This is a genomic window from Sphingomonas sp. 22R3R2A-7 (genome assembly GCF_036856055.1).
Taxonomy (GTDB): Bacteria; Pseudomonadota; Alphaproteobacteria; order Sphingomonadales; family Sphingomonadaceae; genus Sphingomonas.
Genome location: NZ_JASPFR010000001.1, coordinates 2,316,898 through 2,374,568 on the forward strand (window position 1 = coordinate 2,316,898; position 57,671 = coordinate 2,374,568).

Below are 57,671 nucleotides of genomic sequence, written 5' to 3' on the forward strand. Positions count from 1 at the left end.
GGTCATCTCGCCCGACACCGCGCGCAGGCCGAAGCCCGAGCTCGTGTCGTACGAGGCGGTCTTCAGCCGGCCGTCGTCGAACCCGAACGCCTCCGCCTTGCGGTACTGGAGATAGAGTTCGCCGTCATCGGCCTTGGCGAGCGCCTTGGCGGTAAGGGCCTGCGCCTGCTCGGGGTCGAGCGTGTCGCGGTAGAGGAACGAGCGGGGGTCTGCGGCTATCGTCATCCGATAGATATAAGGGGCTTAGCGCCCTGCGCCATCCCCATGGTCGCGCAATGTCGACTGGTCCGCACCATCGGCAGGGCCGCCGACGAGGATGAAGCGCCGGTCGCAATAGCCGCAATCGACATAGCCGGTCTCGTCGATCTGCAACCAGACGCGCGGATGGCCGAGCGCTGCGCCGCCGGGAATGTCGGTGGCGCCATCGCAGGCAACGCGGGCGTGGGTGACGCGGGTGGTTTCGAGCGGCGGATGCATGGCCGCGCGATAGCAAGCGCGGGCGGGGCGGGCAATTGGTTCTTCTGTGCCGACATTCGCAGTGACCGAGAATGATTCACGCGAAGGCGCGAAGGCGCGAAGCTTGTGTGTTTGTCGCGGAGCGACCGTGCGCCTAATCTCTATCGCGACGGGCACTGGTGTCTTCCGAAGGACGGGCTGGGCGCCACAGCCTTTGCGCCTTTGCGCCTTCGCGTGAACACATCTTCTTGTTGCCTCAGGGGATGACCCGCCCTCCCCGCCCCGCTATGCCGCGACCATGACCGAAGCCGCGATCGCCATCACCAATCTCTGCAAGACCTATGCGGGCGGCAAGCGCGCGCTCGACGGCGTGACGTTCGACGTGCCGCGCGGCCAGATCTTCGGGCTGCTCGGCCCGAACGGCGCGGGCAAGTCGACGCTGATCAACATCCTCGCAGGCCTCGTCAACAAGACCGACGGCAACGCGGCGATCTGGGGCTTCGACACCGACGACCACCCCCGCAACGCCAAGGCGTCGATCGGGATCGTCAACCAGGAGATCCTGTTCGATCCCTTCTTCTCGCCGTTCGAGACGCTCGAGATCCAGGCGGGGCTCTACGGCGTCCCCAAGGCGAAGCGCCGCACGATGGAGCTGCTCCGCGCGGTGCATCTCGAGGACAAGGCGCACGCCTATGCGCGCACGCTGTCGGGCGGCATGAAGCGCCGCCTGATGGTCGCCAAGGCGATGGTCCACTCGCCCCCCGTCCTCGTCCTCGACGAGCCGACCGCGGGCGTCGACATCGAGCTGCGCCAGCAGCTCTGGACCTATGTCCGCAGCCTCAACGCCGCGGGCGTGACGGTCGTGCTGACCACGCATTATCTCGAGGAAGCCGAGGAGCTCTGCGACCGGATCGCGATCATCAACAACGGCCGCCTGATCGCCAACGAACCCACGCGCGAGCTGGTCGGCAAGGCGCAGGAAAAGATCGTCGCGGTCACGGTCGACCGCGACGTGACCGAGGTCCCCGCCAATGCCTGTTTCCAGAAGATCGCGCTGAAGGGCAGCCGGACGCTGGAGATCACCTATGCCAAGGACCGCGTGAACGCGGGCGAAGTGCTGGCCGCGATCCAGGGCGGCGGGTTCGGGATCGTCGACGTCTCGACCAAGGAACCCGATCTCGAGGACGTCTTCCTCAGCCTGACCCGCGCCGCCAACGCATGACGAGCGACATCCTGATCGTCGGATCGGGTGCCGCCGGGCTGACCGCAGCACTGAACCTGGCCGACCGCTTCACCGTGACCGTACTCGCCAAGGGCGCGCTCCACGAGGGCTCGACCGCCTGGGCGCAAGGCGGGATCGCCGCGGTGCTCGAACCCGGCGACACGTTCGAAAACCATGTCGAGGACACGATGGTCGCGGGCGCCGGCCTCAACGACCGCGCGGTCGTCGAGATGGTCGTCGAGGGCGCCCCCGCCGCGATCGAGCGCCTCACGCATCTCGGCGTCCCGTTCGAGACCGAGGGCAACGCGCTCCATCTGACGCGCGAGGGCGGGCACAGCCATCGCCGGATCGTCCATGTCGCCGATGCGACCGGCTGGGCGGTGCAGGAGGCGTTGCAAAAGGCCGCGGAGGCGCATCCCAACATCACACTCGTCCCCGATCAGATCGCGATCGACCTCGCGACCGGCCGCCACGAGGAGCGCTATTCGGGCGCCGGCAACGTCTGGGGCGTCTACGCGGTCGATCGCCACACCGAGCGCGTCGCGTTGTATACCGCGCGGGCGACGATATTGGCGACCGGAGGTGCCGGCCGGACCTATCTCTTCTCGACCGCGCCACGCGGCGCGACGGGCGACGGCATCGCGATGGCGTGGCGGGCGGGTGCGCGCGTCTCCAACATGGAGATGATGCAGTTCCACCCGACCTGCCTCTACAATCTCGACGTGAAGAACTTCCTGATCACCGAGGCGGTGCGCGGCGAAGGCGGGCGGCTGATCAACCCGTCGACGGGACACCGGTTCATGGTCGATTACGATCCGGACCGGATGGAACTCGCCCCCCGCGACGTGGTCGCGCGCGCGATCGACGCGGAGATCAAGCGCGACGGGCTCGATTACGTCCATCTCGACATCAGCCACATGCCCGCCGACTTCATCCGGCATCATTTCCCCAACATCCACGACAAGCTGCTCGGGCTTGGCATCGACATGACGACCGGCCCGATCCCGGTCGTGCCGGCGCAGCATTACACCTGCGGCGGGATCGTCATCGACGAGCATGGCAAGACCGACCTCCCCGGCCTGTATGCCGCGGGAGAATGCACCGAATCGGGCCTGCACGGCGCGAACCGGCTGGCGTCCAACTCGCTGCTCGAATGCTTCGTGTTCGGCGAGGCGGCCGCGGACAGCATTGCCGCCGCATGGGACAGCCTGCCCCCGCCCCCGCCGATCCGCCCCTGGGACGAAAGCCGTGTCACCGATTCGGACGAGGAAGTGGTCATCAAGCAGACCTGGACCGAAATCCGCCGGTTCATGTGGAATTACGTCGGCATCGTCCGCACGACCAAACGGCTCGAACGCGCGCAGCACCGGATCAAGCTGCTCAACGACGAGGTGGCCGAATATTACCAGCATTTCCGCGTCACGCCCGACCTGATCGAGCTGCGAAACCTGCTCCAGACCGCGGAGTTGATCGTCCGCTCGGCACTGCACCGCCACGAAAGCCGCGGGTTGCACTATACGCTCGACTATCCGGGCATGCTGCCGGATGCGATCGATACCGTGCTCGTTCCCTGATTTTTCGCGGCCCGACGTGTCCAGGGTGCGGCTCGTCGCACGTGGCCGGTACGGGCATATCGCGGGCCGTGCGGGCCGATAAGGATTGCCGCCGGATCACGGGGCAATCGGTACATATGGCATCTGGCAGGTTCGCGTGTCTCTTGGGGGTCACCGGCATCGCGCTCGCGGTTGCGGGCTGTGGCCCCTCGTCGCGACCGGGGACGAGCACCGCCGCGCCGCAGGGCGATCCGCAGGCGACCGTCTCGATCCCGATCCCGCCCGTCGCCGCACGCCCGGCGCGTGCCGCGCCGGCACAGCTCGATGCTGCGATCGTCGCGCTGCATCAGGGGTTCGAGGGCAAGTCGGGGATCGCGATCCGCGCGGTCGATGATGGCTGGACGGTCGAGGTCGGCGGACGCCAGCATTTGCCGCAGCAATCGGTCAGCAAGCTCTGGGTGGCGATCACGCTGCTCGACCTGCGCGACCAGGGCAAGGCGCGGCTCGAGGATCCGGTCGTGGTCCGGCCCGAGGACCTCACGCTGTTCCACCAGCCGATCGCGATGCTGGTCAAGGGCGACGGCTATCACACCACCGTCGGCGAGCTGCTGACGCGCGCGCTGACGCACAGCGACAATACCGCGAACGACCGGTTGCTGAGCTATGTCGGCGGCCCGCGCGCGGTGCGCGGCATGATCCTGCGCAAGCAGCTCGGCGAGATCCGCTTCGGTCCGGGCGAGCGCCAGCTGCAGAGCGGGACCGCCGGGCTCGTCTGGCAGCCGGCCTATGCGCTCGGCAATGCGTTTGCCGTCGCCCGCGCGCAGCTCGATCCCACGGTCCGTGCCGCGGCGCTCGATGCCTATGTCGCCAACCCGCCCGATGGTGCTGCGCCGATCGCGATTGCCGATGCGCTCGCGCGGCTTGCGCGCGGCGAATTGCTCAGCGCGAGCTCGACGCAGGTGTTGCTCGACACGATGGGGGCGTCGGTCACCGGCCGCGCGCGGCTTCGCGCCGCGCTGCCCGCGGGGTGGCGGATCGCGCACAAGACCGGCACCGGTCAGGATCTCGGGCGCCGCAACGCGGGCTTCAACGATGTCGGCCTGCTCACCGCACCCGACGGCAAGCGCTATGCGATCGCGGTGATGATCGGCGACACGCTGCGCCCGATCCGCGAACGCCAGATGCTGATCCAGTCGGTCGCAGCGGCCGTCGCCACGCATGCGGGCAGCGTGCGCCCTTCAAGCTGACTCCAATCCTCACCCGCAAGGGGGAGGATCGCCTGATGGAGACGGGCGAGATTTCCTCCAACCTGATACCCAACAGCCACGCTTCGCCCATTGGTCCGCGCGCGCGCATCCGCTAGACCGCGCGTGATGCCCCATCTCTATCTCGTCGACGGCTCCGGCTATATCTTCCGCGCCTATCACCGGCTGCCGCCGCTCACCAACAAGCATGGCGAGCCGGTCGGCGCGGTCTATGGCTATACGACGATGCTGTGGAAGCTCGCGGACGAGGTCCACGCCGCAGACGGCCCGACTCACATGGCGGTCATTCTCGACAAGTCGTCGAAGACGTTCCGCAACGATCTCTACGACAAGTACAAGGCGCAGCGTCCGCCGCCGCCCGAGGATCTCGTCCCGCAGTTCCCGATGATCCGCGACGCGACGCGCGCCTTCTCGCTCCCGTGCATCGAGACCGAGGGACTCGAAGCCGACGACATCATCGCCTGTTATTCGAGGGCCGCACTCGCGCAGGGTTGGGAAGTCACGATCGTCAGCTCCGACAAGGACCTGATGCAGTTGATCGAGCCCGGGCTCGACATGTACGACACGATGAACAACCGCCGGCTCGGCGCGGAGCATGTCGCGGAGAAATTCCACGGCGTGACCCCGGCGCAGCTCGGCGACGTGCTCGCGCTGATGGGCGACAGCGTCGACAACGTCCCTGGCGTCCCAGGCGTTGGCCCCAAGACCGCCGCCAAGCTGATCCTCGAGCATGGCAACCTCGAATCCGTGCTCGCCGCCGCCGAGGGGATGAAGAAGGGCAAGCTGCGCGACAATCTGATCGAGCATGCCGAGATGGCGCGGCTGTCGAAGGTGCTCGTCACGCTCAAATGCGACGTCGCGCTGCCCGAGCCGCTCGAGGATCTCGAGCTCAAGGGTATCCCCGACGCCCCCTTGCGCGCATTCCTTGAACATCACGGCTTCAAGTCGCTGATCGCCAAATTGTCGGCCGTCGCAGAAGCGCCGGTCGCCGAGTCGACCGTCGTCGCGGACATGGACGCGGACGAGCCCTGCAAGCATGACGATTACGAGACCGTCGTCGACGAGGCGGCGCTCGACCGCTGGATCACGCTGGCCCGGCACCAGGGCTGGATCGCGATCGACACCGAGACCACGGGGATCGACGCGACGCGCGCCGACCTCGTCGGGATCAGCCTCGCGCTGCATCCGAACCTCGCCTGCTACGTGCCCATCGCGCATGGCGGCACCGATCTGCTCGCGGAAAACCCGGTCCAGATCGACCGCGCGACCGTGCTGGCGAAGATGAAGCCGCTGCTTGAGGATCCGAGCATCCTCAAGATCGGCCATAATCTGAAATACGACATGATCGTCCTTGCCCGCGCCTATGCGGCGACCGGCGGCGTGACGATCGCGCCGTTCGACGACACGATCCTGATGAGCTTCGATCTCGACGCAGGGCTGCACGGCCACGGCATGGACGAGCTCGCCGCCACGCACCTCTCGCACACCTGCATCGCGTTCAAGGACGTGGTCGGCACGGGCAAGTCGCAGCGCAGCTTCAACGAAATCGACCTCAAGGCCGCGACCCATTACGCCGCCGAGGACGCCGACGTCACGCTCCGCCTCTGGCGCCGGTTCAAGCGCCGCCTGCCCGCCGAGGGCTCGACGCGCGTCTACGAGATGGTCGACCGCCCGCTCGTCCCCGTCATCGCGCAGATGGAGATGCACGGGATCAAGGTCGACGCGGCGAAACTGTCGAAGCTGTCGACCGAGTTCGCCGCGCAGATGGCGAGCCTCGAGACCGAGATCCACGCGCTCGCGGGCGCGCCGTTCACGATCGGCAGCCCCAAGCAGCTCGGCGACGTGCTGTTCGAGAAGATGGGGATCAAGGGCGGCCGCAAGGGCAAGTCGGGCGTCTATTCGACCGACGTCACCGAACTCGAGCGGATCGCCGCAGACAAGGATTCGCCCGGCGCGGTGATCGCGCGCAAGGTGCTCGACTGGCGTCAGCTCTCGAAGCTGAAATCGACCTATACCGATGCGTTGCAGGCGCAGATCAACCCGGCGACGGGTCGCGTCCACACGTCGTATTCGCTGACCGGCGCGCAGACCGGCCGGCTGTCGTCGACCGATCCGAACCTGCAGAACATCCCGATCCGCACCGAGATCGGCCGCCAGATCCGCGACGCGTTCGTGGCCGAGCCCGGCAACGTCATCCTCGCCGCCGATTACTCGCAGATCGAGCTGCGGCTGGCCGCGCACATGGCGAACGTGCCTGCGCTGAAGCAGGCGTTCGCGAATGGCGACGACATCCACAGCCTCACCGCGCAGGAGCTGTTCGGCGAGGTCAACCGCGACACGCGCGGCCGCGCGAAGACGATCAACTTCGCAATCCTCTACGGCATCTCGCGCTGGGGGCTCGCGGGTCGGCTCGATGTGAGCGCGGACGAGGCGCAGGCGATGATCGACCGCTATTTCGATCGCTTCCCCGGCATCTCGAGCTACATCGTCGACACCACCGAAAGCGTTCGCGCGACCGGGTTCACGACGACGCTGTTCGGGCGGAAAACGCATTTCCCGCGGATCCGCTCGAAGATCCAGCACGAACGCCAGGGCGCCGAGCGCGCCGCGATCAACGCGCCGATCCAGGGGACGAGCGCGGACATCATCAAGCGCGCGATGGTCCGCATGGGCCCCGCGCTGCTCGAAGCCGGGCTGCCGAACGTGCGCATGCTGCTCCAGGTCCACGACGAACTCGTGTTCGAACTGCCCGAGGGTGATGTCGAGGCGGCCAAGCCCGTGATCGAACGCGTGATGGCCAACGCCGCGACGCCGGCGGTGACGCTCGACGTTCCCCTGGGTATCGAAATCGGTACCGGCCTGAGCTGGGGCGCGGCGCATTGATCGCGCAGGGCGGCAGCCGGCCACGTCCGGCTGACTTGCACCAGCGCGGCCAGCGGAGCGCTTGCTCCGACCGACGACGCGGCTGTGCCGCGGCGCGACGCACCGACGGCGCCCGCCCGTGACCGAGATCGACCAAGGATATCGACACGCTCGCGAAGGGCGGTCGGACCAACATCGCCGGCTTCGTCCTGCGGCTGGCGGCGCGAGATCCCGTTCCTGTTCATCGCCGGCCGGATCTACGGTCCCGACCTGGTCGGCCGGTTCGCGATCGCGGTCGTGGTCGTCGAACTCGCCGCGTTGCTGGCCACGCTCGGCCTCAAGCGCGGTCTCGCGCAGGCGCTCAGCAGCGCGGATCGCCCGCACGCCAACGTCGTGTGGGATGCGATGGCGGTCGCGTTCATCGCCTCGCTGATCGCCAGCGCGGTGCTCTGCACCTTCCCGCAGATCATGTATCCCAACAGCGCGATCACCGGGCTCGACCGGTTCCTGCCGCTGATCATCGTCGCGGTCGCCTGGTCCGACGTCAGCCTCGCCGCGCTCGCCTATCGCCTCAACGTCAAGGCCGCGGTCACCGCGCGCGCGGTGGTCGAGCCGTGGACGATCTCGATCGCCGCCTGGGCGTTCTCCTATTTCACGATCCGCGACGGGCTCGTGCTCAGCTATGTCGCGTCGATGATCGCGGCGCTGATCGCCAGCCTCGTGCCGTTCCTGCGCAGCTACGGCGTCCCCCGCGGCTGGTCGCCGCATTTGCGTCCGCTCTACACGCTCGCCCGCGCCAACGTGCCGCTGGCGGGCGCGGACATCCTCGAATGGGGCAGCCGCAACGTCGACCGCTTCATCCTCGGCGTGATGTTCGAGCCCAAGATCGTCGGCATCTATTACATGGCGCAGCAGGTCGCGAGCCTGCCGCAGAAGCTCAAGACCAGCTTCGACCCGATCCTCGGCCCGGTGATCACGCAGAGCCTCGCGAACAACGACCGCGCCGCGATCGCCAACCAGGTCCGCCAGGTCGCGTTCTGGATCATGGCGGCACAGGGCGGGCTCGCGCTGATGGGCTCGATCCCCGGCGAAGCGGTGATGGGCGTGGTGGGCCCGCAATTCGTCGCCGGCACCGCCGCGCTCGCGTTCCTGCTGACCGCCGAATTCCTCGCCTCGACCGGCGCGGTCAGCGAATCCGCGCTCGTCTACATCGCGCGTCACCGGAACCTGATGATCTCGGCGGCGATGCTCGCCTTCCAGATCGGGCTCAGCTTCGCGCTGATCTTCCTGATCCGCGGGCTCGGTTATCCGGTGAATTATCAGGCGGCGGGGCCGGCGGTCGCGCTCATGCTGTCGGTCGCGCTGACCTCGGTGATCAAGTCCAGGCTGCTCGGCCACCTGCTCGGTGCGAGCGTGTCGCCATGGCGCTGGCCGCTCGTGTGGGCCGCGCTGGCTGCGATCGTCGTCGGGGCGGCCTTCACCGCGCTGCCCAAACGGTACGAATGGGTCGAACTCGCGGTCGGGGAACCCGCGATCGCCGGGACGTATCTCTTCATCCTGTGGAAATGGGCGTTCGGCCCGGCGGACCGGGCGTTGTTCAAGAAGAAGCCACCCGAAGCCGAACCGGTGCTTCCCAACGCCGGTTCGGCCATCCCGTAACTGGCCCCCCGCAATCGCAGGGGGCCCGGGTCCGATCAATGCCGGAAGTGGCGCATCCCGGTGAACACCATCGCGAGACCGGCTTCGTCCGCGGCGGCGATCACATCCGCGTCGCGGATCGACCCGCCGGGCTGGATCACTGCGGTCGCGCCTGCCTCGACTGCGGCGAGCAGACCGTCGGCGAACGGGAAGAACGCGTCGGAGGCAACCGCCGAGCCGATCGTCCGCGGCGTCGCCCAGCCCGCCTTGTCCGCCGCATCCTTCGCCTTCCACGCGGCGATGCGCGCGGATTCGAGGCGGTTCATCTGTCCCGCACCGATGCCCGCGGTGCTGCCGTCCTTGGCATAGACGATCGCGTTCGACTTGGTGTGCTTGGCGACGGTCCAGGCGAAGCGGCAGTCGATCAGCTCCTGCTCGGTCGGCTGGCGCTTGGTGACGACGGTCAGCTCGCCGGGGGTGCCATTATCGCGGCTCTGGACGAGCCAGCCGCCGGCGATCGACTTGGCGGTGAGCCCGGCGCGCGCGGGATCGGGGAGCTCGCCGGTCAGCAACAGGCGGAGGTTCTTCTTGGCGGCGAACAGCGCGATCGCCTCCTCATCGGCGTCGGGGGCGACGACGACTTCGGTGAAGATGCCGGTGATCGCGCGCGCGGTTTCCGCGTCGAGCGTGCGGTTGACGGCGATGATGCCGCCGAACGCCGAGACGGTGTCGCAAGCGAACGCAGCGGCATAGGCGTCGGCGAGCGTGGCGGCAGTGGCGACGCCGCAGGGGTTGGCGTGCTTGACGATGACAACCGAGGGCTCGGCGTCGCGGTACTCTGCGATGAGTTCCAACGCGGCGTCAGCGTCGTTCAGGTTGTTGTAGCTGAGCGCCTTGCCCTGGAGCTGGCGCGCCTGGCCGATGCCGCGGACGCTGTCGGTGGCGGCGTAGAAGGCGGCGGACTGGTGCGGGTTCTCGCCGTAGCGAAGCGTGTCGCCGCGCTTGAGCGTGATCGGCAGCACGGGCGGGAATGCCTCGGCCTGGTCGACGGTGCCGAACCACGTCGCGATCGCCGAGTCATAGGCGGCGGTGGTGGCGAAGGCCTTGGCGGCGAGGCGCTTGCGGTCGTCGAGCGTCGTGCTGCCGCCCGCGACAAGGGCGTAGTCCGCGGGATCGGTGACGATCGCGACATAGGCGTGGTTCTTGGCCGCCGAGCGGACCATGCTGGGACCGCCGATGTCGATATTCTCGATCACGGTGTCGCGGTCCGCGCCCTTGGCGACGGTCGCCTCGAACGGATAGAGATTGACGATGACGAGGTCGATCGCGCCGATCTGGTGCTCCTCCATCGACGCGGCGTGGCCGGCATCGTCGCGGACCGCGAGCAGACCGCCGTGGACCATCGGGTGGAGCGTCTTGACGCGGCCGTCCATCATCTCGGGGAAGCCGGTCAGCTCTGACACGTCGCGGACGTCGAGGCCGGCCGCACGCAAGGCGGTGGCGGTGCCGCCGGTCGAGACCAGCTCGACGCCGTGGCTCGCGAGCGACGTGCCGAGATCGACGATCCCCGTCTTGTCGGAAACGGACAGGAGCGCGCGCTTGATCGGGATGCTGGTCATGAGGGTCTTTCGTGGAGTCGCCGTGCGGCGGGCCTTAGCGTCGGTTGGGGTTTGGGAACAGGGGGGCCTGCGCTCCCCTCCTTACGTCATCCTGACGAAAGTCAGGACCCAGAGCCACGGGCGCGGTCGTTTGGTATCCTGGGTCCTGACTTTCGTCAGGATGACGCGGGGTGGGGGATGATGGCGGTGACCGTCAGGCCTTTTTCAGCGCCCAGCTCACGCTCGCGCCACCGGCTGCGGCTTCGCCCGTGATCATCAGCTGCTGCGTCGCGACGGGGCGGCCGTCCGCGTCGATCCAGACGCTGTCCTCGACCACCAGCGCGCCGCCGCGACAGCGGAACTGCCAGAGCGCACCGCCCGGCAGGCGAAGGATCGCGCCCAGTCCGTCCGCGGTCGGCGACACCTGCACCCCCGCGCCGAGATGGAAGCGGATCGCGAACAGCGACAGGCCGGTACGCCGCCTGCGCCCCTGCGGCAGAAGCGCATCCTCGCCGCGCAGCTCGCGCCCGTCGCCGGTCAGCATCAGCTGGCGGCGATGGAGGAACCCCCATCGGCGGACATAGCCGTCATGGCTCGCCTCGATCCGGCTGGCGGCCTCCGATTCCTGACGGCTCAATTCGACTTCGCCGACACCGCGGCCGAGCGTGCCGTCGGCATGGATCGCGGTGGAATTGCTGTCGGCGATCGTCAGCGTCGAATGCGCCGCGGTCGAGCGCAGCCCCTCGACCATCGCCGTAGGAAGCTGCGCGATGCCGGCCCGCGCGCCGCCGCAATTGACGACGATGCGCGACGGACCGTCCGAGAACTCGAATGCGAGCGTCGAGGCGCAGCCCCTTCGACGAGGCGCGCGATCGGCGGCGGCGCCGCGTCGACGATCAGCACCGCGCTGCTCGCCGCGAGCCGTTGATAGCCCCAGTCGCGCGCCTGGCGGAGCGGCCGTGTACGGACTCCGCTCGCCTCGATCACGGCGGCGACCTGCGTCTCGCTCGAGGGTCCGCCGCCCTGCCAGCTCGACAACCCGTGATCGGCATGCGCGACGCCGAGCAACGCCGCGACCATCCGCGCGAGCGTGACGCCGACCGTCTCGGGAAGCGCGAGGCCACGCGCCACGTAGCTTTCCTGGAGCAGCGTCAGCAGCTGGATCGTGTCGAGCAGCATCGACGGGCTGCGCGACACCGACCCGCCATCGTCGAACAGCCCGGTGCCCAGCGCGCGAAGCAGCCCCGCCTCGCCGAACGCGCGACGCGGGTCGCCGCCGGGGATCAGCAGCCCGGCGGCGACGACCCCGCACCAGGCGGCGATGCGGGGGCGCCCGCCGGCGCCTTGTCGGCCGTGCGATCGAGGTGGAGCGCGCCGCGTGCGAGCGCGTTCAACACTTTCGAGCGATAGATCAGGTCGGACGAGGACAGGATCAGCGGTGCGTGCGCGGTCCAGAACAGGATGCGACGGCCCCACATGTCGGGCCGCCATGCGATGCCCCCGGTCTTGTCGGCATAGGCGGTCAGCCAGAGCCCCATCAGATATTCGGCGATCGGTGCGCCGCGCGACCGCGTCGCCACCGTCGAGAGATCGCGCAGCCACGCGAAACTGTGCAGATAGTCGGCAAAGGCCTTGGGCAGCGGCTTGGCGAGGTCGAGCGTCTCGATATCGCGCGCCTCGCCGCGGAACGAGAGCACACCCTCCAGCAGCATCGTCCCGCGCGGGATGTCGCCGAGGATCGGATCGTCGGGGACAGCGATGAGCTTGAGCGGGTAGCGGCCCTTGAGCCGAAGCGCATGCAGCGGCGTCCGCCATGTCAGCCGGTGGAAGCGCTCGGCCAGCCGATCGGCTAGCGACAGCCCCTTGTCGCCGCCGAGCCGGATCAGGCGGCGGCCTTCATCGATCCCGTCGAGCGCGGGGTCGGTCGCGGGATCGCGCTGGCTCAATCGCCCCTCAATGCCGCAATGTTCGCGGCATACTGCGCTGGCCCGCCGCGGAAGACCGAGGTGCCCGCCACCAGCGCGTCGGCGCCCGCCTCGATACAGCGTTTCGCCCATTCGGCATCGACGCCGCCATCGACCTCGAGATCGATCGCACGGCCGCTCTTTTCGATCATGGTGCGGATCGCGGCAATCTTCTTGAGCTGGCTCGGGATGAAGCTCTGTCCGCCAAACCCCGGATTGACGCTCATCACCAGCACGAGGTCGACCATGTCCATGAGGTAGTCGAGCATCTTGGCGGGCGTGCCGGGGCAGATCACGATCCCCGCGCGCTTGCCGAGACCCTTGATGTGCTGGAGCGAGCGGTGGATGTGCGGGCCCGCCTCGTAATGCACGGTGATGCAGTCCGCACCGGCGTCCGCGAACGCGTCGAGATAGGCGTCGACGGGAGAAATCATCAGGTGAACGTCGAACGGCTTGGTCGTCATGCCGCGCACCGACTTCATGACTGCGGGGCCGAACGAGATGTTGGGGACGAAATGCCCGTCCATCACGTCGATATGGATCCAGTCGGCACCGGCCGCGTCGATGGCGCGAACCTCCTCACCCAGTTTGGCGAAGTCGGCGGACAGGATCGAGGGAGCGATACGGACGGGTTCCATGGGATTGTCCTAGCGCGGGATTCACGTGGTGCGAAGGGCTTGTATCCTCCCCCTTGCGGGGGAGGATTGGTCAGGCGCGCTTGAGGCGGGCGATGAAGAAGCCGTCGCAGCCGCCTTCATCCGCGAGCATGCCGGGGAGCGTGCGGACGCTACCAGCTAGGGGGCCGGTTTCGGTGGGCGTGATGCCCGCGGGAAGTTCGGCCTGGTCGACCGGCGCGATCGTGTAGTCGCTGCGCGCGGACAGGAACGCGTCGAGTTGCGCCTCGCCCTCCGACGGCTCGAGCGAACAGGTCGCGTAGACGAGCGTGCCGCCGGGCTTCACCCAGTCGGCGGCGCGCGCGAAGATGCGTGCCTGGAGCGCAGCGGTCTCGGCGATGATCGAGGGGCGGACGCGGTGGAGCACGTCGGGGTGGCGGCGAAAAATGCCCGTCGCGCTGCACGGCGCGTCGATCAGGATCGCGTCGGCGGGCTCGGTCGGTGCCCATTCGAGGATGTCGGCGTTGACGACCTCCGACTTCAAATGCGTGCGATAGAGGTTTTCGCGCAGGCGCTTGATCCGGCTTTGCGAATTGTCGACTGAGGTGACCGTCCAGCCCGCCGCGGCGAGCTGCAGCGTCTTGCCGCCCGGCGCGGCGCACAGATCGAGGACGTGGCCCCCACCCTCTGACGGCGCCTTCCCCAGCAGGCGCGCGGGGAGCGAGGCGGCGATGTCCTGCACCCACCAGGCGCCGTCGCCAAACCCGGCCATGTCGGGGACCGAGTCGTGATCGCCGAGACGGAGGTGGCCGGGCATGAAACTCTCGCCACCGAGCTTCTCGCGCCAGCCTTCGGTTTCGGCGGGGTCGGCGATCGTGAGGTCGAGCGGCGGCGGTGCGGCGATCGCGCGACCGGCGGCGTCGACCATCTCTTCGCCCCAAGCGGCTTCCCAGCGGAGTTCGACGGGGGCCGGCAGCGTCGGCACTTCGGGGAGCAGCATGTTGGCGCGGAACAGCGTGCCGAACACGCCGTGGACGAGCTTGCGCGGGCCGCCGTCGACGAGCGGCAGCACGGTCGAGATCGCGGCGTGCGACGGCGTGCCGAGGATCAGCACCTGGACGAGCGCGATGCGCAGCGCCATCCGCGCCTTCGCATCGTCGGGGAGGTTGGTCTTGGTGACCGAATCGATCATTGCATCGAGATCGGGCAGCCGGCGCAGCGTCTCGGCGGCGATCGCATGCGCAAGGCCGCGATCGGGGCCGTGGATCGCACGCGTCGCGGCGGGCAGCGCAGATTCGAGCGACTCGCCGCGGCGGAGCACGGCATCGAGCAGGCGGAGTGCTGCACGGCGGGTGGGGACGCCGAGCGGCTCGGGGGCGTGGGTATAGTCGGGCATATAAGGTCCTTCGCGTTCGGTTTGCCGCGTGGGTGCAGTGGCAAAGTCGCGCGGCAGGGCCCATGTGGCGGTTACGACGCCAACACGCAAATCCGGAGAGCCGCGATGGGCCAGCGCCCCGATCATGTGAAGCCACCCGAATATCTGGCGAAGACCACGCCGGTGCCCAAACCCGAGCCGATCGTGCCCGACAAGGATCCCGAACCGCGCGATCCCACGCGCTATGGCGACTGGGAACTCAAGGGCATGGCGATCGACTTCTGATCCGGGTTTGATGTCCCATCCGCGATGCTGACGCGATCAGGATCAAGTGTGACGAACGACCCATGCCCCGTTCGTCATCCTGACGAAAGTCAGGATCCAGGATCACGAACGATACCGTAGCTGGCTCTGGATCCTGACTTTCGTCAGGATGACGGGTGGGGCGAGGATGACGGGTGGAGTGAGGATGGCGGGGTAGAGTGAGGACGACGGGGGTAAATCTGCGGCAGCGGTCCTGACGCAGGTGGAACGTATCTCCTGGCGGCGCGTCGCGGTAGGATGAGGGGCTTCTTCGCTAAACGCTGGGTAAAGATCACCGGCATCGTCGTCGCGGGCGTGCTCGTGCTGGGACTGGTCGGGCTGGCGGCGTTTCCCTGGGGATCGCTCAAGGGGGTGATCCAGCGCCAGCTCACCGCGCGGTTCGGACGCCCGGTGACGATCGGCGGGATCGAGCGCGTCGATACGTTCGGATTCAACCCGACGATCCGCATCACCGACGTGCGTATCCCGCAGGCGGCATGGGCCGGTACAGGCGATTTCGTACGGCTGCGCGAGGCCGAGGCGACGTTTTCCGGGCTCGCGCTGCTCAAAGGCGCGTTCGGGCCGCGCGATGTGAAGGCGCGCGGGCTGCGGCTCGTGCTGGTCCGCGACCGGAATGGCCGGACCAATTGGGAACGACCGGGCAAGCCGAAGGGCGGCGGGAGCTCGACCGATCTCGACGGGCTGACGATCAGCGACAGCGTGATCGCGTATCGCGATGACAAGCAGGATCGGTTCGTGACCGCGCGCTTCGCCTCCGATCCGGTGCACGGGATCCGCGCGACCGGCACCGGCACGATCCGCGGTGCGGCGGTGCGGATTGCGGTCGCGGGGCCTTCGGTCGAGACGTTCCAGGGCAAGCCCTGGCCGTTCACCGCGTCGATCGACGGCGACGCGCTCTCGATCACCGCGAAGGGCCGGATGGACCGCCCGCTCGATACCGATGCGATGAGCCTCGACGTGACCGCGCGCGCGGCCGATCTCAAGCTGATCGACGCGGTGATCGAGGCGGGGCTGTTCCGGACGCAGCCGGTGTCGTTCAGCGCGCATGTCCGCCACGACCAGCCGAAATGGACGGTGACACAGCTCAAGGGCGTCGTCGGGCGGTCCGATTTCACGGGGCATGTCAGCGTCGACAAACAGGCGGGGCGGAGCAAGGTCGATGGCGCGATCGTGTCGCGGCAGTTCGACTTCGGCGACCTGTCATCGGACGAGGGCAAGGCCAAGGGCGCCGCGCTCGAGCGCGCGATCGGCCCGCGACTGGTGCCGAACACGCGGATCGACATCGGCAAGATCGACACCACCGATGCGCGGATGGCGTTCAGGATCAAGCGGATCGTGAGCGCCAAGGGGGCGTCGCCGATCCTGTCCGCCAAGGGCGTGCTGGCGATCGACCACCAGTTGCTGACGCTCAGCGATCTTGATGCGCGGCTCCCGCATGGCCGTGTCGAGGGCAAGCTGACGGTCGACCAGCGCGGCGATCGCAAGGTGCCGATGGTCGATATCAACCTGCGGCTGCGCGGCAGCAGCGTGCAGGATCTCGCGGGCGGCGGCGGCGATTTCAGCGGCAATGTCAGTGCACGCGCGCGGTTGAAAGGCCCCGGTGCGACGATCCGCGCGGCGGTCGGCAATGCGAACGGCACGATCGGGTTCGTCGCGCGCGACGGGCAATTGCCGCAGGGGATCGCAGCGGCTTTGGGGTTCGATGCGGCACGCGCGCTTCTGGCGAAGGATGGCGAGCGCGCGGGACTCCGCTGCGTCGTGCTCAAGCTCGACGTGACGCGCGGGCATGGGCGGATCGATCCCATGATCATCGACACGACCGCCAGCCAGTTGCGGGGGACGGGTAGCGTGGTGTTCCCGGGGGAGACGCTGAACATCCGGCTGAGCGGCACGCCGAAACAGCATGCGCTGCTCCGATTGCCGGGATCGGCCTATATGACGGGGACGATCGAACGACCCACCGTGTCGATCCCGCCCGAGGTCAAGTCGGTAGGGAATATCTTCAAGGCGATCGGCCGCGCGATTACGGGGAAACAGGGACCGACCGCGAGCGATGCGAATTGTTCGGGTCTCGCCGCGCGAGTCCTCCGCTAACCCTTTGATCCTCCCCCGCCAGGGGGAGGATAAGGCAATCGCCTCTGATCAGCCTGCCTCGCCTTTCAGCGGCCGCGCGAGCAGGTCGCCGATCACGTCGGTGACGGGCGCGCCTTCGAGCAGGCGGCAGACGGCCTCGGTGATCGGCATGTCGACCCCCGCATCGCGTGCCGCCTCGCGCAGGACGGGAGCGGTGAACGCGCCCTCCGCGACCGTGCGGCGATCGCCGAGCAGCGTTGCGGCGGACTCGCCCCGCCCCAGACCGACACCCAGCGAGAAGTTGCGTGAACTCGTCGACGAGCAGGTGAGCACGAGATCGCCGAGTCCCGACAGCCCGGCAAGAGTCTCCACGCGTGCGCCGCGCGCGAGCCCGAACCGGGTCATCTCGGCAAAGCCGCGCGCGATCAGCGCCGCGCGGGCATTCTGGCCGAGCCCGGCGCCCTCGACCACGCCGCAGCCGATCGCGAGCACGTTCTTGACCGCCCCGCCAATCTCCGCGCCGACGACGTCGGTCGACGCATAGGTCCGGAAATGCCGCGCCGCGAGCCGCGTTGCGAGCGCCTCGCCAAGTTCCTCGTCCTCGCAGGCGAGCGTCACCGCGGTCGGCAACCCCGCCGCCACCTCATGCGCGAAGGTCGGCCCCGACAGCACCGCGATCGGCGCGTCGGGATGCACCGCGCGCGCCACCTCGCCGACGAGCCGCTTGCTGCCCGCCTCGATCCCCTTGGCGCACAGCACCAGCGGGATGCGGCCGATCGGCGCGGCGGCGAGCACGCTGCCGACATGCTGCGCGGGTGCGACGACGAGGATCGCGTCCATGTCCGCCAGCGCAGCGAGATCGCCGGTCGCGCGGATCGTCGGCGACAGCGCGACGCCGGCGAGGAACAGCGCGTTCGCCCGCGTCGCGTTGATCGAGTCGACGACCGCCGCCTCGCGCGCCCACAGGACGACGTCGCGGCCGTCATGCGCCGCGACCTGCGCCAGCGCGGTACCCCAGGCACCGCCGCCGATGACGCCGATCCTCATGTCATGCGCCCTCATGCCTTCACCCCTGCCCCGCGCACCGCCTCGGCGGTCGGATCGAGCGGCCAGCGCGGACGTGCGGCGACGTCGAGCGGGTCGGTCAACCCGGCGGCGAACCGCTCCGCACCCGCCCAGCCGATCATCGCGGCATTGTCCGTGCACAGCCACAGCGGCGGCGCGACGAAGCGCAGCCCGTTGTCGGTGGCGAGACGCTGCAACGCGCCGCGCACCGCCGTGTTGGCGGCGACCCCGCCAGCCACGACGAGCGCGGTCGCGCCATAGGAGGTCCGGAGCGCCCTGGTGGTGCGGTCGATCAGGCAATCGACCACGGCCGCCTGGAACGACGCGGCGATATCTTCCGGCGGATATTGCCCGACGACGCGCGCGACCGCGCTCTTCAGTCCGGCAAACGAGAAATGCGGTTCGGCCGAACCTTTGAGAGGGCGCGGCAGGGGCACCGCCTTTGCATCACCCAGCGCGGCGGCGCGCTCGACCGCCGGGCCACCGGGAAAGCCGAGGCCAAGGAGCTTGGCGGTCTTGTCGAACGCCTCGCCCGCCGCATCGTCGATCGTCGTCGCCAGCCGGCGATACGCGCCGACCCCCTCGACCAGCAGCAGCTGGCAATGCCCACCCGACACCAGCAGCAACAGATAGGGAAATTCGAGATCCGGATCGGACAGCCGCGGCGACAGCGCATGCCCCTCCAGATGGTTGACCGCGATCAGCGGCTTGCCCGCGGCATGCGCGAGCGCCTTGCCCGTCACCAGCCCGACCATGACGCCGCCGATCAGCCCGGGACCCGCGGTTGCGGCAACCGCGTCGACATCCGCCAGCGTCAGCTTCGCATCGGCCAGCGCCGCGACGATCAGCGGCTCGAGCGCCTCGACATGCGCGCGCGCTGCGATTTCGGGAACGACGCCGCCGAACGGCGCATGCGCGGCCTCCTGCCCGAGCAGCCGGTGCGCGAGGACCTGCCGATCGCCGGTGACGAGCGCGGCGGCGGTTTCGTCGCAGGAGGATTCGATACCGAGAATGATCATCGCCTGTCTCTATCGCGCCGCACGAAGCTTGTCCCGCGCTTGTCGAATGCGTCACCATTCTGCATGGCACGACCATGACTCGTTTTCGGCTCGGTACGCGCGGTTCGCCCCTCGCCCTCACCCAGGCAGCGATGGTGCGCGACGCGTTGTGCCTGGCGCATGGCTGGTCAGCGGACGCCGTCGAGACGGTCGTGATCCGCACCACCGGTGACCGCGTCCAGGATCGCGCGCTGGCGGAGATTGGCGGCAAGGCGTTGTGGACCAAGGAACTCGACCGCGCGCTCCACGACGGCGAGATCGATTGCGCCGTGCATTCGATGAAGGACGTCGAAACGATCCGGCCCGAAACGATCCGGATCGCGGCGATGCTGCCGCGCGCCGACGTGCGCGACCGGTTGATCGGCGCGGAAAGCATCGCCGACCTGCGTCAGAATGCGGTGGTCGGGACCAGCTCGCCACGACGACGCGCGCAGATGCTGCGGTTGCGCCCGGACCTCGAAATCGTCCTCATCCGTGGCAATGTCGACACGCGGCGCGGTCGGGTGGCGAGCGGCGAGATGGACGCGACCCTGCTTGCCGCAGCCGGACTCGATCGTCTCGGCCAGCATGATTGCGGCCATGCGATCCCGACCGACGTGATGCTGCCCGCCCTCGCGCAGGGCGCCGTCGGTATCGAGGTGCTTGGCGAGGGCGCGGCGGGCGCGATCGTTGCGGCGATCGATCATGCGGAGACCAGCCTGTGCGTGCTCACCGAGCGGGCGTTGCTCGCGCGACTGGGTGCGGACTGTCATTCGCCCGTCGCAGCGCTCGCATCGCTGGCGGGCGAGACGTTGACGCTGCGCGCGGAATTGATCGCCGAGGACGGACGCTGCGACGTGACGGGATCGATCGAGGGCGGGATCGACGAAGATCTGGGAACGGCGCTCGCGCTCGACCTGCTGACCCGCGCGCCCGCCAGCGTCAGGCTCCTGTTCGCGGCATGACCCGGTTCGTGGTCCTGCGACCCGAACCCGGCAATGCCGCTACGTGTGCAAGGCTGCGCGACCAGGGGCTCGAGGCGCTTGCCCTGCCGCTGTTCGCGGTGGTGCCGGTGGCGTGGACGCTGCCCGACTTGGCGCGGTTCGACGCGGTGCTGCTGACCAGCGCGAACGCGGTGCGTCACGGCGCGCTGCCCGATGCGCTGAAGAGGCTCCCCGTCGTTGCCGTCGGCGATGCGACGGCGGCCGCTGCGCGCTCGGCGGGTTTCGATGTCGCGATCACCGGGACCGGCGATGCGCGGTCGGCGGTCGATCAGGCCCGTACGAAAAATCTTGCCCGGCTGCTTCACCTTGCAGGGCGCGAGCGGGCGCCGACCGCAGGGAACGTCGAGGCCATCACCGTCTATTCGAGCGATCCCGTCCGCGTCGATGACGCGGACATTCGCGCGACCGGGGCGCAGCATGTCCTGATCCATTCCGCACGCGCGGCGCGCGCCTTTGCCGAACGGGTCGACGGCGCAGGGGTCGATCGCGCGACGATCGCGCTCATCGTCATCAGTGCCGCCGCCGGAAAGGCCGCAGGCGGTGGCTGGCGCGAGGTTATCGTCGCTGACCAGCCGACCGACGACGCGCTCGTTGCGATTGCCGCAAACCGCGCGATTGACCCTGGCGCGCGTCGCGGGGATAAGCGCGTCATGAGCGACCAAGTGCCGATCGACCGTTCCAGGGCACGCGGCCCACGCCTGGGTGTAATAATCGCGTTGATCGGACTGGCGTTTATCGCCGGCCTGGTCGCGATGGGCTATGCCTTCAAGACCGTCCCCTGGCTCGGCGCGCAAACCGCCGCGCTGACCGGAACCGGTGTGAAATCGTCCGCTGCGACGACCGGCAATGCCGATTACACACCCGCGCAGCCGCTCAACGCCAATGGCGAGACATCGGCGCCGGCGGTGATCGATACCGCGGTGCTCGCGACGCGCGAAGCCACGCTGGCGGGCCAGCTCAGCGTGCTCGAAACGCGTACCGCCGCCGTGTCGGCGGATGCGAATTCGGCAGCGGCGCAGGCGACGCGTGCCGAGGGGCTGATGGTCGCGTTTGCCGCGCGTCGGGCGATCGATCGCGGTGTCGGACTGGGCTATATCGAGGAGCAGCTTCGGCTGCGCTTCGGCAAGGCGCAGCCCCGCGCCACGGCGGCGGTGATCCAGGCGGCCCACCAGCCGGTGACGATCGAGGATCTTCGCCAGGGTCTCGACACCATCGCGCCCGACATCACCAGCACCAACGGCGTCGCCGAGGGTGGCTGGCTCAAGACGGTCCGGCGTGAATTCAACAATCTTATTGTGCTGCGCGAGGAGAGCATGGCCTCGCCGATGCCCGCCGACCGACTGGCACGCGCACGCAGGCTGCTCGAAGCGGGTCAGGTCGAGGCCGCCCGTGCCGAGGTCGCACGCCTGCCAGGTGCCGGCCAGGCGGGTAACTGGATGGCGGCCGCACGACGCTACATCATCGCGCGCCAGGCGCTCGACATCCTGGAGAATACCGCGCTCATGGGTCAGGCCGGGCAACCCCAGCCCAGCCCGATCATCGTCACGACACCGATCGTGCCGCCGACCACGGAGCAGGTCGAGGATCAACCCGCGCCGTTGACGGCGACACCCTGAACCGCCGACGTCGCCGTCAGAACGAGTTCCAGTCGTCGTCGCGGCGGACCATCGACGAGATCGCCGCGACCGGCAGCGGCTTGACGGGCGAGGCATAGGCTTCGGGGGTTACGAAATCGCGCCTGGCCGGTTCGTTCGAACGCTGTGCAGCCGAGGCGTGGCCGTTGCGATGCCCCTGCCCGATCTGGAAGCGGTTCGCCCGGTCGGCGAGCGCCCCGACCTCGGTCGCCAAACTGCGCGCCGCGGCCGAGGTTTCCTCGACCATTGCCGCATTCTGCTGCGTTGACTGGTCCATCGTCCCGATCGTGGCCGAGATCTGCGTGATCGCCTCCGACTGCGCCTGGTTGTCCGATGCCATCGTCGCGACAAGTTCGTGGACCTGCGTCACATCGCCCAAGATCTCGGCCAGCGCGCCGTCGACCTTGGTCACGGCATCGACCGCGGTCACGATGTCCGTCTGCGTGACGGTCAACTGATCCTCGCACGCTTGGCTTCCTCCTCGGCGCGCATGGCCAATGCGGACACCAGATCGGCGACGACCGCAAAGCCGCGTCCCGCATCGCCTGCGCGTCCGGCCTCGACCGCCGCATTCATCGCCAGCACGCGCGTCTGGAACGCGATCTTGTCGAGCCCCTCGATCACGTTGTCGATTCCCTTGGCACTTTCGGAGACGCGCCCCATCGCCTGGACCGCCTCGTCTGCCACGGTGCGACCGCCGCCCACGGTGGTGATCGCCTGGTCCGCACGTTCGACCGTCCTGCTCGCCGCACTGGCAGACGCGCGCAACCGGCCATCCATCTGCGTCACCGACGCCGCCGTCTCCTCGAGCGAGGCCGCATTGCTTTCGGTACGACGCGCGAGATCCTCCGACGCCTGTGCGATCTCGTGCGATCCGGTGCGGATCGTCGTCGTGCTCTGCGACACCGCACCGATCAGGTCCCGCAGCTGGTTGAGGGCGTCGTTATAGCTGACTTCGAGCGGTGCGAAGCTTTCGGGCAGACCGTTCAGCGTGTTCGTCAGATCGCCTGCGGCAAGCGCGTTGAGCGCGCTGCCCGTCGCGGTGATCGCGGCGTTGCGTTCGACCTGTGCCTCTTCGAAATACACCGACAGCGACAATTCCATGTCGAGCAGCGCAGCCTTGACGATCGCGACGGTCGCATCGGTCGCGCTTGGTCCACGAAACCCGCGCATCAGGCGGCGCCAAGGGCTGTACTCCTTGCCGATACCCTCGAGAAGGACTTCGAGAACGACCGCATAGGCACCGACATACCAGCGCGGTTCGAGCCCGATGCGCGCATGCACCGAGCCGATGCGCCGCACGCTGCCGTAGAATTTCTCGTCGAACCGGCCGCTCGCGATATTGAGCCAGTGCGACGCCTGCGCCGACTTGGCCGCGTCCATATGCGCGGTATCACGGAAGAAATGCGCGGTTTCGGGTTGCTGTCGGACCCGTGCGTAGAAGCGGTCGAGTGCGCCGCCGATGATTTTCTGAATGAGCGGCCGGACCGCCGCCACTGTTGCCTGCTGTTTTGGCCCCATCTCCATGAAAGTGAGGCGCGACGAAACTTGATCCGATGACACTGACTGCTCCTTATCGCCACGCCCCCAAGACGGTTTTGCGATAGTGAATTATAGGGAGTGCCCCCGATCGACGGTCATGATCGTCGATGAATCTCGGCACCGGTCAGGCCGCTGCCCCGGCATCACAGCAGTTCAAGCAACGCTCTCCATGACCGATTCCCGGGCCGCGCCAACGATCTTGCGGATGGTCGCATATCGGCCGGCTTTCAGGGCAAAGGCGAAGCCATCCGGCACGGGGTTGGCGCGTGTCGCAAGCGTAGCTGACGTCTGTGCATGATAGAAAGTGGCGTCGACTTTGATCCCCGTGACGTTCGTCTCGGCATGGTCGAGGTCGCGCGTGCGCGGCCATGTCTCTGGATTGAATGTTTGCGCCTGAGATCACAGGCCGAGCTCATGCCAATCTTTCGTCCGTGGCACGATAAGGCCGCGTGATGATGTAGGGCATGGTGAGTGTGGTGACATCCCGGGCGGGATCGATGGTGTATCCATCGAAACCGCCACCCTGATGGGTGGCGGCTGGAGCGGGCGAAGGGATTCGAACCCTCGACCCCAACCTTGGCAAGGTTGTGCTCTACCCCTGAGCTACGCCCGCTCTGGCGCCTGTGCCGCCGGTCGAAATCGACACGGTGGCGGGGTGAGGCGCGCTATTAGCCCGGGCTTTCAGGTACGGCAAGCGCCTTCTTCGGAAAATTTCAAAGACGGTCGATTCAGATTCCGCTTGGAGTCTGACCACATAGAACATTACAAGAACATCTGTGAACGACTCGCCCGCCCTCATCGCGCATCTCAAGCGTATCGCCGCTACCGGATCGCCGCTGCAGGGTGATGCGAGACCCGTCGATGCGTGGCTGAGGCACGGCATGGCAAGCGCCCAGCTCCACGAGATCTTCGCGACACAGGACGATGCGGCAAGCGCCGCCGGGTTTGCCGTCGCCAGCAGCCTGGCGGGCCATGCCGCGCCGGTCCTGTGGCTGCGGACCGAGGGCAGCGAACGTCAGGGCGGGCGTCTTCATGCCAATGGCCTGAACGAAATGGGGCTCGACGTAGGATCGCTGGTGCTCGCGGTGGTCGATGACGAGGCAAGCCTCTTGCGCGCGGCGGCGGATGCGGCGCGGTGCAAGGGGCTTGGTACCTTGCTGATCGAATCCTGGGGGCGTGCGGCGGGTATCGACCTCACCGCGACACGACGCCTGATGCTCGCCGCCGAGGCGTCGGGGGTAACGATCCTGAACCTGCGGATCGGTGCCGCCCCCGTGCCGAGCGCCGCCGCCACGCGGTGGCAGGTGGCATCGTGCCGTTCCCGGACACTCGAGGCCGACGCACCGGGACGGCCAACCTTCGATATCGAATTGTTGCGCCGACGCGGAGGCCAGGCCGGTCTGCGCTGGCGCGTGGAGTGGGACCGTGACGCTTATATCTTCGACCAGATCGCCGCCGATGGCCAAAGCCCAGGGACCGAAATCGACGATTCCCCGCCGGTATCTGGCGCTGGTATTTCCGTGGCTGTCGATCGAGCGTCTGCGGACGATGCGCCCTCACCTCTTCGTCGGACGGGGTGACATACCCTTTGCGTTCGTCGAGTCGGTCGCGGGCGGGGTCAGACTGAAGAGCGTCGATCGCGAGGCGGCGCGCGCCGGGCTTCACCCCGGACTTGCGCTTGCCGATGCACGCGCACGCATCCCCGAACTCGAGGTCTATGATCATGACCCGCATGCCGATCACGAATGGCTCGAGCGGCTGGCGGATGGCTGCCAGCGTTACACGCCCTCGGTTGCCCTCGACGAACCCGACGGACTGATCCTCGACATCGCCGGCTGCGTGCATGAATTCGAGGGCGAGCGCCGGCTTGCCGCCGATCTTGAGGACCGGCTGGCGCGCCGCGGGCTGCTGGTGCGCCATGCGTTCGGCGATACGCCCGATACGGCGCGCGCGCTCGCCCGTTATGCCGGTGCGCCCGCCCCCGATGAGCGGCGCGCGGTCAAACGCCTGCCGGTCGCAGCACTCGGTCTCGACGAGGATGCGACGGCCGCCTTGTCGCGCGCGGGATTGAAGACCGTCGGCGATGTCATGGCGCGCCCGCTAGGTGTAATCGCCGCGCGGTTCGGCGAGGCGGCGGTCATGATGATCCGCCGTCTCGACGGCAGCGTGAAGGGGCCGATCGTTCCGCGCCGGACGGTCCCCGCGATTGGCACGGAGCGGCGTTTCGCCGAGCCGATCGCACGCACCGACTATGCCCTGGAGGTGCTGGCCGAACTGGCCGGCGAAGCCGCGGTGCAGCTGACCGAGCGCCACGAAGGCGGCCGGCGCTGGGAGGCACGGCTGTTTCGCGCCGACGGGCTCGTCCAGCGGTTGCGGGTCGAGACCGGTCAGCCGACGCGCGACGTCGCGCTGTTGATGCGGCTGTTCCGCGAACGGATCGACAGCCTCGCCGACCCGCTCGATCCGGGGTTCGGCTATGACCTGATCCGGCTCGACGTCGCGCTTGCCGAGCGGCTCGATGCGTCGCAGCTGAAGCTGGAGGGCGGACAGAAGGGCGCCGCGCAGGACGATGGCGTCGCCGCGCTCGTCGATCAGCTCGGCACGCGGCTTGGCCGCGCGAAGGTGCGCCGGTTCGCAGCGCGCGACAGCCATATCCCCGAACAGGCCGAGCTGATGCTGCCCGCCGCCGAGACCGCCGCGGTCAGCGCACGCCCCGCGGTCTGGACCACACCCGAATCGGGTGAGCCGCCGCTGCGCCCGATCTATCTGTTCGACCCGCCCCAGCCGATCGAATCGATGATGGCCGAGGTCCCGGACGGCCCGCCGCACCGCTTTCGCTGGCGCCGCACCGTGCACGACGTCGCGCATAGCGAGGGGCCGGAGCGGATCGCGGGCGAATGGTGGCGGCGCGAGGATATCCCGACACGCGATTATTACCGGATCGAGGATCGCCGCGGCCGGCGCTTCTGGATCTTCCGCCACGGCCTGTATTCCGAGGTGGAGACGCCGCGCTGGTATCTCCACGGCGTGTTCGCGTGACCGGTTTCGCCGAGCTCGTCGCGGCGACCAATTTCTCGTTCCTCGACGGGGCAAGCGACGCGGGGACGATGGTCGGTCGCGCGGTAGAGCTGGGGCTCGGCGGGATCGGCATCGCCGACCGCAACACCGTCGCGGGCGTGGTCCGCGCGCATCAGGCGCTGAAGAAGGCGGAGGCTGCGCTGCTCGGCATGACGCTGCCGCCGGTCGATTTCCGGCTGCTGGTCGGGGCGCGGCTGGTGTTCGAGGACGGCACGCCCGACATTATCGCCTATCCCGCGACGCGGCGCGGCTGGGGACGGCTGACGCGACTGCTGACGGTCGGCAACCGGCGCGCGGAAAAGGGCGGCTGTATCCTCGGGCTCGGCGACCTGATCGCGCATCATGCCGAGATGATGCTGGTGGTGATGCCCGAGAGCAGCGCGCGCGGTGCGACGCCCGTGTCGCCGCTGCCCGAGGGCGACGCGCTGCCCGAACGCCGCGAGCGCGACCTGCCGAGCGTCCTGCGCGCGGTGAAGCGGCTCGGCGCGGACTGCGTCTGGCTCGGGGTCACTATGCCGCGCGGTGGCCGCGACCGGCGGCGGCTGGCGCGGCTGGCCGGGATCGCCGATGCGGCGGGGGTGCCGATTCTCGCGACGACCGACGCGCTCTATGCCTATCCCGATGATCGCGACCTGCACGACATCGTCACCTGCATCCGCGAGGGGACGAGCATCCACAAGGCCGGGCGGCTGCTCGCCGCCAATGGCGAACGCCATCTGAAGCCCGAGAGCGAGATCGCCCGGCTGTTCCGCGATCGCCCCGACGCGGTCGCCGAGAGCGCACGGCTGCTGTCACGGATCGCCTTCACGCTCGACGACCTCAAATACGAATATCCGCACGAGCCGATTCCGGCCGGGTGGGACGCGCATGACTGGCTCGAACATCTGGTCTGGCAGATCGCGCTGGAACGCTACGACTACCGCGTCCCCGAAAAGATGCTCGCGCTGCTCCACGAGGAGTTCACGCTGATCCGCCAGCGCAACTATGCCTATTACTTCCTCACCGTGTCCGACATCGTCCGGTTCGCGCGCGCGCAGGATCCGCCGATTCTCTGCCAGGGGCGCGGCTCGGCGGCCAATTCGGTGGTGTGCTATCTGCTCGGCGTCACCTCGGTCGATCCGATGAAATACGACCTGCTGTTCTCGCGCTTCATCTCGAGCGAACGCGACGAGCCCCCCGATATCGACGTCGATTTCGAGCATGAGCGGCGCGAAGAGGTGATGCAGTATATCTATCGCCGCTATGGCCGCGACCGCGCCGCGATCGCCGCGACCGTTATCCATTATCGCCCCAAGAGCACGGTACGCGAGGTCGGCAAGGCGCTCGGCCTGACCGAGGACGTGACGCAGCGGCTGACGAGCACGGTCTGGGGTAGTTTTTCGAGCCGGTTCGACGAACGTCGCTTTACCGAGACCGGCTTCGATCCCGACAATCCCGAGATCGCGCGGCTGCGCATGATGGTCGACCGGCTGCTCGAATTCCCGCGGCATCTGTCGCAGCATGTCGGCGGGTTCGTGCTGACGCAGGGGCGGCTCGACGAGATGGTGCCGATCCACAATGGCGCGATGGCGGACCGTACCTTCATCGAATGGGACAAGGACGATATCGACGCGCTCGGCCTGATGAAGGTCGACATCCTCGCGCTCGGCATGCTGACGTGTATCCGCAAGAGCTTCGACCTGATGCGCGAGCACGGGCTCGGCGACCATCTGCTCGACACGATCGCGGTGGCGGAGGACGACCGCGTCTATGACATGCTATGCAAGGGCGACAGCATCGGCGTGTTCCAGGTCGAGAGCCGCGCGCAGATCAACATGCTGCCGCGGTTGCGCCCGCGCCAGCTCTACGACCTGGTCGTGCAGGTCGCGATCGTCCGGCCCGGGCCGATCGAGGGCGACATGGTCCACCCCTATCTCCGCCGGCGCAGCGGCAAGGAGAAGGTCGAGTTTCCCGCGCCCGATCCACGATTCGGCCCTCCCGACGAGCTGCAACAGCTGCTGCGCTTCACCTACGGCGTGCCGCTGTTCCAGGAACAGGCGATGAAGCTCGCGATCGTCGCGGCGGGGTTCACGCCGAACGAGGCGAACCAGTTGCGCAAGTCGATGGCGACGTTCCGCAAGGTCGGCGGCATGGACAATTTCCACGCCAAGCTGATCGGCGGGATGGTCCGCCGCGGCTATCAGGCGGAGTTCGCCGAACGCTGTTTCAAGCAGATCGAGGGGTTCGGATCCTACGGCTTTCCCGAAAGCCATGCGCTGTCGTTCGCGCGGCTGGTCTATGTCTCGTCGTGGATCAAGTGCTTCCACCCCGCGGTGTTCACCTGCGCGCTGCTGAATGCGCAGCCGATGGGATTCTATGCCCCCGCGCAGCTGGTCCGCGATGCGGTCGAGCACGGCGTGCGCGTGCTGCCCGTCGACGTGAACGCAAGCGGGTGGGACAACAGCCTCGAATCGGCGATGGTGATGCGGCTCGGCTTTCGGCAGGTCGACGGGTTCCGCGCCGAATGGGCGGCCGAGATCGCGCGGGTCCGGACCACGCCGTTCGTCGGGATCGAGGATCTCGCCCGGCGTGCCAGCCTGCCGCAGCGCGCGATGAACCTGCTCGCGGATGCCGATGCGTTCCGCTCGCTCGCCAAGGACCGGCGCGAGGCCTTGTGGGACGTGCGCCGTACGCCGCCGAAACAGCTCGCGCTGTTCGCTGCCGCCGATGCGCCCGAACTCGGCGTGGAGCCCGACGCGCATCTTCCGGCGATGCCGTTGTCCGAACAGGTCGCGGCGGATTACCAGACGACTCGGCTGTCGCTGAAGGCGCACCCGATGGCGTTCCTGCGCGACCGCTTCGCCGCCGAGGGCATCTTGTCGAGCGCACAGGCCAACGCCACGAAGGACGGCCGCCGCGCAAAGGTTGCCGGCATCGTCCTCGTCCGCCAGCGTCCGGGCAAGGGCAATGCGATCTTCGTCACGATCGAGGACGAGACCGGGGTCACCAACGGCCTGATGTGGGCGCGCGATTTCGAGGCGAACCGACGCGCGGTGATGGCGTCGCGGCTGATGGTGCTCGAAGGCGTGATCCAGCGCAGCGAGGAAGGCGTCACGCATCTGATGACCGCGCGCGTGCAGGATCGCAGCGACATGCTGCGGTTGTTGTCCGAGGATCATGCGGTGGAGCCGCCGCTCGCCCGTGTCGACGAGGTGATCCGCCCGGTCGCGACGCGGAGTCCGGACGCGCGCGCGCACCACCCGCGCGCGACACACCCTCGCGACGTCCGTATCCTGCCCAAGTCTCGCGACTTTCATTGAAGCCGTCATCCCAGCGCAGGCTGGGATCCAGAGCCAAGCGCGGCGGGTTCTATGGCTCTGGATCCTGGGTCGAGCCCAGGATGACGGGTAGTAGGCGCGGTTTGTCGTACTTACCGATCCATCCTAGAGGTGGCATTCATCGCGAGCGCCCCCAAATAGCGGGCAGAACCACACGGGAGTTGAACTTGGCCACGCTTGGAATGTCACCCGCCGAGAAGGACGCCGTCGAGTCGTTCCGTCGCGACGTCGTCGAACCGTCGATGACGAAGCTCGTGATCATCGATTTCTGGGCCGAATGGTGCGGGCCCTGCAAGGCGCTCGGCCCGACGCTCGAAAAGGTCGCGGCGGATTATGCCGACAAGGGCGTCGTGCTGGCGAAGGTCGATACCGACAAGAACCAGTTCATCGCCGCGCAATTCCAGATCAAGTCGATCCCGACCGTCTACGCGATGTTCCAGGGCCAGCTGGTCGCGGACATGACCAGCGCGCGCACCGATTCGCAGCTCCGCGTCATCCTCGACCAGTTGCTCAAGCAATTGCCGATCGAATCCGAGGCCAACGAGGCCGTCGCCGAGATCGAGCCGCTGATCGCGATGGGTGAAGAGGCGCTGGCGGACGGCGATGGCGAACGTGCGATCAGCATCTTCCGCCAGATCGCCGAGATGGCGCCCGATCATCCGCAGGTCCATGCCGGCTTCGTCCGCGCGCTGGTCGCGACGGGGCAGCTCGACGAGGCGGCCGACTGGCTTGCGAACCTCGATCCGGCAATCGCGAAGGATCCCGCGATCCACCGCGCACAGGCCGCCCTCGCACTCGCGCAATCGGCGCCTGCGGTCGACGACCTGTCGCCGCTGATCGCCGCGGTTCAGGCCAATCCGGACGATCTGGCCGCGCGGTTCGCGCTCGCCAACGGCCAGATGGCGGCGAACGACCGCGATGCCGCGGCGGACACCTTCCTCGGCATCATCGCCGCCGAACGCGACTGGAACGAGGGCGCGGCGCGCGCGCAGCTGCTCAAGCTGTTCGAAGTGGTCGGTCTCGAAGACCCCTGGGTCTCTGGACAGCGGCGCCGCCTGTCTGCGATCCTGTTCGGATGACAACCCGGCTCTCCATCTTCCCGCTGCCCGGCGCATTGCTGTTTCCCGGGATGCAGCTCCCGCTGCACCTGTTCGAGCCGCGCTACCGGGCGATGATCAGCGATGCGATGGCGCGCGACCGCCGGATCGGCATGATCCAGCCGCGCGGCGACGATGGAGAGCTTTACGCGATCGGCTGTGTCGGCAAGATCGCCGAGGTCGAGGCGCTCGAGGATGGCCGGTACAACGTCATCCTCGAGGGCGTGGCGCTGTTCCGCATCGTCCGCGAGCTCGACGTCAGCACTGCCTTCCGCCAGGTCGAGGCGGAGCTGTTGCCGATCATCGAGGACGACGCCTTGTCGCTCGGCCGACGCTCGTCGCTCGAGCTCGAATCGCGCCGCTTTGCCGATGTGCAGGGCTATGCGGTCGACTGGGACGCGGTCGCACGGCTCGACGATGAGAGCCTGGTCAACGGCATCGCCCAGATCGCACCGTTCGATTCCGCGGCGAAACAGGCGCTGCTCGAGGCACCCGATATCGAGACGCGTGCCGAACTGATCATCCAGCTGATGCAGTTCTTCGGGCGGCATGACGGCGACGAATCGGTGACTCTGCAGTGAGCGCGCTCGATCCCTGGCTGCTCGAGCGTCTCATCTGCCCGGCGACCCGCACGCCGCTGCGCTATGACGAGCCCGCGCAGGAGCTGATCTCCGACGCGGCGGGCCTCGCCTATCCGATCCGCGACGGCATCCCCGTCATGCTGATCGAAGAGGCGCGGCGAATCGAAGGCCCCGTCGCCGGCTGATGCCACGTGCCGACCGTCGTCTGGTCCTGCTCGGCCTGGTGTGGGCGATCGGGCTGCTGGCGTCGGGCTGGTCGCCCTTCGACCGGGCGACGTGGTGGATGGAGGTGGCGCCGGTGCTGATCGCGTTCCCGCTGCTCGTTACCACACGACGGCGGCTTGCGTTCACCGATCTCGCGCTCGTGCTGATCGGGCTGCACGGCCTCGTCCTGATGCTGGGCGGCGCCTACACCTATGCGCGCGTGCCGATCGGCTTTGCGGTCCAGGACTGGCTGCACCTCGCGCGCAATCCCTATGACCGGTTCGGGCATCTGATGCAGGGGTTCGTCCCCGCGATCGTGTTGCGTGAACTGCTGATCCGCGGCGGCGGCATCGCGCACCGGCTGCTCGCCCCCGCGGTGCTCGGCTTCTGCCTGGCGATCAGCGCGCTCTATGAACTGCTCGAATTTGGCGCCGCGATGGCGCTCGGCCAGGGGGCAGACGCGTTTCTCGGGACGCAGGGCGATCCGTGGGATACGCAGTGGGACATGCTGATGTGCCTGACCGGCGCGGCGCTCGCGCTGTTAACGCTGTCCCGCCCGCACGACCGGCAGATCGCGCGGGCGGAAGAGGATCAGATCGGCAGGCCCTGAAGCAGCTTGGGCAGGTCGCCGCTCTCGCCGCGCGCCTCCGCCATGAAGCGATCCTTTAGCGGCGCGATCGCGTCGACCGCGCTGATCCCGAACCGCCGCACCGCACTCGCCGTCTTGCCGGGAATGCCGAACAGCCGGGTCAGCGTATCGGTCGCCGCCGCGGTCATGAACGTGTCGAGCCCGCGCCAGCGCTGATAGCGGGCGAGCAACGCCGCATCGCCGAGGTCGAGCCCGAGCCGCTTGCCCTCGACCAGCACCTCGGCCAGCGTCGCGACGTCGCGGAAGCCGAGGTTGAGCCCCTGCCCCGCGATCGGGTGGATGCCGTGCGCGGCATCGCCGACCAGCGCGAGCCGCGTGTCGGTGATCCGCGCCGCATGCTGGAACCCCAGCGGATAGGATGATCGCGGCGTCAGGTTGGACAGTTCGCCAAGGAACCCGCCCATCCGCTTGGTCGCCTCCGCCAGGAACGCACGCTCGCCGAACTTCAGCATCCCCGCGGCGTTCTTGCTCTCGACCGTCCACACGATCGCGGACCGATGACCCGCATCGTCGTCCGGCAGCGGGAGGAGCGCGAACGGGCCGCTGGCATAGAAGATCTCGTAGGCGATGTTCTCGTGCGAACGCTCGTGATGGAAGGCGGCGATGATCGCGGTGTGGTCATAGGACCAGTGCGCCATCGTGATCCCCGCGGCCTCGCGTGTCGGCGACTTGCGCCCTTCCGCCGCGACCAGCAGCGGTGCGCGGATCACGTCGCCCGAATCGAGCGTCATCGTGACCCCCGCCGCGCCGCGATCGACCGAGACCGCCCGCGTCTGCATCCGCAGGTCGACATGCTCGGCAGCGGTCGCCGCGTCGAACAGCGTGCGGCGGATCAGCTTGTTCTCGTACATCGTGCCGAGCGCCCCGTCGCTCGCGTCGGGGATGAAGTCGAGCTTGCCGGGTTCGAGCCCGTCGCTCACGCGGATCTGGCGAATCGCACAACCGCGTCCCGCCAGCGTCGCGCCGACGCCGATCGCATCGAGCATCCGGTGGCTCGCGCTCGCGACCGCGGAGGCGCGACCGTCGAAACCGGGCGCCAGCGTGACCGCCGGGTCGGCCGGGTCGATCACGATCGACGACACCCCGTGCACGTCGAGCGCCACCGCGAGCGCCGCGCCGACCAGCCCGCCACCGAGAATGAGTACATCTGTGTCCATGACGCCGCTCTATCCCGCCAGCCGGTCGCTGCCAACGCCGATCGGGTGGGGCGATAACCCCGATTGTCTTCGTCAGTGCGCCATGCCGTACCGATGGACGAAACCGGCGGTCCGTCGCGCTCGCCTTGACGTCGGACCCGGGCGGCGCGATGAAAAGTCGGGTATCGGACATTGAAGGATTACGGGTCATGGCCAGCCGCGCGCAGCCAGCCTTGTGGCGTGAGACGGTAAAGGCAGGGGCGGTGCGCAGCGGCGCGCTGATCGCGGCGATCGTGATCTTCGCGTCGACCGTGCTGATGACGGTTGCGCTCGCGAGCTATCATCCCGGCGATCCGGCGCTGAATACCGCGTCGGGGGGCTACCCCGCTAATCTGATCGGGCCGCCGGGGGCGTGGTTCGCCGACATCGCGCTGTCGCTGTTCGGCCCCGTGGTCGCGCTGTTGCTGCCGGTCGGGCCGATCGTCGCGATGCGGCTATGGCGCGACCAGCCCGCCGGACGCTGGGTGCGGATGCTGCGCGGTGCGACCATCGGCGTCGCGCTGATGGCGTCCGCGCTCGCCTTCGTATCGGACGGTGCCGTGCTGGCGCTGCCCGCCGGCTGGGGCGGAGTCGTCGGCCTTGCCGCCGCCAGCAGCGTCCATTGGGCGCTCGCGTTCATCGGCGACCCCGGCATCGAACTCTGGTCTGCTCGCGCCGTCGGACTGATCGCCGCGGTCGGCGGCGCCTTGATCTGGGGCCGGAGCGTCGAGCTCGATCTGGGCGACCGCAAGTGGCGCTTCCGGCGGACGCGGACCGAGAACGGCGTGTTCGGCGACGCGGATGCGTATGACGACGATGAGCAGGACGAGGAGGAGCCGCTGACGCTGACGCGCAAGGCGGTTGCGCCGCGCGCGGTCGCCGAACCCGACACGCGTCCCGCCCCCGTGATCGCCGATCGCCAGACCGCTCCGTCGCAGGCAAAGCCCAAGGAGCGCCAGTCCTCGCTCGACCTGCGCGACAATTTCACGCTGCCGTCCGTCGACCTGCTCGTCCCCTCGCCGCCCAGCCAGGGCAACGTCGTCGACAAGGCCGGGCTCGAGCGCAACGCGCGTCTGCTCGAAAACGTGCTCGACGATTTCAAGGTGACGGGATCGATCATCGAGGTCCGGCCCGGTCCGGTCGTGACGATGTACGAACTCGAGCCCGCGCCCGGCGTGAAGGCCAGTCGCGTGATCGCGCTGGCCGACGACATCGCGCGCAACATGTCGGCGATCTCCGCACGCGTCGCGGTGATCCCGGGGCGCAACGTGATCGGCATCGAGCTGCCCAACGCACGACGCGAGGCGGTGTCGCTGCACGAACTTGTCGGCAGCCAGACGTTCGAGGACCAGTCGGCACAGCTGCCGATCATCCTCGGCAAGAACATCGCGGGCGATTCGGTGATCGCCGATCTCGCGCCGATGCCGCATCTGCTGGTCGCGGGTACGACGGGTTCGGGCAAGTCGGTCGGCCTGAACAGCATGATCCTATCGCTGCTGTACAAGCTGACGCCGACCCAGTGCCGGATGATCATGATCGATCCGAAGATGCTCGAGCTGAGCATGTACGACGACATCCCGCATCTGCTGTCGCCGGTCGTCACCGATCCCGCCAAGGCGGTGCGCGCGCTCAAATGGGCGGTCGAGACGATGGAGGATCGCTATCGCCAGATGTCGTCGGTCGGCGTGCGCAGCCTGGCGAGCTTCAACGACAAGGTGCGCGCCGCCAAGACCAAGGGGCAGCCGCTGGGTCGCAAGGTCCAGACCGGCTATCATCCCGACACCGGTGCGCCGATGTACGAGGAAGAGAAGCTCGAATACGACGTGCTGCCGCAGATCGTGGTGATCGTCGACGAGCTCGCCGATCTGATGATGACCGCGGGCAAGGAGGTCGAGTTCCTCATCCAGCGGCTCGCGCAGAAGGCACGCGCGGCGGGTATCCACCTGATCATGGCGACGCAGCGGCCGTCGGTCGACGTCATCACCGGCGTCATCAAGGCCAATCTGCCGACGCGGATCAGCTTCCACGTCACGTCGAAGATCGATTCTGCGCACCATCCTCGGCGAACAGGGCGCCGAACAGCTGCTCGGTCGTGGCGACATGCTGTACATGCCCGGCGGCAAGGGCATCGTCCGCGTCCACGGGCCGTTCGTCAGCGACGACGAGGTCCGCGCGGTCGCGGATCACTGGCGCGCGCAGGGGCTGCCCGACTATATCTCGTCGGTTACCGAGGAGCCCGAGGACGGCTTTGCGCTCGAAGGCGCACCGACTGGTGAGGATTCGGCGGAGGATCAGCAATATCGGTCCGCGATCCAGCTCGTGTGCGAATCGCAGAAGGCCTCCACCTCGTGGCTGCAGCGCCAGCTGCGGATCGGGTATAATTCGGCCGCGCGGCTGATCGAGCGGATGGAAAAGGACGGCATCGTCGGGCGGCCCGATCATGTCGGGCGACGCGAAGTGCTGCGCGATACCGAGGGGCATGCGATCTAGCGGTCCACCACCGATCCTCCCCCGGCCGGGGGAGGATTTGCCGGCCCCGCGGCCGGCTCGCCGCGTCCGGGCGTGACGGAGGCTTTCGGACGGTCGCAGCCTGATCTACGGGGCTGTGACAAGTGACTGAAACAGGCGGACTTAATGCAGTATCGGTGGTTGGGTGCGGCGGCGCTGGCGCTCGCGATATCCGCGCAGGGTTCGGCGCAGGACACCGTCAAACAGACCCCCGGTAGCCGCACCACCGACACGCAGCATCGTCCTCGCGCGGGCGTTCGTCGCGACAGCGATCTCTCCCCGTCGGCACTGACCGCCGATACGCAGCGTACCCCGCCGCCCGGGCTGTTCGCCGACTGGTTCGATATCCGCAAAAGGCTGGCGGATCGCGGGATCGGGCTCAGCGCGCGCTATGCCTCCGAGAGCGGCTATAATTTTTCGGGCGGGGACCGGAAGCTGCTGCGCGAGACCGGACAGTTCGACGTTGGCATGCTGCTCGATCTCGACAAGGTAGCTGGGCTCCAGGGCGGGGCGTTCCAGGCGACCATCACCTATCGCCGGGGCCGCGATCTCGGCGCCGACGCCAATCTCGGCGTGCTGCAACAGGTGCAGGAGGTGTATGGCCGCGGCCAGACGTTGCGCCTGACGCAGTTCTGGTACGAGCAGAAACTGGGGGAGACGCTCGAACTGAAGATCGGGCGGACCAATCCCGGCGAGGATTTCGCGGTCTTCTCCTGCTATTTCCAGAATCTGAGTTTCTGCGGCGCGCAGCCCGGCAATCTGGTCGGCGATTACTGGTATAACTGGCCCGTCGGGCAATGGGGCGCGCGGCTGCGCTACGACCTCAACGACCGGCTGACGCTGAAGACCGCCGCCTATGAGGTGAACCCACGCAATCTCGAAAGGGACTTCGTGATCGGCCGGTTCCACGGCGCGACCGGCGTGCTCGTGCCGATCGAAGCCGAATGGCGGCGCGGCGATGACGATGGCCGCGTCGGCGCGTACAAGGTCGGCGGCTGGATCAACACGTCGAACGGCGACGATGTGTTCTACGACCGCAATCGACAGCCGATCGTGATCACCGGGCTCGAACCGCTTCGGCGCAGCGCGCGCTACGGTGTGTTTTTCAACCTCCAGCAACAGCTCACGGGCACCTCGAAGGACGGCAAGTCCGTTACCGGGCTCAGCGTGTTCCTCAACGCGACGCAGGCCGATCGGCAGACCTCGGTGACCGACAACCAGGTCGCGGCGGGCCTGTTCTACAAGGGGCTCGTGCCGTGGCGGCCCGGCGATATCCTCGGCGTCGGCGTCGCGCGGACCAATGTGAACGGGCGCGTCGCGAAGGGGCAGGCACGCGATCCGACCCGGCCGGCGGTGCAGGATGCGGAATATGCGTCGGAAATCTATTACAGCGTGCATCCGACCAGGTGGCTGGAGTTGCGGCCGAACGTGCAGCTCATCCACAATCCGGGCGGCGTGCAGGATGCCCGCGATGTCGGCGTGCTCGGGTTGAAGGGTGCGATCACGCTGTAGGGGAGTCGGTCTTTCCCCTCCCGTCATCCTGACGGGGACTGTGCTGTCGGACGCGCATTCAATACTGAACCCGCGCCGAATTCAGTGGCGGTTCAAGCGCGGGCCGGCAATCGTCCCCGACCCAAGGAGATTTCGATGTTCAACACCCGCCCTGCAGCGATCGCGACGATCGCCGCCCTTTCGGTCGCAGCGATGCCGGCCCCGCTCGCCGCACAGGCGACCGGCGACCTCGCCGCCGTCCAGCGTCATCTTCAGTCGGTCAACACGATGACCGCCGACTTTTCCCAGGCGGATCGCAACGGCAAGGTCCTGACCGGCGTGCTGACGCTCAAGAAGCCCGGCAAGCTCCGCTTCCAGTATGAAAAGGGAGTGCCGATCCTGATCGTCGCGGAGGGCGGCGCGCTGACCTTCATCGACTATTCGGTCAAGCAGGTGCAGCGCTGGCCGATCAAGAATTCGCCGCTCGGCGTACTGCTCGATCCGTCGCGCGACATCACGCGCTATGCCAAGCTGGTCGAGGGCTATGATCGCCGCGTCGTATCGGTCGAGGCGAACGATCCGAAGCACCCCGAATATGGCCGCATCACGCTGGTGTTCGCGCGCGATCCCGCCGCGCCGGGTGGGCTGATGCTGCAGGGCTGGGTTGCGCTCGACAGCCAGAACAACCGCACGACGATTCGTCTGTCGAACCAGAAGTTCGGCGGCACCGTCAGCGATAGCGTCTTCCGCTGGAACGATCCCCGCCGAACGGCGTCGCCGCGCTGACACAAATCACACTTCGCGCCCGGACGGGCCCAGTCCAGGCTGGTGAATGCGTAAGCTGAACAAAAGCTACACTTTCATTCATCGGCCCGACAGGTTGAGGCCGCTAGAGGGTGGCTCGCGGATGTGGGTCGTTCGGGATTTTTCCCCCTGTTGCCCGGACGGTGTTTCCACATCCCGCCTGCGTGACGAACGCTGAGTCGGCCCTCGCTCCATGCCCCCGGAGCGGGGGTCTTTTCATATGAGGGCACGGGCCCTCCCGGCGGCGTATATCTTGCGCCGCGGCCCCCGCTGGCTTGTCCGCCCTTTGGTCCAACGCTACATCGCCTGCGTGAAGATCGTCTCCTGGAACATCAACTCGGTCCGTTTCCGGATCGGTATCGTCGAGCAATTTCTCCGCGAGGCCGCGCCCGACATCCTGTGCCTGCAGGAAACGAAGGTCATCAACGGCGACTTCCCGCTCGATGCGTTCCGTGCGCTCGGATACGAGCACATCGTCCTGCACGGGCAACGGATGCATCACGGCGTCGCGATCATCAGCCGCGTACCGATCACGGCCGACGACCGTCTCGACTGGCAGGCCAATAGCGAGGCGCGCCATGTCGGCGTCCGTCTCGAAAACGGCGTCCGTCTCGAAAACGTCTATATTCCCGCTGGCGGGGACGTTCCGGATCGCGAGGCGAACCCCAAATTCGGGCAGAAACTCGATTTCGTCGAGCGGATGACACAGTGGTCGGCGACGCTTTCGGGGCCGACGATCCTGGTCGGGGACTTCAATATCGCACCGCTCGAGTCGGACGTCTGGAGCCACAAGCAGTTGCTCGACGTCGTCAGTCACACGCCGGTTGAGGTGGAGGCGCTCGCGCGCTTGCAGGCAGCCGGAAACTGGGTCGATCTCGGCCGTCAATTCCATCCCGCACCGGCACGGCTGTTCACCTGGTGGAGCTACCGCGCAAAGGACTGGGCAGCCTCGGATCGCGGCAGGCGGCTCGATCATATGTGGGCTACGGGCGATGCCGCCGCTGCGGCGACAGCGCATCAGGTGTTCGAACCCTGCCGAAGCTGGCTGAAGCCGTCCGATCACGTTCCGATCATGACCGAGTTCGCGTTTTGAGCGCGCCCGCCGGTCTGCGCAAACCGTGACGATCGCGCCGCGCGATTCCGATCCAGCCGGCGCCAATCCTCGCGCGGCCGCCCGCGCAGTGGATGCGCTGCGTCGCGGCTGGCCGATCGCGATCGACGGGCTGACGCTTCTTGCCGTCGAAAGCGCCGATGCGGATCGGCTGGCGGCGTTCGATCCGTCGGAGACCGGCGGCGTGCTGATATCGTCGGGGCGCGCGGTCACGCTCAAGCTCGCCAACCAGCTCGACGCCGCGGACCCGACCACCCCCGTGCTGGTCGATCGTGCGCCATGGATCGACTTTGCCGCCGCGACCGCGCTCGCGGATCCGCAGTTCGATCTTGCGACACCGCTGAAGGGCCCGTTCCGTACCCTGCCGGTCCCGCACCCGGACGCCGCCACCGCGGCCTTGCGGCTTGCCCGGATCGCCGGTCTGCTGCCCGCGTTCTTCCTGGGCACGGGTACGCCGGAAGCGATCGCGACGACGCGCGACATCGACGCGCATGAGGACGCGACCCGGCTCGTCATCGCGACGCGCGCGCGACTGCCGGTGGAGGGTGCCGAGGATGCGGAGATCGTCGCGTTCCGATCGCCCGAAAGCGCCGACGAGCATATCGCGCTGCTGATCGGTCAGCCCAATGGCCAGCCGCCGCTTGTCCGCCTCCACAGCGAATGCCTGACGGGCGACGTGCTCGGCAGCCTCAAATGCGACTGCGGCCCACAGCTTCACGCGGCGATCGACGCGATCCGGCAAAGCGGCTGGGGCATATTGCTCTATCTGCGCCAGGAGGGGCGTGGCATCGGACTGGTCAACAAGCTGCGCGCCTATGCGCTGCAGGACCAGGGGTTCGATACGGTCGATGCCAACACGCGGCTCGGTTTCGCGATCGATGCGCGCGATTTCGGCGTCGCCGCGCGGATGCTGACGCTGTTGTCGCAGGATCAGGTCCGGCTGCTCACGAACAACCCCGCCAAGGTCCTCGGGCTCGAGGCGAGCGGCGTGCGGGTGGCAGAACGTGTCCCGCACGCGCTTCCCGCCAATCCGCACAACAGCCGGTATCTCGCGACCAAGCGCGATCGTACCGGACACCAGCTTTGAGCGACATTCCACCGTCGCGGCGGCTGATCGTCGTCTTCGGCGCCGCGGTCCGGCCCGACGGGAACCCGAGCCCCACGCTCGCGCGCCGGATCGCGTTCGCCGCCGCCGCCGCTGCGCGCTATACCGAAGCCGAACTCTTCTGCTCGGGCGCAAAGGGCGATCACGGTCCGTCCGAAGCCTCGGTCATGGCCGGGCTGTTGTCCGAAACCGTCGATCCGTCGCGCATCCACCTCGACGAGAAGAGCGTCGATACGCTGCAGAGCGTGATCGCCGCGACGCGGTTCGCCCGCGCGGGCCGGTACGCGCAGTGCATGATCTGTACCGACGGCTATCATCAGCCGCGCATCCGGATGCTGTTTGCGATGCTCGGCATGCCCGCAACCGCGATCCACGTGCCGCACGGCGGCAGTCGTCGCTACCAGATCAAGATGCGTACGCGCGAGGCCGCCGCGATACCCTATGATCTCGTCGCCGGCATCGGTGCGATCCTGCGCAGGCGACGGCACTGATCGCGCCGCGGACGCCGCCGATCTAGGCCATCAACCGGGCGACCGCGTCGAAATCTTCCGCGAGCGCATCGACGCCGATCGCCTTCAGCCGATCACCATGCCCTGCCCCGCAATGCGTGCCTGCGGACAAGCCGATGACATAGCCACCCGAGGCTACCGCGCCCGTCGCGCCGACGGGCGAGTCCTCGAGGATCGCGGTGCGCGTGATGTCGACGCCCAGTCTCTGCGCACCGAACAGATAGAGATCGGGTGCGGGCTTGCCGTGCTCGACATGCTCGCGACCGCTGTAGAGATGGTCGCCGAACGCATCGCGCAGGCCGATATGATCGAGATGCCGCGCGATCCAGCGCGTCGGGCTCGACGACACGATCGCCTTCGGCAAATCCTTTGGCAGCGACCGGACGAACGCGACCGCGCCCGCGATCGCATCGATCCCCGCCGCCATCACGCGATCGTCCTCGGCCTTGCGCGCGGCGTAGAAATCGTCGGGAAGCGGCCGGTCGATCCAGCGTTCGACCGCGTCGACGAACTGCGGTCCGGCCAGCCCCATGAAATTGGCCATCGAGATCGGCTGCCGTCGTCGGATGCCCGGCCGCGGTCAGCCATTCGGCGATGTGGCGATTGCCGATCGCCTCGCTGTCGATCAGAACCCCGTCGAAATCGAACAGCAGCGCGTCGAAGCGGACCGACGCCATCATGCCCGGGTCCCGCGCGCGCCGAACAGCGCGCTGCCGATCCGGACATGAGTCGCGCCGATCGTGACCGCGGTCTCGAAATCGTCGGACATGCCCATGCTGAGCCCGGTCAGGCCATGATCGCGTGCCAGCTTGGCGAGCAGCGCGAAATACGGCGCCGGCTCGACATCAGCGGGCGGCAGGCACATCAACCCCGCGACCGGAAGCCCCGCCGTGCGCGCCGCCTCCAGCAGAGCGGGCAATTCGGCAATCGCGCAGCCCCCTTTTGCGGCTCGTCGCCGATATTGACCTGAAGGAAACACTCGGGCCGACGTCCGCTCTCGTCCATCGCCTTCCCGAGCGCCTTGACCAGCGACGGCCGATCGACGGCGTGGATCGAGTCGAACAGCGCAACCGCATCGGCGGCCTTGTTCGACTGCAGCTGCCCGATCAGATGCAACGCGACGTCCGGATAACGCTCGCGCAGCGCTGGCCATTTCTCGGCAGCCTCCTGCACGCGGTTCTCGCCAAACACACGCTGGCCCTGTTCCAGCAGAGGCTCGATCGCCTCGACCGGATGCGTCTTCGATACCGCGATCAGCGTCACCTCCGCGGGTTTTCGCCCGGCAATCGCCGCCGCCCTCGCGATCCGGTCGCGGATCGCGGCGAGCGGTGTCACGGCGTGGGGGGCAAGATCTGCGGTCGAATTCATCTCTGTCATGATGCGCGCTATAGGCAGCGAAATGCGGCGCCGAAACCCTGTCCCACGTCAGTGGCTGATGACCGACGAGCGAATGGGCGACGCGCTATGGCGTGCGCTGCGGCGCCTGCCGCCGGGATCGGGTGTCGTGTTCCGCCATTATGCAACCCCGCCGGCGGAACGTCGTACCCTGGGACTGGCGATTCGCAGGATAGCGCATGCGCGGGGACTGGTGCTGGTCTCGGCTGGCGCGATGCCGGGTATCGATGCTCGGCACGGTGGACATCGGCCAAAACCGTCTGCTCTGTTCACCAGGGCCGTGCACGACCGGCGAGAGGCGCAAGCCGCCGCGATCGCGAAAGCCGATGCGGTGTTCGTGTCGCCGGTCTATCCGACACGCTCGCATCCCGGCGCCCCGGCGATCGGGCCGGCCAAGGCCCGTCGTATCGGCCGTGCCGCCGGCGCGCCGATGATCGCGCTCGGTGGCGTGACCCGAGTACGGTGGCGGAAATTACGGTTGATCGGCTTTTACGGCTGGGCCGCGATCGATGGCTGGCAGTGATCGCGGGATAAGACGCTCTGCCCATGACGGGCACGCGCTCAGAAGCGGAACGCGGTACCGAGATAGACCGCCTGGCTGTCGCGGCGGTCGTCGTCGAGACGCACAAACCGCTCACGATCCGACCGATAGCGAACACCGGCGGTGACATCTATGTTGCGCGTCAGCGAATAGGATCCGCCGAGATCGACCGAATAGCTCGGCATGTCCTCGACGAGCCGCGGCGTGTTAGCCATCGGCCGGTCGGCCGCCGCCTTCACGCTGCCGGTGAAGCGCTTGCCGGCATAGCTGACCGCAAGATCGGCCGAACTGCGGCTGCCCGGCATGCCCGCCAGATCGATCTTTGCAAGATCGCCCGAAACCGCGAACCGCTTCCACCCGACCGACATGCCAAGATTATAGGCGATCGGCGCGAGCCCGACGGTCGGCGCGCTGCTGGTCGCAAGATGCGTGGTATCGATACCGCGGTTCGTCTGCGCGCGTACCGCGACGGTTACCGCACGGTTGTCGCGGCGAGTCTCGGCTGGCGTGAACCGGAAGCTGCCGGCATCGAAGCCGCCACGCGCGAACAGGGCAGCGAGCCGCGGATCGGCCGCCGATGGCGTGAACGACCCCGTCCCGCGAACCGCGAGCGGCGGACGCTTGGCGATCCGGACCTGCTGTTCGGACGCGCCGAACGCGGGCGCGACGAAAGCCGCGGCGGTCGCAACCACCCCAGCAAGCATCCCGACCATCACGCGTTTGGCGACCAACACCACGACTCCCTGCGAATATTTTATAAATGACCCTGTTACGAGTCTTTCGCTGAACGGCGCCTAACACGGTTTGATCCCCGTCAGCCATCCACACCCGGCAATTCTCCGCAGGTGTTGCATTAGGCACACAGCCGCCCGCGCCCGGCCCGATCGGCCACGCCGCCTTCCCCCTGGCCAATGCGCGCTCCGAACGCGCGCGCACATCAGGACGCACGACGACCGGGATCGTCCGCGGCGATCCTTGCGGGTCGGGGGTCGCCCCTGTAGAGGCTGGACACATTTTATTGCCAGGATGATGCCGATGTTCCGCCCGCGTACCGCCCTCGTGGTTCTCGCCGCTCTGCCGCTGGTCGCGTGCGGCGGCGGCAGCGCCCGTCCCAAGGCCGATCTGGCCGCCTCCAAGATCACCACGATCGGCGTCAACAGCTATCTCTGGCGCGCGTCGCTCGACACGCTCAGCTTCATGCCGCTGCTCCAGACCGACTCGAACGGCGGCGTCATCGTCACCGACTGGTACGTCAATCCGCAGACCCCGTCCGAGCGGATGAAGGTAACGGTATCAATCCTCGACCAGGATCTGCGCGCGGATGCGCTGCGGATCGCCGCACTGCGCGAGATCAACCGCAACGGCCAGTGGGTGTCCGCGCCCGTGCAGGCTGCGACCACGCAGAAGCTTGAGGACATCATCCTGACCAAGGCCCGCGACCTGCGTCGCGCCTCGATCGCGGGCTGAGGACGACATCATGGCGTCGCGTTTCAATGCGTTGAAGGCGGACGCGGCGTGGCAGAAGGTCTGGGACGAACGCAACACGTTCGCCGCCGACGATTCTTCGACCAAGCCGCGCTCGTACGTGCTCGAGATGTTCCCCTATCCGTCGGGGCGCATCCATATGGGGCATGTCCGGAACTATACGATGGGCGACGTACTCGCGCGGTTCCGTCGGATGAAGGGCATGGAAGTGCTCCATCCGATGGGCTGGGACGCGTTCGGCATGCCCGCCGAGAATGCGGCGATGGAAAAGGGCGTGCATCCGGGCAACTGGACGCGCGCCAACATCGCGACGATGAAGGCGCAGCTGAAGCGCCTCGGCTTCGCGCTCGACTGGACGCGCGAACTGGCGACGTGCGAGCCCGACTATTACGGGCACGAACAGGCGCTGTTCCTCGACCTGTTCGCGGCGGGGCTCGTCTACCGCAAGGAATCGGCGGTCAACTGGGATCCGGTCGACATGACCGTGCTCGCCAACGAGCAGGTGATCGACGGGCGCGGCTGGCGCTCGGGTGCGCTGGTCGAGCGGCGCAAGCTGTCGCAGTGGTTCCTCAAGATCACCGACTTTGCCGACGAGCTGGTCGACGGTCTCGGCGCGCTCGAGCATTGGCCCGACAAGGTCAAGCTGATGCAGGAGAACTGGATCGGCCGCAGCCAGGGGTTGCAGTTCAAGTTCGCGCTCGCGGGCAATGCAACCGGGATCGACTCGGTCGAGGTGTTCACGACTCGCCCCGACACGATGTTCGGATCGAGCTTCGTCGCGGTCGCTGCGGATCATCCGATCGCGCGCGCGATCGCCGAGACGAACCCCGATGCGGCTGCGTTCATCGAACTCTGCAAGCGTGGCGGGACCACCGCCGCCGAGCTCGATACGCAAGAGAAGTTGGGCTTCGACACCGGTATCCGCGCGACGCATCCGCTTGATAAGACGTGGGAACTCCCCGTCTACATCGCGAACTTCGTGCTGATGGAATACGGCACGGGCGCGGTGTTCGGCGTGCCCGCGCATGATCAGCGCGATCTCGATTTCGCGCGCAAATACGATCTGCCCGTCAAGCGCGTCGTCAGCGAAGGCGATGACGAGGCCCCCGTGTTCGTCGGCGACGCCGCCTGGACGGGCGCCGGCACCATCGTGAACTCGCACTTCCTCGACGGCATGGACATCGAGGACGCCAAGCGCGTCGTGATCGAGCGCGCCGAGGGCGAAGGCTGGGGCAAGGGCACGACCGTGTTCCGGCTGCGCGACTGGGGCGTCAGCCGCCAGCGGTATTGGGGCACGCCGATCCCGATCATCCACTGCGACGCGTGCGGCGCGGTGCCGGTGCCCAAGGACCAGCTGCCGATCGTGCTGCCCGAGGACGTCAGCTTCGACATCCCCGGCAACCCGCTCGATCGCCACCCGACGTGGAAGCATGTCCCCTGCCCCAGCTGCGGCGGGAATGCGCGGCGCGAGACCGACACGCTCGACACGTTCGTCGATCTGTCGTGGTATTTCATCCGCTTCGCCAGCCAGCCGGACGCCAAGCCGTTCGATCGGTCGGACGCGGAGAAGTGGCTGCCGGTCAACCAGTATATCGGCGGCGTCGAGCATGCGATCCTGCACCTGCTCTACGCGCGCTTCTGGACGCGCGCGCTGAAACATATCGGCATGCTCGACATCGCCGAGCCGTTTGCCGGGCTGTTCACGCAGGGCATGGTCACGCACGAGACGTACAAGTCCGCAGACGGCCGCTGGCTCGGCCCCGACGACGTGCGCGACGGCATCGAGATCGCGACGGGTGATGCGATCACCGTCGGTCGCGTCGAGAAGATGTCGAAGTCGAAGAAGAACACCGTCGATCCCGAGCCGATCGTCGACCAGTATGGCGCCGACGCGGTGCGCTGGTTCGTGCTCTCCGACTCGCCCCCGAGCGTGATCTGCCCTGGAGCGAATCGGGTATCGAAGGCGCGTGGCGGTTCGTCCAGCGTCTCTGGCGTCTGATCGAAGCCGACGATGCCGCCAAAGCCGAGGGCGACGACATCGCACTGCGCAAGCTCTGCCACCGCACGACAGTCGGAATCGAAAGCGATATCAATGCCTTGCAGTTCAATAAGGCGGTCGCTCGGCTCTATTCCTTGTGCAGCGCGATCGAGAAGGCACCGCCCTCCGCTGACCGCGAACAGGCGATCCGCACGTTGCTGCTGCTCGTCAGCCCGATGGTGCCGCACGTCGCCGAGGAAGCCTGGGCAACCGCGGGCAACGACGGCCTGATCGCCGACGCTGCGTGGCCCGCGGTCGATCCGGCGCTGCTCGTCGATGACGAGGTCACCATTGCGGTGCAGGTCAACGGCAAGCTGCGCGACACGTTGGTGTTCCCCAAGGGCGCGCCGAAGGACGAGGTCGAAGCCGCTGCGCTTGCCTCGGAGAAGATCGTCCGCCTGCTCGAGGGCAAGCCGCCCCGGAAAGTGATCGTCGTGCCCGACCGTCTCGTGAACATCGTCGCATGACACGGCTGCGTATCCTCGCCGGTGCGCTGATGCTGCCCGTCACGCTCGCCGGCTGCGGGCTGCAGCCCTTGTATTCGGGCGGCAGCACGGGCGCGGTCGCAGGCGCGCTCGGACAGGTCGAGATCGCGCCGATCGAGGGCAAGGCGGGCTGGCTGATGGCAACCGCACTCCGCGACCGCATGCCGTCGAACGGGAGCGCGCCGCTGTACCGCGTCGACATTCGGCTCGACGACCAGATCAGTGGTCTGGGCGTGCGGCGCGACGACAGCGTCTCGCGCGAACGCCGCGTCCTGCGTGCACGCTATCAGCTCGTCCGCATCGGCGACGGATCGGTGCTGCTCGACGCGACCGCGGGGTCCGACGCCGGCATCGACGTCGTTCGATCCGAATATGCGACGATCGCCGCGGAAAACACCGCGCTCGAACGGCTGTCGGCGATCGTCGCAGACCAGATCGTCGCGCGTATTGCGCTCTATGCCCGACGAACCCCGGCGAGCCGTGCCGTGATCGATCCCCCGCGACCAGCCCGACGCCGTGAAGGCCAGCGCTGCCCAGATCCGCGCGGCGCTGGCCAAACCCGGCCCCGACATCCGTCTCTATCTGCTCCACGGCCCGGACGAGGCCGGCGCCGCCGATCTGGCCAGGACGCTCGGCAAGGCGATGGGTCCCGACGCCGAACGCGTCGATCTCGACGGTGCGCAGTTGAAGGGCGATCCGTCACGGCTCGCCGATGAGGCTGCGGCGATGTCGCTGTTCGCCACCGCGCGGCACGTCCGCGTGACGACCGCAGGCGAGGAAAGCCTGGAGGCCTTCACGACGCTGTTGAACGCCGATCGCGCGGGCAACCCCGTCGTGGCGATCGCGCCATCGGTCAAGACGAGCGCGAAGATCGTCAAGCTCGCGCTCGAATCGCCGCGCGCGATGGCGTTTGCCTGCTACGCACCGACTGCGGCCGACGCCGAACGCCTCGCCGCGACGATGGCGGGCGATCAGGGGCTGCGCCTGGCAGGCGGCGTCGCGCGGCGGCTTGTCGAGACGACGGGCGGCGACCGCGCCGTGATGGCACGCGAGATCGACAAGCTCGCGCTGTATCTCGATGCCAGCGCCGAGCGGCCACAGGATCTCGAGCACGCTGCGCTGGACGCGGTGGGCGCCGACCTCGGCGATGCGGAAATGACGCGCGCGATCGACGCGGTGATCGAAGGCCGCGTCGCCGATCTCGGGACCGAGCTCGCGCTGCTCGAACAGGCGGGCACCTCGCCGATCCCGTGGCTGCGCCAGCTTGTCCGTCGGCTCGTGACGCTGGCCGACATGCGCGGGGAGATCGATCGTGGCGAGGCGGTCGATGTCGTGATGAAGCGCCACCGCGTCTTTTTCCGCGAGGAAGCCCAGACCGCCAAGTCCCTGCGGCGCTGGTCGCCGACGATGCTGTCCACGGCGATCGCACGCGTCCGAGCCGCCGAGCGCGCGATCATGGCTTCGGGCAACGCGGGCAGTGTCGTCGCCGAAGCTGCGGTCGTGGCCTTGTCACAGGCGATCGCGCGACGGAATTGACGCCGACGCCATCGGCCTCACTCCAGGTCGACGTCGGTGCCGATCAACTAATGAGAGCCGACGCCGACCGTCAGATCGCGCCGCCCGTCAGCCGCTGGCAGACCATGTCGAGCTGATCGAGCGTCGAATAGCTGAGCGTCAGCGTCCCACCGGTCTCGCTATGTGCGACACGGACTTGCAGGCCGAGGAGGTCCGCGAGTTGCCGCTCGAGGGCGGCGATATCCGCATCGGGTATCCGTGCGTCGGCCGGCGGGGTCGCAGCGCGCCCGCCCGACCGCGATCGTCCCGGCTTCGCATCGCGCGCCAGCTTCTCGGTTTCGCGGACCGACAGACCCCGTTCGACGACTTGATCGGCGAGCGTCTCGACGTCGGGCGACCCCAGCAATGCGCGCGCATGGCCCATTGACAGCGATCCATCGACGACCTGCGCCTGGACCTGCGCCGGCAGTTCGAGCAGTCGGAGGAGGTTCGCGACGTGACTGCGCGACTTGTGGACGATCCGCGCGAGCACTTCCTGCGTATGGCCATATTCGCCGGCGAGCCGCTGATAGGCCTGCGCCTCTTCGATCGCGTTCAGATCCTCGCGCTGGATGTTCTCGATCAGCGCGATCTCGAGCGTTTCCGCATCATCGAAGTCTCGGACGACGACCGGCACCTCATGGAGGCGCGCGCGTTGCGCCGCCCGCCAGCGGCGTTCGCCCGCGACGATCTGGTAATCATGCCCGTGTGGGCGAACGACGATCGGCTGGATCAGACCGCGCGCGGCGATCGATGCGGCCAGCTCGTTGAGCATCGCCTCGTCGAAATGGCGGCGCGGCTGATCCGGATGCGGCGACAGCGAGCTCACCGGCAACATGCGCACGCCCGATTGCGTCGGCGTCTCGCCACCAGCATTGACCGGCGCCTCGCGCGCCATCTCGCCCAGCAGCGCGTTGAGACCGCGTCCCAGACCGGGCCGGCCGCGCTTCGTACCTTCACTCATACCAACACCCTCACGCGGCCGCCTGCGCCGCCACGGGAAGGCGACCGATCATTTCTCGGGCAAGCGCTATATAGGCCTGCGACCCGCTGCATCGATGATCGTAGATCAGCGCGGGCAGACCGTGGCTGGGCGCTTCCGACAACCGGACGTTGCGCGGGATCACCGTTTCGAACACGACCTTGCCAAGCACCGCACGCACATCCGCCGACACCTGATCGGTCAGCCGGTTTCGACGATCATACATCGTCAGCGCGACCCCCAGGATCGACAGTCCCGGATTGAAGCGCTGGCGGATCCTCTCGACGGTGCTGAGCAGCTGCGACAGCCCCTCGAGCGCGAAGAACTCGCACTGCAGCGGCACGAGCAGCGAGTCCGCCGCAACCATCGCGTTGATCGTCAGCAAGCCCAGCGACGGCGGACAGTCGATCAGCGCGATATCCCAATGCCCCGTCGCAGCCTGCATCGCCCGGTCGAGCCGGTGCGTGCGTGCCTCGAATTCGACGAGTTCGATCTCAGCGCCGGAAAGATCGACGGTTGCCGGAATCACGTCGAGGCGCGGCACGCGGCTCTGGACGACCGCCTGATCGATCGTCGCCTCGCCGACGAGCACGTCGTAGCTCGACTTGATCCGCTGCGACTGGCCGATGCCGAGGCCCGTCGAGGCATTGCCCTGCGGATCGAGATCCACGAGCAGGACGCGCATCCCCGTCGCCGCGAGCGCGGTGGCAAGATTGATCGCACTGGTGGTCTTGCCCACCCCGCCCTTTTGATTGGCTACGGCGATCGTGATCACCGCTTGTGCACCTGTGTCAGAACCACGATCGACGACTCCGCATTCGTGACACTGTGTTCCACGTGGAACATAAACCGCCACTGTTGCCGCAACGCGGTGATCTCGGCCTCATCAAGACGTCCCCGAGGCAAGAGCCACCGCGTCTCGGTTGTGGCGCAGTGTGCCGCGCCGCGCAAAAGGTTTTCCAGTGATGCAACGGCGCGGGCCGATATGATGGACGCCTTCACGCTGACCGATTCCACCTTGGCGGCATGGACGGCGACCTGCCCACCCAGCCCCAGCCGCGCGACGCAGAGGCCGAGGAAATCGGCCCGGCGCCGTCTGGGCTCGACCAGATCGACGGGGCCGTCGCGCACCAGCGCGACGACCATGCCGGGGAAGCCGCCGCCGGTGCCGATATCGAGCCAGCGTCCGACGTCGGGCGCCTCCCCTGCGAGCGCGACCAGCTGGAGCGAATCGACCACATGCCGCTCCCAGATCGTCGGGATCGTCGAGGGCGCGATCAGGTTCTGATGCTCCGTTTCCGCCACGACCATCTCGACGAACGCAGACACCCGGTCCGTCGCGTCGGCACCAAAGCGGTCGCTCACCCATGTCTTCGCGTCGTCTTCGGTCATGCGGCTACTCGTTTCGTATGCAACAGCACGGCCGACAGCGCCGCGGGGGTGATCCCGCGGACACGCGCCGCGGCGGCCAGCGATGTCGGTCGCGCGACGCTCAACCGATCGATCATCTCGTTCGACAGTCCCGGTATGCGATCATAGGCAAGGTCTTCGGGCAGCCGGATCGCCTCGTCCGCGCGCAGTCTGGCGACTTCCTGCGCCTGGCGTTCGATATACGGCGCGTACCGTGCATCCTCGAGAACCTCGTCGATCACCGCCGGCGGCATCCCGTCCGCGGCATCGGGCGCGACATGTGACAGCATCACGCCATCGAAACGCAGCCAGTCGAACGCGGTGCGACGCGCGCCATCGCGACCGATCGCAACGCCTTGATCCGCGACATAGGTCGCCGTCCGCTCGCAATTCAGCGCCGAGCGAAACGTCGCACGCTGTTCCGCCAGCCGGTGCTGGTGCGCCCGACGCTCGACCCCGAGACATCCCGCGGCAAGCGCGATCCCGCCAAGACGCGTTTCGGCATTGTCCGCACGCAGTGACAGGCGGAACTCCGCACGCGCGGTCAACATCCGATACGGCTCGGTCACGCCCTGCAGCACCAGATCGTCGATCATCACGCCGAGATAGCTCGATGCCCGGTCGAGGATCACCGGCGCTAAGTCGCAGGCATGCGCGGCCGCATTGAGGCCCGCGACGAGCCCCTGCCCCGCCGCTTCCTCATACCCCGTCGTCCCATTGATCTGCCCCGCACAGAACACGCCCTCGATCGCACCGAGCGCGAGGCGTGTATCGAGCGCGCGTGGGTCGATATGGTCATATTCGACGGCATAGCCGGGCATCGTCATGAGGACGCGCTCGAGCCCCGGGATCGTCGCGAGCATCGCCGCCTGCACCTCGGTCGGCAGCGACGTCGACAGCCCGTTGGGATAGACGGTCGAGTCATCGAGACCCTCGGGCTCGAGGAAGATCTGATGCCCGTCACGGTCGCCGAACCGGTGGACCTTGTCCTCGATCGACGGGCAATAGCGCGGGCCGGCCGCTTCGATGGCCCCGGTGAACAGTGGCGATCGGTCGAAGGCGGCACGGATGACCGCGTGCGTCTCATCCGTCGTCCGCGTGATCGCGCACGCGATCTGCGGGAGCGGCCGCGCGACGGTCATCGGCGACATCGTCCACGCTTCGACATCGGTCGGCTGTTCGTCGAGCGAAGCCCAGTCGATCGTGCGGCCATCGAGCCGGGGCGGCGTCCCGGTCTTCAATCGCGCCATCGGCAGCGCGCGGTCGCGGAGCTGGTCCGCGAGTGGCTTTGCGGCGCGCTCTCCGATCCGCCCGCCCTCTGCGCGATCGTCGCCACGAAAGATCCTGCCGCCGAGAAACGTCCCCGTCGCCAGCACGACCGCACGCGCGGCGACGATCGATCCGTCTGCCAGGACGATACCGGCGACACGATCACCATCGAAACTCAGTGCGACGGCCTCCCCCTCGACCACCGTCAGTCCGGCGGTTGCGGCGAGCATCGTCTGGATTGCGTCGGCATAGAGACGCCGGTCGGCCTGGACACGCGGCCCCTGGACCGCGGCGCCCTTGCTGCGATTGAGCATCCGGTAATGGATCGCGGCCGCATCTGCCGCACGGCCGATCAGCCCGTCAAAGGCATCGACCTCGCGCACCATGTGGCCCTTGCCCAAGCCACCGATCGCCGGATTACACGACATCGCTCCGATATGACGCGCATCGAATGAGACCAAAGCCGTCCGCGCACCCCGGCGCGCCGCCGCGGCTGCGGCCTCGGTTCCGGCATGGCCTCCGCCAACCACCACTACATCGAACATGCCGCCGTCCTAGGACCATGCGGCCGGCCGGTCAAAGCTGTTCCACGTGGAACATCATTTGCCGATGCAAAAGCGTCCGAACAGCGCGTCGAGCATTTCCCCGGTCGCATCGAGCCCGAGCACCTCGGCGAGGATGCTTCGCGCGCGACGCAAATGCTCGGCGACGATCAGAGGGTCGGCAGACGTTTCTTTCAGCGTCGCGATCGCTGCGGCGCATTGGCGCCGTTGATGCGCCTTCAGGGCAACGCCGTCGCTCCGCGGGAGCAGGGCATCCGCCCGCCGGTGCAGCTCGTCCCACAGCCGGTCGATCGACGCCGGGTCGGTTTGTGCAATCGCGATCGCCCGCCCCTCCGGCACGACATCGCGACCTGCGAGATCGGCGCGGGCGTGCACCCAGATCGCATCGTCCCGCGGCGGCGCGGTGTCGGCAAGCCAGACGAGAATGTCGGCAGTCGTTATCGCCTGCTCCGCGCGCGTGACGCCGATCGCCTCGATCGGATCGAGCGTGTCGATCAGTCCGGCGGTATCGGTCAGCACATAGGCGATGCCACCGCGCATCACCGGGACGTCGATCCGATCGCGCGTCGTCCCCGATATGGACGAGACGATCGCAGCGTCGCGCTCGCCCATCAGGTTGAGCAAGGTCGACTTGCCGCTGTTGGGCGGTCCGCCGATCACCACGCGGATGCCATCCTTGAGCCGTTCGACGGGCGGCGCATCGACCACGCCAGCGATCCTGTCCGCGAGCGCGTCGACCGCCAGCCGGATTGCGTCGAACGCCGCGGCGTCGCTCGCCACGTCATCCTCGTCGGAGAAGTCGAGCATGGCCTCGATCCGCGCCGAGAGCATCGCGACGTCGTCCATCCAGCCCCGCACGGCCTGGCTCACGCGCCCCTCGGCCGCGTTGATCGCGGCGATACGCTGGCCCTCGGTCTCTGCCTCGAGCAGATCGGCAAGGCCCTCCGCCTCGGTCAGATCGATCCGTCCGTTGGTCAGCGCACGCCGCGTGAACTCCCCCGGCTCGGCGGGTCGCAGCCCCGGGACCAGCGACAGCGCCCGCTCGACCGCGGCGATCACCGCGCGGCCGCCGTGACAGTGAAACTCGACCAGATCCTCGCCAGTCGCCGTTCGCGGTCCCGGAAAGACGATCACCAGCGCCCGGTCGAGCAACGCGCCGTCGGCATCGCGCAGTCCCCGCAAGCTGGCATGACGCGGCGCAGGCAGCCGACCCGCGAGCGTTTCCGCAGCGGTGCACGCAGCAGGCCCCGATATGCGGACGACTGCAATCGCAGCCGGCGGCCGTCCGCTCGACACCGCATAGATCGTCGTCATCGGATCGCTCAGCCGCCGGGCTTGTTCGCGCCATCGAACAGGCGTTTCCAGAACGTCATCCCCGCCTCGTTCATCGGTTGCCAGCTGCGCATCATCGTCTCGATCATCTCGGGTTTGATCTGCCCCTCGCCAAGGCCGGGCATCGCCTCGATCATCATGCTGACATAGCGGTCGTGAATCGGCGTCAGGTCGGGCAATCCGACCGCACGGCGCGCTTCTTCAGGGGTGCATTCGATTTCGATGTTCATCTTCATATGCGGCCCCTCACGATGCTGCTTGAGCCGCTCGTTCGCGCGCGGCATAGCGTATCGATGTATGCGCGGGATACAGCCTCGATCGCAACGCCAATCGGGACGGTCACGGTGCTCGGCACCGCGGACTGGATCACGGCCGTCACGATCGGGCCTGTCGATGCCGCGTCGTCGGCCAGCGACAGCCCCGCCGTGGATGAGGCGCTTCGTCAGCTCGCCGCCTATTTCGACGGCACGCTGACGCATTTCGACTTGCCGCTGGCCCCCTCCCCGACCGCGCGCGGCGGGACCTTGCGCGAGGCGATCGTCGCGATCGGCTATGGCGAGACCGCGACCTACGGCACGCTTGCCCGCGCGATCGGGTCGAGCCCGCGTGCGATCGGCCAGGCCTGCGCGCGCAACCCCTTCCCAATTCTCGTCCCCTGCCACCGTGTTCTCGGAGCCGGAGGCGTACTTGGCGCGTATTCCGCCGGCGAAGGCCCGCACACGAAATCCCGGCTGCTCGATCTCGAGCGCCACCAAGGAGTATTGCTATGACGAACACGACGACCATCCCGACGCTTGCCGGCGACGGCGATTTCCACGCCTATCGCGCGGTCCCCGCCGGCACGCCCAAGGCCGCCATCATCGTGATCCAGGAGATCTTCGGCGTGAACGCGGGCATCCGTCGCAAGTGCGATACGCTCGCCGAAGCGGGCTATCTCGCGATCGCACCCGACCTGTTCTGGCGGCTCGAGCGTGGCATCGAGCTCGATCCGGACATCAAGCCCGAATTCGAGCGTGCGCTCGAGCTGATGGGCAAGTTCGATCAGGACAAGGGCATCGCCGATATCGAGGCGACGATCCGCGCCGCGCGCAGCGAACTCGGTGACGGCGCGAAGGTCGGCGCGGTCGGCTATTGCCTCGGCGGCCGCCTTGCGTTCATGACCGCGGCGCGGACCGACATCGATGCGAGCGTCGGCTATTACGGCGTCGGGATCGACGGGCTGCTCGGCGAGAAGCACGCGATCGCGCACCCGGTGCTGCTGCACGTTCCCGAGGAGGACCACTTCGTCGACAAGGATGCGCAGGCCGCGATGCACGCCGGGCTCGACGATCACCCCAAGGTCACGATCTACGATTATGCGGGCGAGGATCACGGCTTCGCGACCGAATTCGGCGAGCGCCGGTCGGATGCGTCGGCAAAGCTGGCCGACGAGCGGACGGCCAAGTTCTTCGCCGAGCATCTGGGCTAAGCGGCCTTCCCCCCAACCGGCGTCATTCCCGCGAAGGCGGGAATCCATACTGGCTAGCCTCGTCATAAGATCGCCAACCGTCGAGTTTATGGGTCCCCGCCTGCGCGGGGATGACGTTCAGGTTTATGTCGGGGGAGAAAACGCCAGGCCTGACGAAGCACGAGCGCCATAAAAAAGGCCTCGCCGGACGATCCCGGCGAGGCCTTTTCGGTATCCAGACGCTGTGGCGATCAGCCCAGCAGCGAGATGATCCCGAGCGTTTCGCCGGTGCCGACCCAGCCCTCGTAGATCATCTTTACCGCGACCACGAGGATCACCAGCAGGCCGATATAGGCGATCCAGCGATACCGGTTGATGACGCGCGCGATGTAGTTCGCAGCCAGACCCATCATCGCGACCGACAGCAACAGGCCGATGACGAGGATGCCCGGATGCTCGCGCGCCGCGCCCGCAACCGCGAGCACGTTGTCGAGGCTCATCGACACGTCGGCGACCGCGACCGCCCAGGCGGCGCTGGCAAAGCCCTTCGACGACTTGATCCCCGAGCGCTCGTCGCCCTGGATTTCCTCGGAGCCGGCGTTCTGCGCACCCTCGCGGATTTCGCGCCAGAACTTCCAGCTGACCCACAGCAGCAGCAGGCCGCCCGCGAAGATCAGCCCGACGATCCCCATCAGCCATGTCACGATCAGCGCGAAGAAGATGCGCAGGACGAGCGCGGCGCCGATGCCGATCAGGATGACCTTCTTGCGCTGGTCGGCGGGAAGCCCCGCGGCGAGCGCGCCGACGACGATCGCATTGTCGCCTGCGAGGACGAGGTCGATCATCAGGACCGATCCGAACGCGGCCAGCGCCTTCGGATCACCAAGGTCGGAGAAATCGGCGACGATATGCTGCCAGATCTCCAGCGGCGAGCCGGGTCCGGCGACTCCCGATGCGGCGGTGGCCAGCATGGCGATGATACTCAAGATGTCAGCTCCCGGAGACGAGCCACCGCCGGTGCGTGGAGGTGGCGGATTTCATGGTGTTTCATAGCAAAGCGGCACACGAAAGCCATTGCTCTCGCGTGCCGCTTTGGAACTGTTGGTCGGCGCCGCGGCAAAGCCGCGTCGTCGGTCGGGGCGCTGCCCCGCCGGCCGAACCGGTGCGAGTCCTGCTGCAGCGTGCAGCAGGCCGCACTCGGTTACTGATTCATAGAATCGAAGAAATTCTCGTTGGTCTTCGAATCCTTCATCTTGTCGAGCAGGAACTCCATCGCGTCGATCGTGCCCATCTGCATCAGGATGCGACGCAGGACCCACATCTTGGAGAGCTTGGCCTTGTCGACCAGCAGCTCTTCCTTGCGCGTGCCCGACTTGCCGACGTCGAGCGCCGGGAAGATGCGCTTGTCAGCCACCTTGCGGTCGAGCACGATTTCCGAGTTGCCGGTGCCCTTGAACTCCTCGAAGATCACCTCGTCCATGCGGCTGCCCGTGTCGATCAGCGCGGTGGCGATGATCGAGAGCGAGCCGCCCTCCTCGATGTTGCGCGCGGCACCGAAGAAGCGCTTCGGGCGCTGCAGCGCGTTCGCATCGACACCGCCGGTCAGGACCTTGCCCGACGACGGCACGACGGTGTTGTAGGCACGACCCAGACGCGTGATCGAGTCGAGCAGGATCACCACGTCCTTCTTGTGCTCGACCAGGCGCTTGGCCTTTTCGATCACCATCTCGGCGACCTGGACGTGGCGCTGCGCGGGTTCGTCGAACGTCGAGCTGACGACCTCGCCCTTCACGCTGCGCTGCATGTCGGTGACTTCCTCGGGGCGCTCGTCGATCAGCAGGACGATCAGGAACACCTCGGGGTGATTGTCGGTGATCGCCTTGGCCATGTTCTGCAACATGACCGTCTTGCCGACGCGCGGTGGCGCGACGATCAGCGTGCGCTGGCCCTTGCCCTGCGGCGACACGATGTCGATCACGCGCGCCGACTTGTCCTTGACGGTCGGGTCGGCGGGATCGAGCGTCAGCTTGCTCTCGGGGTAGAGCGGCGTGAGATTGTCGAAATTGACGCGGTGGCGGACGACGTCGGGATCGTCGAAATTGACGGCGGTGAGCTTCACCAGCGAGAAATAGCGCTCGCCATCCTTCGGCCCGCGGATCTCGCCCTCAACCGTGTCACCGGTACGCAGGCCGAACTTCCGGACCTGGTTCGGCGAGATGTAGATGTCGTCCGGCCCTGCCAGATAGTTGCTCTCGGGCGAGCGCAGGAAGCCGAAACCGTCGGGCAGCACCTCGATCGTGCCGAGCCCCATGATC

42 protein-coding genes, 1 tRNA gene and 9 pseudogenes (2 of these 52 only partly in view) are annotated in these 57,671 nt (G+C 67.7%); 29 read left to right on the forward strand and 23 right to left on the reverse strand.

Annotated elements, in window-relative coordinates:
- Positions 1 to 225, reverse strand: the start of a protein-coding gene (tldD, locus tag QP165_RS11030; protein ID WP_056673054.1) for a metalloprotease TldD. It extends 1,206 nt beyond the left edge of the window; only the first 225 of its 1,431 coding nucleotides appear in the window; its start codon is at positions 223 to 225; its stop codon lies off the left edge, out of view.
- Positions 226 to 243: 18 nt separating this feature from the next.
- Positions 244 to 477, reverse strand: a complete 234-nt coding sequence (locus QP165_RS11035) for a zinc-finger domain-containing protein (protein ID WP_056018220.1) — start codon at positions 475 to 477, stop codon at positions 244 to 246.
- A gap of 277 nt (positions 478 to 754) precedes the next feature.
- On the opposite strand from QP165_RS11035, the gene QP165_RS11040 reads away from it, so the two are divergent.
- The 5 genes and pseudogenes from QP165_RS11040 to QP165_RS11060 all read left to right on the forward strand — a co-directional run bounded on the left by QP165_RS11040 (position 755) and on the right by QP165_RS11060 (position 9,017).
- Entirely contained in the window at positions 755 to 1,678 is a 924-nt protein-coding gene (locus tag QP165_RS11040; RefSeq protein ID WP_333995711.1) for an ABC transporter ATP-binding protein, read from the forward strand.
- Positions 1,675 to 3,252, forward strand: a complete 1,578-nt coding sequence (gene nadB / locus QP165_RS11045) for an L-aspartate oxidase (protein WP_333995713.1) — start codon at positions 1,675 to 1,677, stop codon at positions 3,250 to 3,252. Before QP165_RS11040 ends, nadB begins: the two co-directional genes overlap by 4 nt.
- Before the next feature lie 116 nt (positions 3,253 to 3,368).
- Positions 3,369 to 4,478 (forward strand): serine hydrolase, encoded by a 1,110-nt coding sequence (locus tag QP165_RS11050; protein WP_333995715.1) that lies wholly within the window; start codon positions 3,369 to 3,371, stop codon positions 4,476 to 4,478.
- Positions 4,479 to 4,604: 126 nt separating this feature from the next.
- On the forward strand, positions 4,605 to 7,379 hold the full coding sequence (polA, locus tag QP165_RS11055) for a DNA polymerase I (protein WP_333997005.1): 2,775 nt from the start codon (positions 4,605 to 4,607) through the stop codon (positions 7,377 to 7,379).
- Positions 7,380 to 7,519: 140 nt separating this feature from the next.
- Positions 7,520 to 9,017 (forward strand): annotated as a pseudogene (locus QP165_RS11060) (lipopolysaccharide biosynthesis protein).
- Between the two features lie 35 nt (positions 9,018 to 9,052).
- On the opposite strand, the gene purH reads toward QP165_RS11060, so the two are convergent.
- The 4 genes and pseudogenes from purH to QP165_RS11080 form a co-directional block, all read right to left on the reverse strand.
- Positions 9,053 to 10,615: a bifunctional phosphoribosylaminoimidazolecarboxamide formyltransferase/IMP cyclohydrolase gene (gene purH, locus QP165_RS11065; protein ID WP_333995717.1), complete on the reverse strand. Its 1,563-nt coding sequence runs from the start codon at positions 10,613 to 10,615 to the stop codon at positions 9,053 to 9,055.
- Positions 10,616 to 10,808: 193 nt separating this feature from the next.
- Positions 10,809 to 12,540, reverse strand: a pseudogene (locus QP165_RS11070) (heparinase II/III family protein).
- Positions 12,537 to 13,196 (reverse strand): ribulose-phosphate 3-epimerase, encoded by a 660-nt coding sequence (gene rpe, locus QP165_RS11075; RefSeq protein ID WP_333995719.1) that lies wholly within the window; start codon positions 13,194 to 13,196, stop codon positions 12,537 to 12,539. Before rpe ends, QP165_RS11070 begins: the two are co-directional and overlap by 4 nt.
- Positions 13,197 to 13,266: 70 nt before the next feature.
- Entirely contained in the window at positions 13,267 to 14,568 is a 1,302-nt protein-coding gene (locus QP165_RS11080; RefSeq protein WP_333995720.1) for an RsmB/NOP family class I SAM-dependent RNA methyltransferase, read from the reverse strand.
- A gap of 105 nt (positions 14,569 to 14,673) precedes the next feature.
- Between QP165_RS11080 and QP165_RS11085 the strand changes: the two genes are divergently transcribed.
- On the forward strand, positions 14,674 to 14,832 hold the full coding sequence (locus QP165_RS11085; protein ID WP_082445075.1) for a DUF1674 domain-containing protein: 159 nt from the start codon (positions 14,674 to 14,676) through the stop codon (positions 14,830 to 14,832).
- 276 nt (positions 14,833 to 15,108) lie between these two features.
- Complete coding sequence (locus QP165_RS11090) at positions 15,109 to 16,965, forward strand: AsmA family protein (protein WP_333995721.1); 1,857 nt, start codon at positions 15,109 to 15,111, stop codon at positions 16,963 to 16,965.
- A 48-nt stretch (positions 16,966 to 17,013) separates the two neighbouring features.
- Here the strand turns inward: QP165_RS11090 and QP165_RS11095 are convergent, their stop codons facing one another.
- Both QP165_RS11095 and tsaD read right to left on the reverse strand, forming a co-directional pair.
- Positions 17,014 to 17,991 (reverse strand): NAD(P)H-dependent glycerol-3-phosphate dehydrogenase, encoded by a 978-nt coding sequence (locus QP165_RS11095; protein WP_333995723.1) that lies wholly within the window; start codon positions 17,989 to 17,991, stop codon positions 17,014 to 17,016.
- Between the two features lie 11 nt (positions 17,992 to 18,002).
- Positions 18,003 to 19,028, reverse strand: a complete 1,026-nt coding sequence (gene tsaD / locus QP165_RS11100; protein WP_333995725.1) for a tRNA (adenosine(37)-N6)-threonylcarbamoyltransferase complex transferase subunit TsaD — start codon at positions 19,026 to 19,028, stop codon at positions 18,003 to 18,005.
- 74 nt (positions 19,029 to 19,102) lie between these two features.
- Between tsaD and hemC the strand changes: the two genes are divergently transcribed.
- Both hemC and QP165_RS11110 read left to right on the forward strand, forming a co-directional pair.
- Positions 19,103 to 20,011 (forward strand): hydroxymethylbilane synthase, encoded by a 909-nt coding sequence (hemC, locus tag QP165_RS11105; RefSeq protein WP_333995727.1) that lies wholly within the window; start codon positions 19,103 to 19,105, stop codon positions 20,009 to 20,011.
- Positions 20,008 to 21,666, forward strand: coding sequence for a uroporphyrinogen-III synthase (locus tag QP165_RS11110; RefSeq protein WP_333995728.1), 1,659 nt, complete (start codon positions 20,008 to 20,010; stop codon positions 21,664 to 21,666). The genes hemC and QP165_RS11110 overlap by 4 nt, the downstream gene beginning before the upstream one ends.
- 16 nt (positions 21,667 to 21,682) lie before the next feature.
- Here QP165_RS11110 and QP165_RS11115 read toward each other — a convergent pair.
- The 3 genes and pseudogenes from QP165_RS11115 to QP165_RS11120 form a co-directional block, all read right to left on the reverse strand.
- Positions 21,683 to 23,211, reverse strand: a pseudogene (locus QP165_RS11115) (protoglobin domain-containing protein).
- 168 nt (positions 23,212 to 23,379) lie between these two features.
- Positions 23,380 to 23,592, reverse strand: a pseudogene (locus QP165_RS20035) (DUF72 domain-containing protein); the annotation flags it as partial.
- Positions 23,593 to 23,764: 172 nt separating this feature from the next.
- Positions 23,765 to 23,839 (reverse strand) — tRNA-Gly (locus QP165_RS11120).
- A gap of 163 nt (positions 23,840 to 24,002) precedes the next feature.
- On the opposite strand from QP165_RS11120, the gene QP165_RS11125 reads away from it, so the two are divergent.
- From QP165_RS11125 to QP165_RS11155, 7 genes are all read left to right on the forward strand, one after another.
- On the forward strand, positions 24,003 to 24,806 hold the full coding sequence (locus QP165_RS11125) for an ImuA family protein (protein ID WP_333995730.1): 804 nt from the start codon (positions 24,003 to 24,005) through the stop codon (positions 24,804 to 24,806).
- The gene (locus tag QP165_RS11130) at positions 24,775 to 26,265 is read left to right on the forward strand and encodes a Y-family DNA polymerase (RefSeq protein ID WP_333997006.1); all 1,491 of its coding nucleotides are present in this window, start codon (positions 24,775 to 24,777) and stop codon (positions 26,263 to 26,265) included. The genes QP165_RS11125 and QP165_RS11130 overlap by 32 nt, the downstream gene beginning before the upstream one ends.
- Entirely contained in the window at positions 26,262 to 29,603 is a 3,342-nt protein-coding gene (locus tag QP165_RS11135; RefSeq protein ID WP_333995732.1) for an error-prone DNA polymerase, read from the forward strand. Before QP165_RS11130 ends, QP165_RS11135 begins: the two co-directional genes overlap by 4 nt.
- 200 nt (positions 29,604 to 29,803) lie before the next feature.
- Entirely contained in the window at positions 29,804 to 30,700 is an 897-nt protein-coding gene (locus tag QP165_RS11140; protein ID WP_333997007.1) for a tetratricopeptide repeat protein, read from the forward strand.
- Positions 30,697 to 31,299: an LON peptidase substrate-binding domain-containing protein gene (locus tag QP165_RS11145; protein ID WP_333995734.1), complete on the forward strand. Its 603-nt coding sequence runs from the start codon at positions 30,697 to 30,699 to the stop codon at positions 31,297 to 31,299. The genes QP165_RS11140 and QP165_RS11145 overlap by 4 nt, the downstream gene beginning before the upstream one ends.
- Entirely contained in the window at positions 31,296 to 31,484 is a 189-nt protein-coding gene (locus tag QP165_RS11150) for a Trm112 family protein (RefSeq protein ID WP_333995736.1), read from the forward strand. The genes QP165_RS11145 and QP165_RS11150 overlap by 4 nt, the downstream gene beginning before the upstream one ends.
- Positions 31,484 to 32,113: a DUF2238 domain-containing protein gene (locus QP165_RS11155; RefSeq protein ID WP_333995738.1), complete on the forward strand. Its 630-nt coding sequence runs from the start codon at positions 31,484 to 31,486 to the stop codon at positions 32,111 to 32,113. The genes QP165_RS11150 and QP165_RS11155 overlap by 1 nt, the downstream gene beginning before the upstream one ends.
- Here the strand turns inward: QP165_RS11155 and QP165_RS11160 are convergent.
- The gene (locus QP165_RS11160; RefSeq protein WP_333995739.1) at positions 32,095 to 33,309 is read right to left on the reverse strand and encodes a UbiH/UbiF/VisC/COQ6 family ubiquinone biosynthesis hydroxylase; all 1,215 of its coding nucleotides are present in this window, start codon (positions 33,307 to 33,309) and stop codon (positions 32,095 to 32,097) included. The two genes, QP165_RS11155 and QP165_RS11160, sit on opposite strands and share 19 nt — an antisense overlap.
- 188 nt (positions 33,310 to 33,497) lie before the next feature.
- On the opposite strand from QP165_RS11160, the pseudogene QP165_RS11165 reads away from it, so the two are divergent.
- The 6 genes and pseudogenes from QP165_RS11165 (at position 33,498) to QP165_RS11190 (ending at position 40,837) form a co-directional block, all read left to right on the forward strand.
- Positions 33,498 to 35,817, forward strand: a pseudogene (locus QP165_RS11165) (DNA translocase FtsK).
- Between the two features lie 144 nt (positions 35,818 to 35,961).
- Positions 35,962 to 37,347 (forward strand): carbohydrate porin, encoded by a 1,386-nt coding sequence (locus QP165_RS11170; protein WP_333995741.1) that lies wholly within the window; start codon positions 35,962 to 35,964, stop codon positions 37,345 to 37,347.
- 135 nt (positions 37,348 to 37,482) lie between these two features.
- Positions 37,483 to 38,112, forward strand: a complete 630-nt coding sequence (locus QP165_RS11175; protein WP_056018264.1) for a LolA family protein — start codon at positions 37,483 to 37,485, stop codon at positions 38,110 to 38,112.
- A 328-nt stretch (positions 38,113 to 38,440) separates the two neighbouring features.
- Positions 38,441 to 39,223: an exodeoxyribonuclease III gene (locus tag QP165_RS11180; RefSeq protein WP_333995744.1), complete on the forward strand. Its 783-nt coding sequence runs from the start codon at positions 38,441 to 38,443 to the stop codon at positions 39,221 to 39,223.
- A gap of 25 nt (positions 39,224 to 39,248) precedes the next feature.
- Positions 39,249 to 40,328 (forward strand): GTP cyclohydrolase II, encoded by a 1,080-nt coding sequence (gene ribA / locus QP165_RS11185; RefSeq protein WP_333995745.1) that lies wholly within the window; start codon positions 39,249 to 39,251, stop codon positions 40,326 to 40,328.
- Positions 40,325 to 40,837, forward strand: coding sequence for a YdcF family protein (locus QP165_RS11190; protein WP_333995746.1), 513 nt, complete (start codon positions 40,325 to 40,327; stop codon positions 40,835 to 40,837). Before ribA ends, QP165_RS11190 begins: the two co-directional genes overlap by 4 nt.
- Positions 40,838 to 40,859: 22 nt before the next feature.
- On the opposite strand, the pseudogene QP165_RS11195 reads toward QP165_RS11190, so the two are convergent.
- Positions 40,860 to 41,532, reverse strand: a pseudogene (locus QP165_RS11195) (HAD family hydrolase).
- Positions 41,532 to 42,223 (reverse strand): annotated as a pseudogene (locus tag QP165_RS11200) (YggS family pyridoxal phosphate-dependent enzyme). The pseudogenes QP165_RS11195 and QP165_RS11200 overlap by 1 nt, the downstream one beginning before the upstream one ends.
- Positions 42,224 to 42,290: 67 nt before the next feature.
- Here QP165_RS11200 and QP165_RS11205 point away from each other — a divergent pair.
- Complete coding sequence (locus QP165_RS11205; protein ID WP_333995747.1) at positions 42,291 to 42,773, forward strand: thiamine phosphate synthase; 483 nt, start codon at positions 42,291 to 42,293, stop codon at positions 42,771 to 42,773.
- A 38-nt stretch (positions 42,774 to 42,811) separates the two neighbouring features.
- Here the strand turns inward: QP165_RS11205 and QP165_RS11210 are convergent, their stop codons facing one another.
- Positions 42,812 to 43,525 carry a hypothetical protein gene (locus QP165_RS11210; RefSeq protein WP_235532265.1) on the reverse strand — a complete coding sequence of 238 codons (714 nt, stop codon included), beginning with the start codon at positions 43,523 to 43,525 and terminating at the stop codon, positions 42,812 to 42,814.
- 301 nt (positions 43,526 to 43,826) lie between these two features.
- Here QP165_RS11210 and QP165_RS11215 point away from each other — a divergent pair, with 301 nt between their 5' ends.
- The 4 genes and pseudogenes from QP165_RS11215 (at position 43,827) to holA (ending at position 48,335) form a co-directional block, all read left to right on the forward strand.
- Positions 43,827 to 44,258 carry a DUF3576 domain-containing protein gene (locus QP165_RS11215; RefSeq protein ID WP_056019170.1) on the forward strand — a complete coding sequence of 144 codons (432 nt, stop codon included), beginning with the start codon at positions 43,827 to 43,829 and terminating at the stop codon, positions 44,256 to 44,258.
- A gap of 10 nt (positions 44,259 to 44,268) precedes the next feature.
- Positions 44,269 to 46,781: pseudogene (gene leuS / locus QP165_RS11220) on the forward strand (leucine--tRNA ligase).
- A pseudogene (lptE, locus tag QP165_RS11225) lies at positions 46,778 to 47,269 on the forward strand (LPS assembly lipoprotein LptE); the annotation flags it as partial. The pseudogenes leuS and lptE, both read left to right, overlap by 4 nt.
- Positions 47,270 to 47,315: 46 nt before the next feature.
- Complete coding sequence (gene holA, locus QP165_RS11230) at positions 47,316 to 48,335, forward strand: DNA polymerase III subunit delta (protein WP_333995750.1); 1,020 nt, start codon at positions 47,316 to 47,318, stop codon at positions 48,333 to 48,335.
- Between the two features lie 70 nt (positions 48,336 to 48,405).
- On the opposite strand, the gene QP165_RS11235 is transcribed toward holA, so the two are convergent.
- From QP165_RS11235 to QP165_RS11260, 6 genes are read right to left on the reverse strand one after another with little or no spacing between them, the layout of a single operon-like run.
- On the reverse strand, positions 48,406 to 49,317 hold the full coding sequence (locus tag QP165_RS11235) for a ParB/RepB/Spo0J family partition protein (RefSeq protein ID WP_056018278.1): 912 nt from the start codon (positions 49,315 to 49,317) through the stop codon (positions 48,406 to 48,408).
- A 10-nt stretch (positions 49,318 to 49,327) separates the two neighbouring features.
- On the reverse strand, positions 49,328 to 50,110 hold the full coding sequence (locus QP165_RS11240) for a ParA family protein (RefSeq protein ID WP_056018280.1): 783 nt from the start codon (positions 50,108 to 50,110) through the stop codon (positions 49,328 to 49,330).
- Entirely contained in the window at positions 50,107 to 50,727 is a 621-nt protein-coding gene (locus QP165_RS11245; protein ID WP_333995754.1) for a 16S rRNA (guanine(527)-N(7))-methyltransferase RsmG, read from the reverse strand. Before QP165_RS11245 ends, QP165_RS11240 begins: the two co-directional genes overlap by 4 nt.
- Complete coding sequence (gene mnmG, locus QP165_RS11250; protein ID WP_333995756.1) at positions 50,724 to 52,559, reverse strand: tRNA uridine-5-carboxymethylaminomethyl(34) synthesis enzyme MnmG; 1,836 nt, start codon at positions 52,557 to 52,559, stop codon at positions 50,724 to 50,726. The genes QP165_RS11245 and mnmG overlap by 4 nt, the downstream gene beginning before the upstream one ends.
- A 54-nt stretch (positions 52,560 to 52,613) precedes the next feature.
- Positions 52,614 to 53,891 carry a tRNA uridine-5-carboxymethylaminomethyl(34) synthesis GTPase MnmE gene (mnmE, locus tag QP165_RS11255; protein ID WP_333995758.1) on the reverse strand — a complete coding sequence of 426 codons (1,278 nt, stop codon included), beginning with the start codon at positions 53,889 to 53,891 and terminating at the stop codon, positions 52,614 to 52,616.
- 8 nt (positions 53,892 to 53,899) lie between these two features.
- The gene (locus tag QP165_RS11260; protein ID WP_056019173.1) at positions 53,900 to 54,145 is read right to left on the reverse strand and encodes a DUF6489 family protein; all 246 of its coding nucleotides are present in this window, start codon (positions 54,143 to 54,145) and stop codon (positions 53,900 to 53,902) included.
- Here QP165_RS11260 and QP165_RS11265 point away from each other — a divergent pair, their 5' ends adjacent.
- Entirely contained in the window at positions 54,146 to 54,679 is a 534-nt protein-coding gene (locus tag QP165_RS11265) for a methylated-DNA--[protein]-cysteine S-methyltransferase (protein ID WP_333995760.1), read from the forward strand.
- Positions 54,676 to 55,377: a dienelactone hydrolase family protein gene (locus QP165_RS11270; protein WP_333995761.1), complete on the forward strand. Its 702-nt coding sequence runs from the start codon at positions 54,676 to 54,678 to the stop codon at positions 55,375 to 55,377. Before QP165_RS11265 ends, QP165_RS11270 begins: the two co-directional genes overlap by 4 nt.
- A 230-nt stretch (positions 55,378 to 55,607) precedes the next feature.
- On the opposite strand, the gene QP165_RS11275 is transcribed toward QP165_RS11270, so the two are convergent.
- Together QP165_RS11275 and rho are read right to left on the reverse strand one after the other, a co-directional pair.
- Complete coding sequence (locus QP165_RS11275; protein ID WP_333997008.1) at positions 55,608 to 56,327, reverse strand: TerC family protein; 720 nt, start codon at positions 56,325 to 56,327, stop codon at positions 55,608 to 55,610.
- 230 nt (positions 56,328 to 56,557) lie between these two features.
- Positions 56,558 to 57,671, reverse strand: the 3' portion of a protein-coding gene (gene rho / locus QP165_RS11280) for a transcription termination factor Rho (protein WP_031395107.1). 143 nt of this gene lie beyond the right edge of the window; the window shows 1,114 of its 1,257 coding nt (coding positions 144-1,257); its start codon lies beyond the right edge, outside the window; its stop codon occupies positions 56,558 to 56,560.

Excerpts from the sequence above, each read along its gene's own strand:
- QP165_RS11035 (WP_056018220.1), bottom strand. The coding sequence starts at position 477 with ATGCATCCGCCGCTCGAAACCACCCGCGTCACCCACGCCCGCGTTGCC.
- QP165_RS11040 (WP_333995711.1), top strand. The coding sequence starts at position 755 with ATGACCGAAGCCGCGATCGCCATCACCAATCTCTGCAAGACCTATGCG.
- nadB (WP_333995713.1), top strand. The coding sequence starts at position 1,675 with ATGACGAGCGACATCCTGATCGTCGGATCGGGTGCCGCCGGGCTGACC.
- QP165_RS11050 (WP_333995715.1), top strand. The coding sequence starts at position 3,369 with ATGGCATCTGGCAGGTTCGCGTGTCTCTTGGGGGTCACCGGCATCGCG.
- polA (WP_333997005.1), top strand. The coding sequence starts at position 4,605 with ATGCCCCATCTCTATCTCGTCGACGGCTCCGGCTATATCTTCCGCGCC.
- purH (WP_333995717.1), bottom strand. The coding sequence starts at position 10,615 with ATGACCAGCATCCCGATCAAGCGCGCGCTCCTGTCCGTTTCCGACAAG.
- rpe (WP_333995719.1), bottom strand. The coding sequence starts at position 13,196 with ATGGAACCCGTCCGTATCGCTCCCTCGATCCTGTCCGCCGACTTCGCC.
- QP165_RS11080 (WP_333995720.1), bottom strand. The coding sequence starts at position 14,568 with ATGCCCGACTATACCCACGCCCCCGAGCCGCTCGGCGTCCCCACCCGC.
- QP165_RS11085 (WP_082445075.1), top strand. The coding sequence starts at position 14,674 with ATGGGCCAGCGCCCCGATCATGTGAAGCCACCCGAATATCTGGCGAAG.
- QP165_RS11090 (WP_333995721.1), top strand. The coding sequence starts at position 15,109 with ATGAGGGGCTTCTTCGCTAAACGCTGGGTAAAGATCACCGGCATCGTC.
- QP165_RS11095 (WP_333995723.1), bottom strand. The coding sequence starts at position 17,991 with ATGAGGATCGGCGTCATCGGCGGCGGTGCCTGGGGTACCGCGCTGGCG.
- tsaD (WP_333995725.1), bottom strand. The coding sequence starts at position 19,028 with ATGATCATTCTCGGTATCGAATCCTCCTGCGACGAAACCGCCGCCGCG.
- hemC (WP_333995727.1), top strand. The coding sequence starts at position 19,103 with ATGACTCGTTTTCGGCTCGGTACGCGCGGTTCGCCCCTCGCCCTCACC.
- QP165_RS11110 (WP_333995728.1), top strand. The coding sequence starts at position 20,008 with ATGACCCGGTTCGTGGTCCTGCGACCCGAACCCGGCAATGCCGCTACG.
- QP165_RS11130 (WP_333997006.1), top strand. The coding sequence starts at position 24,775 with ATGCGCCCTCACCTCTTCGTCGGACGGGGTGACATACCCTTTGCGTTC.
- QP165_RS11140 (WP_333997007.1), top strand. The coding sequence starts at position 29,804 with ATGTCACCCGCCGAGAAGGACGCCGTCGAGTCGTTCCGTCGCGACGTC.
- QP165_RS11145 (WP_333995734.1), top strand. The coding sequence starts at position 30,697 with ATGACAACCCGGCTCTCCATCTTCCCGCTGCCCGGCGCATTGCTGTTT.
- QP165_RS11155 (WP_333995738.1), top strand. The coding sequence starts at position 31,484 with ATGCCACGTGCCGACCGTCGTCTGGTCCTGCTCGGCCTGGTGTGGGCG.
- QP165_RS11160 (WP_333995739.1), bottom strand. The coding sequence starts at position 33,309 with ATGGACACAGATGTACTCATTCTCGGTGGCGGGCTGGTCGGCGCGGCG.
- QP165_RS11170 (WP_333995741.1), top strand. The coding sequence starts at position 35,962 with ATGCAGTATCGGTGGTTGGGTGCGGCGGCGCTGGCGCTCGCGATATCC.
- QP165_RS11175 (WP_056018264.1), top strand. The coding sequence starts at position 37,483 with ATGTTCAACACCCGCCCTGCAGCGATCGCGACGATCGCCGCCCTTTCG.
- QP165_RS11205 (WP_333995747.1), top strand. The coding sequence starts at position 42,291 with ATGACCGACGAGCGAATGGGCGACGCGCTATGGCGTGCGCTGCGGCGC.
- QP165_RS11215 (WP_056019170.1), top strand. The coding sequence starts at position 43,827 with ATGTTCCGCCCGCGTACCGCCCTCGTGGTTCTCGCCGCTCTGCCGCTG.
- QP165_RS11235 (WP_056018278.1), bottom strand. The coding sequence starts at position 49,317 with ATGAGTGAAGGTACGAAGCGCGGCCGGCCCGGTCTGGGACGCGGTCTC.
- QP165_RS11245 (WP_333995754.1), bottom strand. The coding sequence starts at position 50,727 with ATGACCGAAGACGACGCGAAGACATGGGTGAGCGACCGCTTTGGTGCC.
- mnmG (WP_333995756.1), bottom strand. The coding sequence starts at position 52,559 with ATGTTCGATGTAGTGGTGGTTGGCGGAGGCCATGCCGGAACCGAGGCC.
- mnmE (WP_333995758.1), bottom strand. The coding sequence starts at position 53,891 with ATGACGACGATCTATGCGGTGTCGAGCGGACGGCCGCCGGCTGCGATT.
- QP165_RS11260 (WP_056019173.1), bottom strand. The coding sequence starts at position 54,145 with ATGAAGATGAACATCGAAATCGAATGCACCCCTGAAGAAGCGCGCCGT.
- QP165_RS11265 (WP_333995760.1), top strand. The coding sequence starts at position 54,146 with ATGCGGCCCCTCACGATGCTGCTTGAGCCGCTCGTTCGCGCGCGGCAT.
- QP165_RS11270 (WP_333995761.1), top strand. The coding sequence starts at position 54,676 with ATGACGAACACGACGACCATCCCGACGCTTGCCGGCGACGGCGATTTC.
- QP165_RS11275 (WP_333997008.1), bottom strand. The coding sequence starts at position 56,327 with ATGCTGGCCACCGCCGCATCGGGAGTCGCCGGACCCGGCTCGCCGCTG.